Source organism: Microbacterium sp. ARD31 (assembly GCF_031844425.1).
Genome location: NZ_JAUZVE010000049.1, coordinates 1 through 51954 on the forward strand (window position 1 = coordinate 1; position 51954 = coordinate 51954).

Annotated in this window: 44 protein-coding genes; 20 read left to right on the forward strand and 24 right to left on the reverse strand. The window is 73.2% G+C overall.

Annotated features, from left to right (window positions below; translation table 11 throughout):
• Together cobF and clpB are read left to right on the forward strand one after the other, a co-directional pair.
• Nucleotides 1–700 (forward strand): precorrin-6A synthase (deacetylating) (gene cobF, locus Q9S36_RS43275; RefSeq protein WP_311290930.1); only part of this gene is annotated, 700 nt, incomplete at its 5' end.
• A gap of 425 nt (nucleotides 701–1125) precedes the next feature.
• Entirely contained in the window at nucleotides 1126–3714 is a 2589-nt protein-coding gene (clpB, locus tag Q9S36_RS43280) for an ATP-dependent chaperone ClpB (RefSeq protein ID WP_311290931.1), read from the forward strand.
• 103 nt (nucleotides 3715–3817) lie between these two features.
• Here the strand turns inward: clpB and Q9S36_RS43285 are convergent, their stop codons facing one another.
• Entirely contained in the window at nucleotides 3818–4285 is a 468-nt protein-coding gene (locus Q9S36_RS43285; RefSeq protein WP_311290932.1) for an oxidoreductase, read from the reverse strand.
• A 153-nt stretch (nucleotides 4286–4438) separates the two neighbouring features.
• Between Q9S36_RS43285 and Q9S36_RS43290 the strand changes: the two genes are divergently transcribed.
• Nucleotides 4439–5407, forward strand: a complete 969-nt coding sequence (locus tag Q9S36_RS43290) for a peptidoglycan-binding protein (RefSeq protein ID WP_311290933.1) — start codon at nucleotides 4439–4441, stop codon at nucleotides 5405–5407.
• A gap of 25 nt (nucleotides 5408–5432) precedes the next feature.
• On the opposite strand, the gene Q9S36_RS43295 is transcribed toward Q9S36_RS43290, so the two are convergent.
• Genes Q9S36_RS43295 through Q9S36_RS43305 form a run of 3 tightly spaced genes read right to left on the reverse strand, consistent with a single transcriptional unit; the run spans nucleotide 5433 to nucleotide 8246 of the window.
• Entirely contained in the window at nucleotides 5433–5831 is a 399-nt protein-coding gene (locus tag Q9S36_RS43295) for a hypothetical protein (RefSeq protein ID WP_311290971.1), read from the reverse strand.
• A gap of 52 nt (nucleotides 5832–5883) precedes the next feature.
• Nucleotides 5884–7296, reverse strand: coding sequence for an FAD-binding oxidoreductase (locus Q9S36_RS43300; protein WP_311290934.1), 1413 nt, complete (start codon nucleotides 7294–7296; stop codon nucleotides 5884–5886).
• Between the two features lie 26 nt (nucleotides 7297–7322).
• Nucleotides 7323–8246 carry an AEC family transporter gene (locus Q9S36_RS43305; protein ID WP_311290935.1) on the reverse strand — a complete coding sequence of 308 codons (924 nt, stop codon included), beginning with the start codon at nucleotides 8244–8246 and terminating at the stop codon, nucleotides 7323–7325.
• Nucleotides 8247–8335: 89 nt separating this feature from the next.
• Here Q9S36_RS43305 and Q9S36_RS43310 point away from each other — a divergent pair, with 89 nt between their 5' ends.
• From Q9S36_RS43310 to Q9S36_RS43320, 3 genes are all read left to right on the forward strand, one after another.
• The gene (locus Q9S36_RS43310) at nucleotides 8336–9262 is read left to right on the forward strand and encodes a 2-hydroxyacid dehydrogenase (RefSeq protein WP_311290936.1); all 927 of its coding nucleotides are present in this window, start codon (nucleotides 8336–8338) and stop codon (nucleotides 9260–9262) included.
• A gap of 84 nt (nucleotides 9263–9346) precedes the next feature.
• Entirely contained in the window at nucleotides 9347–10510 is a 1164-nt protein-coding gene (locus Q9S36_RS43315; protein ID WP_311290937.1) for an L-talarate/galactarate dehydratase, read from the forward strand.
• Complete coding sequence (locus Q9S36_RS43320; RefSeq protein WP_311290938.1) at nucleotides 10507–11178, forward strand: FadR/GntR family transcriptional regulator; 672 nt, start codon at nucleotides 10507–10509, stop codon at nucleotides 11176–11178. The genes Q9S36_RS43315 and Q9S36_RS43320 overlap by 4 nt, the downstream gene beginning before the upstream one ends.
• A gap of 143 nt (nucleotides 11179–11321) precedes the next feature.
• Here Q9S36_RS43320 and Q9S36_RS43325 read toward each other — a convergent pair whose 3' ends face one another.
• The 7 genes from Q9S36_RS43325 to Q9S36_RS43355 form a co-directional block, all read right to left on the reverse strand.
• Nucleotides 11322–11657, reverse strand: a complete 336-nt coding sequence (locus tag Q9S36_RS43325; RefSeq protein WP_311290939.1) for a metalloregulator ArsR/SmtB family transcription factor — start codon at nucleotides 11655–11657, stop codon at nucleotides 11322–11324.
• A gap of 2 nt (nucleotides 11658–11659) precedes the next feature.
• The gene (locus Q9S36_RS43330; RefSeq protein WP_311290940.1) at nucleotides 11660–12301 is read right to left on the reverse strand and encodes an SRPBCC family protein; all 642 of its coding nucleotides are present in this window, start codon (nucleotides 12299–12301) and stop codon (nucleotides 11660–11662) included.
• Nucleotides 12302–12478: 177 nt separating this feature from the next.
• Nucleotides 12479–13744 (reverse strand): glucarate dehydratase family protein, encoded by a 1266-nt coding sequence (locus Q9S36_RS43335; protein WP_311290941.1) that lies wholly within the window; start codon nucleotides 13742–13744, stop codon nucleotides 12479–12481.
• Nucleotides 13741–14136 carry a universal stress protein gene (locus Q9S36_RS43340; RefSeq protein ID WP_311290942.1) on the reverse strand — a complete coding sequence of 132 codons (396 nt, stop codon included), beginning with the start codon at nucleotides 14134–14136 and terminating at the stop codon, nucleotides 13741–13743. Before Q9S36_RS43340 ends, Q9S36_RS43335 begins: the two co-directional genes overlap by 4 nt.
• Entirely contained in the window at nucleotides 14133–15671 is a 1539-nt protein-coding gene (locus tag Q9S36_RS43345) for a tripartite tricarboxylate transporter permease (protein ID WP_311290943.1), read from the reverse strand. The genes Q9S36_RS43340 and Q9S36_RS43345 overlap by 4 nt, the downstream gene beginning before the upstream one ends.
• Before the next feature lie 28 nt (nucleotides 15672–15699).
• Entirely contained in the window at nucleotides 15700–16245 is a 546-nt protein-coding gene (locus Q9S36_RS43350; protein ID WP_311290944.1) for a tripartite tricarboxylate transporter TctB family protein, read from the reverse strand.
• Between the two features lie 43 nt (nucleotides 16246–16288).
• Nucleotides 16289–17290: a tripartite tricarboxylate transporter substrate binding protein gene (locus Q9S36_RS43355; RefSeq protein WP_311290945.1), complete on the reverse strand. Its 1002-nt coding sequence runs from the start codon at nucleotides 17288–17290 to the stop codon at nucleotides 16289–16291.
• A gap of 113 nt (nucleotides 17291–17403) precedes the next feature.
• Here Q9S36_RS43355 and Q9S36_RS43360 point away from each other — a divergent pair, with 113 nt between their 5' ends.
• From Q9S36_RS43360 to Q9S36_RS43370, 3 genes are all read left to right on the forward strand, one after another.
• The gene (locus Q9S36_RS43360) at nucleotides 17404–18315 is read left to right on the forward strand and encodes a LysR family transcriptional regulator (RefSeq protein ID WP_311290946.1); all 912 of its coding nucleotides are present in this window, start codon (nucleotides 17404–17406) and stop codon (nucleotides 18313–18315) included.
• Nucleotides 18312–19688, forward strand: coding sequence for an NAD(P)-binding protein (locus Q9S36_RS43365; RefSeq protein WP_311290947.1), 1377 nt, complete (start codon nucleotides 18312–18314; stop codon nucleotides 19686–19688). Before Q9S36_RS43360 ends, Q9S36_RS43365 begins: the two co-directional genes overlap by 4 nt.
• A gap of 102 nt (nucleotides 19689–19790) precedes the next feature.
• A complete protein-coding gene (locus Q9S36_RS43370; protein ID WP_311290948.1) occupies nucleotides 19791–21587 on the forward strand; it encodes an ATP-binding protein in 1797 nt (598 codons plus the stop codon).
• On the opposite strand, the gene Q9S36_RS43375 is transcribed toward Q9S36_RS43370, so the two are convergent.
• Nucleotides 21565–22023, reverse strand: coding sequence for a GNAT family N-acetyltransferase (locus Q9S36_RS43375; protein WP_311290950.1), 459 nt, complete (start codon nucleotides 22021–22023; stop codon nucleotides 21565–21567). The genes Q9S36_RS43370 and Q9S36_RS43375 overlap by 23 nt on opposite strands.
• Nucleotides 22024–22071: 48 nt before the next feature.
• Here Q9S36_RS43375 and Q9S36_RS43380 point away from each other — a divergent pair, with 48 nt between their 5' ends.
• On the forward strand, nucleotides 22072–22989 hold the full coding sequence (locus tag Q9S36_RS43380; RefSeq protein ID WP_396653957.1) for a glucose 1-dehydrogenase: 918 nt from the start codon (nucleotides 22072–22074) through the stop codon (nucleotides 22987–22989).
• A 112-nt stretch (nucleotides 22990–23101) separates the two neighbouring features.
• On the opposite strand, the gene Q9S36_RS43385 is transcribed toward Q9S36_RS43380, so the two are convergent.
• Nucleotides 23102–23932: an NAD-dependent epimerase/dehydratase family protein gene (locus Q9S36_RS43385; protein ID WP_311290951.1), complete on the reverse strand. Its 831-nt coding sequence runs from the start codon at nucleotides 23930–23932 to the stop codon at nucleotides 23102–23104.
• A 144-nt stretch (nucleotides 23933–24076) separates the two neighbouring features.
• On the opposite strand from Q9S36_RS43385, the gene kdgD reads away from it, so the two are divergent.
• From kdgD to Q9S36_RS43405, 4 genes are all read left to right on the forward strand, one after another.
• Complete coding sequence (gene kdgD / locus Q9S36_RS43390; protein ID WP_311290952.1) at nucleotides 24077–25003, forward strand: 5-dehydro-4-deoxyglucarate dehydratase; 927 nt, start codon at nucleotides 24077–24079, stop codon at nucleotides 25001–25003.
• A 26-nt stretch (nucleotides 25004–25029) separates the two neighbouring features.
• Nucleotides 25030–26529: an aldehyde dehydrogenase (NADP(+)) gene (locus Q9S36_RS43395; protein ID WP_311290953.1), complete on the forward strand. Its 1500-nt coding sequence runs from the start codon at nucleotides 25030–25032 to the stop codon at nucleotides 26527–26529.
• A 50-nt stretch (nucleotides 26530–26579) separates the two neighbouring features.
• Complete coding sequence (locus Q9S36_RS43400; RefSeq protein ID WP_311290973.1) at nucleotides 26580–27848, forward strand: enolase C-terminal domain-like protein; 1269 nt, start codon at nucleotides 26580–26582, stop codon at nucleotides 27846–27848.
• Nucleotides 27849–27953: 105 nt separating this feature from the next.
• Nucleotides 27954–29180, forward strand: a complete 1227-nt coding sequence (locus tag Q9S36_RS43405; RefSeq protein ID WP_311290954.1) for a cytochrome P450 — start codon at nucleotides 27954–27956, stop codon at nucleotides 29178–29180.
• Nucleotides 29181–29182: 2 nt separating this feature from the next.
• On the opposite strand, the gene Q9S36_RS43410 is transcribed toward Q9S36_RS43405, so the two are convergent.
• The 4 genes from Q9S36_RS43410 to Q9S36_RS43425 all read right to left on the reverse strand — a co-directional run bounded on the left by Q9S36_RS43410 (nucleotide 29183) and on the right by Q9S36_RS43425 (nucleotide 32480).
• Nucleotides 29183–30148 carry a PfkB family carbohydrate kinase gene (locus Q9S36_RS43410; protein WP_311290955.1) on the reverse strand — a complete coding sequence of 322 codons (966 nt, stop codon included), beginning with the start codon at nucleotides 30146–30148 and terminating at the stop codon, nucleotides 29183–29185.
• Nucleotides 30145–30690 (reverse strand): isochorismatase family protein, encoded by a 546-nt coding sequence (locus Q9S36_RS43415; RefSeq protein ID WP_311290956.1) that lies wholly within the window; start codon nucleotides 30688–30690, stop codon nucleotides 30145–30147. The genes Q9S36_RS43410 and Q9S36_RS43415 overlap by 4 nt, the downstream gene beginning before the upstream one ends.
• An 81-nt stretch (nucleotides 30691–30771) precedes the next feature.
• Nucleotides 30772–31587 (reverse strand): ABC transporter permease, encoded by an 816-nt coding sequence (locus Q9S36_RS43420; protein ID WP_311290957.1) that lies wholly within the window; start codon nucleotides 31585–31587, stop codon nucleotides 30772–30774.
• Nucleotides 31584–32480: an ATP-binding cassette domain-containing protein gene (locus tag Q9S36_RS43425; protein ID WP_311290958.1), complete on the reverse strand. Its 897-nt coding sequence runs from the start codon at nucleotides 32478–32480 to the stop codon at nucleotides 31584–31586. Before Q9S36_RS43425 ends, Q9S36_RS43420 begins: the two co-directional genes overlap by 4 nt.
• Nucleotides 32481–32646: 166 nt before the next feature.
• On the opposite strand from Q9S36_RS43425, the gene Q9S36_RS43430 reads away from it, so the two are divergent.
• Nucleotides 32647–33762, forward strand: coding sequence for a collagen-like protein (locus Q9S36_RS43430; RefSeq protein ID WP_311290959.1), 1116 nt, complete (start codon nucleotides 32647–32649; stop codon nucleotides 33760–33762).
• A 38-nt stretch (nucleotides 33763–33800) separates the two neighbouring features.
• Nucleotides 33801–34655, forward strand: coding sequence for a hypothetical protein (locus tag Q9S36_RS43435; RefSeq protein WP_311290960.1), 855 nt, complete (start codon nucleotides 33801–33803; stop codon nucleotides 34653–34655).
• Nucleotides 34656–34695: 40 nt separating this feature from the next.
• Here Q9S36_RS43435 and Q9S36_RS43440 read toward each other — a convergent pair whose 3' ends face one another.
• Nucleotides 34696–35895, reverse strand: coding sequence for a pyridoxal phosphate-dependent aminotransferase (locus Q9S36_RS43440; protein WP_311290961.1), 1200 nt, complete (start codon nucleotides 35893–35895; stop codon nucleotides 34696–34698).
• Nucleotides 35896–35936: 41 nt separating this feature from the next.
• Here Q9S36_RS43440 and Q9S36_RS43445 point away from each other — a divergent pair, with 41 nt between their 5' ends.
• Together Q9S36_RS43445 and pyrE are read left to right on the forward strand one after the other, a co-directional pair.
• Complete coding sequence (locus tag Q9S36_RS43445; protein WP_311290962.1) at nucleotides 35937–36599, forward strand: class E sortase; 663 nt, start codon at nucleotides 35937–35939, stop codon at nucleotides 36597–36599.
• A gap of 42 nt (nucleotides 36600–36641) precedes the next feature.
• Nucleotides 36642–37169, forward strand: coding sequence for an orotate phosphoribosyltransferase (gene pyrE, locus Q9S36_RS43450; RefSeq protein WP_311290963.1), 528 nt, complete (start codon nucleotides 36642–36644; stop codon nucleotides 37167–37169).
• Here pyrE and Q9S36_RS43455 read toward each other — a convergent pair.
• Together Q9S36_RS43455 and Q9S36_RS43460 are read right to left on the reverse strand one after the other, a co-directional pair.
• Nucleotides 37135–45762 (reverse strand): hypothetical protein, encoded by an 8628-nt coding sequence (locus Q9S36_RS43455; RefSeq protein ID WP_311290964.1) that lies wholly within the window; start codon nucleotides 45760–45762, stop codon nucleotides 37135–37137. The two genes, pyrE and Q9S36_RS43455, sit on opposite strands and share 35 nt — an antisense overlap.
• Nucleotides 45763–45971: 209 nt before the next feature.
• Complete coding sequence (locus Q9S36_RS43460) at nucleotides 45972–46718, reverse strand: VTT domain-containing protein (RefSeq protein WP_311290965.1); 747 nt, start codon at nucleotides 46716–46718, stop codon at nucleotides 45972–45974.
• Between the two features lie 37 nt (nucleotides 46719–46755).
• On the opposite strand from Q9S36_RS43460, the gene Q9S36_RS43465 reads away from it, so the two are divergent.
• On the forward strand, nucleotides 46756–47448 hold the full coding sequence (locus Q9S36_RS43465; RefSeq protein WP_396653958.1) for a TrmH family RNA methyltransferase: 693 nt from the start codon (nucleotides 46756–46758) through the stop codon (nucleotides 47446–47448).
• A gap of 8 nt (nucleotides 47449–47456) precedes the next feature.
• On the opposite strand, the gene Q9S36_RS43470 is transcribed toward Q9S36_RS43465, so the two are convergent.
• The 3 genes from Q9S36_RS43470 to Q9S36_RS43480 all read right to left on the reverse strand — a co-directional run bounded on the left by Q9S36_RS43470 (nucleotide 47457) and on the right by Q9S36_RS43480 (nucleotide 49895).
• Nucleotides 47457–48191 (reverse strand): septum formation family protein, encoded by a 735-nt coding sequence (locus Q9S36_RS43470; RefSeq protein ID WP_311290966.1) that lies wholly within the window; start codon nucleotides 48189–48191, stop codon nucleotides 47457–47459.
• A gap of 82 nt (nucleotides 48192–48273) precedes the next feature.
• A complete protein-coding gene (locus tag Q9S36_RS43475; RefSeq protein WP_311290967.1) occupies nucleotides 48274–48756 on the reverse strand; it encodes a SigE family RNA polymerase sigma factor in 483 nt (160 codons plus the stop codon).
• Nucleotides 48753–49895 (reverse strand): hypothetical protein, encoded by a 1143-nt coding sequence (locus tag Q9S36_RS43480; protein WP_311290968.1) that lies wholly within the window; start codon nucleotides 49893–49895, stop codon nucleotides 48753–48755. The genes Q9S36_RS43475 and Q9S36_RS43480 overlap by 4 nt, the downstream gene beginning before the upstream one ends.
• A 156-nt stretch (nucleotides 49896–50051) precedes the next feature.
• On the opposite strand from Q9S36_RS43480, the gene fbaA reads away from it, so the two are divergent.
• Nucleotides 50052–51086, forward strand: a complete 1035-nt coding sequence (gene fbaA / locus Q9S36_RS43485; protein WP_311290969.1) for a class II fructose-bisphosphate aldolase — start codon at nucleotides 50052–50054, stop codon at nucleotides 51084–51086.
• Between the two features lie 24 nt (nucleotides 51087–51110).
• Here fbaA and Q9S36_RS43490 read toward each other — a convergent pair whose 3' ends face one another.
• Complete coding sequence (locus Q9S36_RS43490; protein ID WP_311290970.1) at nucleotides 51111–51866, reverse strand: YoaK family protein; 756 nt, start codon at nucleotides 51864–51866, stop codon at nucleotides 51111–51113.
• Nucleotides 51867–51954: the final 88 nt, after the last annotated feature.

Sequence of the window (51954 nt, forward strand, 5' to 3'; positions counted from 1 at the left end):
CCACCCCGGCCAGCTGACCGGCGAGGCACGCGCGGCGATCGCGGGCTGCGACTACGTCATCGCCGCCGACAAGGGGGCGGACGACCCGCTGCTCGCGCTGCGCCGGGCGATCTGCGCCGACCTCGGCGTCGAGCTGGTCGCCGTCCCCGACCCGCCCCGTGACCGCTCGTCGGGTCTCGACGAGGCGGGCTACGACGGCGCGGTCCTCGACTGGCACGACGCGCGGGCGGCGGCGTACGCCTCGGTGATCGCGGAGCGGCCGGGCACGGTCGGCTTCCTCGTCTGGGGCGACCCGGCGTTCTACGACTCGACCATCCGGGTGGTCGACCGCCTCGGTGTGGCGTACGACGTCCTCCCCGGCGTCTCCGCGCTCTCGCTCCTGGCGGCCCGCCACCGCGTCGTGCTCCACGAGGTCGGCCGGCCCGTGCTGGTGACCACCGGCCGCCGGCTGGCCGCCGAGGTGGCCGCCGGCCACGACAACCTCGTGGTGATGCTCGACGGCGGCCTGCAGGCGGCCGACCTCGACGGCGACTGGGACATCTGGTGGGGCGCCAACCTCGGCAGCCCGCACGAGGAGCTGGTCGCGGGGCGGCTGGCGTCGGTCCTCGGCTCGATCCGGGCTGCGCGGGCGCGCGCGAAGGGCGCCGACGGCTGGGTGATGGACACCTACCTCCTCCGCCGCCAGCCTACTGCTAGGTGAGCAGGGCGCCCTGGCGCCCGTGTCGAGACCGGGGTCGTGACCGCCGACCGCCGCACGTGCGGCGGATCTGGCCCTCATTCAGCCCGTCGAGGGGCCACAACCGCCGCACATGTGCAGTATCGCCAGGCGCGCGCCCTTCGCTGGTTGAGGTGTGAGGAGCGCCAGCGACGAGCCTCGAAACCTGCGCTCACCGCGGCCGTCGTGGGTTTCGAGGCTCGCTGCGCTCGCACCTCAACCACCGGGTGCGCTCGCTGCGCTCGCACCTCAACCACCGGGTGCGCTCGCTGCGCTCGCACCTCAACCACCGGGTAGGAGAGTCGCGAAATTCTCAAAGTTGAGGGGAATCGACTCAACTTCTGGCGCGTTGGAGCAGGTGGGACCAGAGTTGGTCCCGAGCAGACCAGCGCACGACCAGAGGAGTCGAGTTGAGCCAGTTCGGTGCCGAGAAGTTCACCACCCGCAGCCGCGAGGTGATCGAGGCTGCCCAGCTCGCCGCCACCACCGGCGGCAACACCCACACCGAGCCCGTCCACCTGCTCGTCGCCCTGCTCAAGCAGGAGGACGGCACCAGCCGCAGCCTCGTGCAGAAGGCGGGCGTCGACCCGGCCACGCTGCTCGCCAAGGCCGAGGGCGCCCAGCAGCAGCTGCCCCGCGCCACCGGGTCCACCGTCCAGCAGCCGAGTGCCTCGGCGTCGCTGACGCGCGTGCTCGCCCAGTCGCTCGACCTGGCCGGCTCGATGAAGGACGACTTCGTCGCCACCGACCACCTCCTCGTCGCCATCGCGACCGTCGAGTCGCCCGCGCAGAAGGTGCTCACCGACGCCGGCCTGTCCGCCGACGGCCTGCGGGAGGCGATCACCGCAGTCCGCGGCAACCGCCGGGTGACCAGCGAGGCCGCCGAGGCGTCGTACGAGTCGCTGGAGAAGTACTCCGTCGACCTCACCCAGGCCGCGGAGGACGGCCGGCTCGACCCGGTCATCGGGCGGGACGCCGAGATCCGCCGCGTGATCCAGGTGCTGTCGCGGCGCACCAAGAACAACCCGGTGCTCATCGGCGAGCCCGGCGTCGGCAAGACCGCCGTCGTCGAGGGCCTCGCCCAGCGCGTCGTCGCCGGCGACGTGCCCGACTCCCTCAAGGGCCGGCGCGTGCTGAGCCTGGACCTCGCGGCGATGGTCGCGGGCGCGAAGTACCGCGGCGAGTTCGAGGAGCGGCTCAAGGCCGTCCTCGAGGAGATCAAGGACGCCGGCGGCCAGGTCATCACCTTCATCGACGAGCTGCACACGGTCGTCGGCGCGGGCGCCGGCGGCGACTCCGCGATGGACGCCGGCAACATGCTCAAGCCGATGCTGGCCCGCGGCGAGCTGCACATGATCGGTGCCACGACCCTCGACGAGTACCGCGAGCGGATCGAGAAGGACCCCGCCCTGGAGCGCCGCTTCCAGCAGGTCTTCGTCGGTGAGCCGTCGGTCGAGGACACCATCCAGATCCTGCGCGGCATCCAGGAGAAGTACGAGGCCCACCACGGCGTCCGCATCACCGACGCCGCGCTGGTCGCCGCCGCCACGCTGTCCGACCGCTACATCACCGGTCGCCAGCTGCCCGACAAGGCCATCGACCTCATCGACGAGGCCGCCTCCCGCCTGCGCATGGAGCACGAGTCCTCGCCCGAGGAGATCGACCAGCTCCGCCGCCAGGTCGAGCGCCTCAAGATGGAGGAGTTCGCCCTGGCCAAGGAGACCGACGAGGCGTCGATCGAGCGGCTCGAGGTGCTGCGCAAGGACCTTGCCGACAAGGAGGAGGAGCTGCGCGGGCTCGAGACCCGGTGGGAGCGCGAGAAGGACCAGCTCCAGGGCGAGGGCGAGCTGCGCCGCCGGCTCGACGCGCTCAAGATCGAGGCCGAGAAGAAGCTGCGCGAGGGCGACCTCGCGGGTGCCTCGGAGATCCAGTACGGCAAGGTCCCCGAGCTCGAGAAGCAGATCGCCGAGGTCGAGAAGGCCGAGGCCGTGGACCTCGAGCCGCTGGTCGGCGAGGAGGTCGGCGCCGAGCAGATCGCCGACGTCGTCGAGGCCTGGACCGGCATCCCCACCGGCAAGATGCTGCAGGGCGAGACCGCCAAGCTGCTCGAGATGGAGTCGGTCATCGGCGAGCGCCTCATCGGCCAGAAGGACGCCGTCGAGGCGGTCAGCGACGCCGTACGTCGTTCGCGCGCAGGCATCGCCGACCCCAACCGGCCGACCGGCTCGTTCCTCTTCCTCGGCCCCACCGGCACGGGCAAGACCGAGCTGGCGAAGGCGCTCGCGGACTTCCTCTTCGACGACGAGCGGGCCATCGTCCGCATCGACATGAGCGAGTACAGCGAGAAGCACTCGGTCTCGCGGCTGGTCGGCGCGCCTCCCGGCTACGTCGGCTACGACGAGGGTGGCCAGCTCACCGAGGCCGTACGCCGCCGCCCCTACAGCGTCGTGCTGCTGGACGAGGTGGAGAAGGCGCACCCCGAGGTCTTCGACATCCTGCTGCAGGTGCTCGACGACGGCCGGCTGACCGACGGCCAGGGCCGGACGGTCGACTTCCGCAACACGCTGCTGATCCTCACCTCCAACCTCGGCTCGAACTTCCTGGTCGACCCGCTGATGGAGCCGGAGGTGAAGAAGGAGTCGGTCATGGGCGTGGTGCGCTCGCACTTCAAGCCCGAGTTCCTCAACCGGCTCGACGAGGTCGTCATGTTCGACGCGCTCACCAAGGACGACCTGGCCCACATCGTCGACCTGCAGCTCGCGCTGCTGGAGAAGCGGCTCGCGGTCCGGCGGATCACCATCTCAGTGACCGACGCGGCGCGTGCCTGGCTCGCCGAGACCGGCTACGACCCGGCGTACGGCGCCCGGCCGCTGCGGCGGCTGATCCAGTCCGCGATCGGCGACCCGCTCGCGCGGAAGCTCATCGCCGGCGAGGTCACCGACGGTGGCTCGGTCACCGTCGACGTGGGCGAGGACGGGCTGACGCTCCTCGCCGGTTGACCCGCTGGTCGAGGTGCGAGGAGCGCCGGCGACGAGCCTCGGCACCGCCCTGGTGGTGGTTTCGAGGCTCGCTGCGCTCGCACCTCAACCACCAAGGCGCACCTCAACCAGCAGGTGGCACGGGGCCGTCCCAGTCCCAATGGCCGAGCGGGAGGTCGTCGGGGACGTCGTCCTTCGACCGGCCCCACGCCTGGAAGGGGCCGGTCGCAGCCCAGGTGACGTAGTCCGTGATCGCCCGGCGCACCCGCGGGTCGTCGGGCACGCCGGCCTCGTCGAACGAGTCGACCACGCACTGCACGAAGCGCGGACTGGCCTCCACGGCGTAGTCCGCCTCGCCGGCGTGCAGCCGCTGGACGTGCGACTCGCTGCCGCCCATCGGCCCGGTGTACGTCGCCGGCCCGCCGAGCGCCTCGGCCCAGTAGGCCGCCAGCCGTTCGGTGTGGTCGGGCTGGTTGTCCGCGTGGGAGAAGGGATGGTGGAGCAGCGGGTCCGCCAGGCACCGCTGGTGCGTCGCCTCGGCCAGCCGGACGAGGACCTCCATCCCGCCGGCCGCCTCGTAGATCGTCGGCATCCTCCGATCGTCGTACTCCCGGCGCCCGGAGTCGAGTGCGGCCGCGAGGGCACGCGACTCCGACGCCTTGACGGTCGACGCCGGCCCGGGGCAGGGTCGAGCGCACGCGCGCGGCCTCTCGGGATGGCCGGGCACCACTCTCGGGAGCTCCACATGCACCGATCGACCCTGCCCAGGCCACGCCGGAGGGCGCTCGGCGTCCTCCTCGCCCTGCTGCTCGCCACGGCCGCCGTGCTGGTCGCCGGCCCTGCCCAGGCGGCGAGCGCCTGGCCGATCACCAAGGCCGGCCAGCCCCGCAACAACAACGCCATGGCCCTGCAGCACCTCCTGACCGCGCGCGGCTACCCGACGACGGCGGACGGTGTCTTCGGCAGCGGCACCACGGCGAACCTCAAGGCCTTCCAATCCGCCCAGGGCATCTCGCCCGTCGACGGCATCGCCGGCAACGGCACGTGGCCCCGGCTCGTGGTGACCGTGAGCCAGGGCTCGGCCGACAGCAACGCGGTGAAGGCGGCGCAGACCCAGCTCAACAAGTACGGCGCGAACCTGGTCGTGGACGGCGTCTTCGGCTCCGGCACCCGCGCGTCCGTCGTGCAGTTCCAGGCCAACCGCGGGCTGCCGCAGACCGGCACCGTCGACACCGCGACGTGGCAGGAGCTGCTCGGCTGGAGCCAGTCCGGCGACCAGACGCTCTGCTACGCCACCGGCGGCACGACCGCCTCCTCGCTGACCACCGCCCAGGTCGCCAACGTGCGGACGATCCTGGGCGCCACCCGCACCGCGGGCGGCAACCGCAACGCCCAGATCATCGCGCTGATGACGGCGATGCAGGAGTCCAAGCTGTGCAACATCCAGTTCGGCGACCGCGACTCGCTCGGGCTCTTCCAGCAGCGCCCCAGCCAGGGCTGGTGCTCGGGCGGCACCGCGTGCGTCAACCCGGCGTACGCCACGCAGGGGTTCCTCGGCGTCTCGGCGTACACCACCAACCGCGGCTTGTTCGACATCGCCGGCTGGGAGTCGATGAGCAAGACCCTCGCCGCCGACGCGGTGCAGCGGTCGTGCTGCCCCAACGCCTACGCGCAGTGGGAGTCGATGGCCACGACGCTGGCCGACACCTACTGACCGGGAGCGGACGGCGTGCGGCGGCTCACTCGCCGGTGTCGACCTCCTCGGTCGCCAGCTCCTCGGACTGCTCGTCGTCGGCCCGCCGGCTGAGCCAGCCGCCGCCCCAGAGCGCCGCGAGCACCAGCACCGGCTGGAAGAACAGGCGGACGAACCGGGCACGGTCGGTGTCGAGGCCGAACGCGTCGGTGCCCTCGACGTACTGCGCGATGTTGCCCGGGAAGATCGCGACGAAGAACGCCGCGAGCAGCGCGCCGACCGTGCGGCGGTGCTTCGGCAGCGCGACGAACGCCGCGCCCAGGCCGATCTCGACGACGCCCGACCCGACGACGGTGAGGTCCTCGTCGACCGGGAACCAGTCGGGGACCTGGGCCTGGAACTCCCGCCGCTGCGTGGTCAGGTGCAGGACACCCGCGCCCACCATGGCGGAGCCGAGCAGGACGCGTCCGAGGGTCTGTGCCTTCACGCCGCCCACCCTAGTCAGGCGGCAGCAGGACGCCGGGGTTCATCAGGCCGTCGGGGTCCAGGGCCTGCTTGATCGCGCGCATCAGGTCGACCTCCACCGCCGACTTGTACGACGCCGCTGCCGCCGCCTTCGTCCGGCCGAGCCCGTGCTCGGCGCTGATGGAGCCGTTGGCGGCGGCCACGGAGTCGTAGATCGCCGTCGCGAGGTCGGCGGCCGCGGCACGGAGGTCGTGGTCGCGCCCGACGGGCGCGTTGAGGTTGTAGTGGAGGTTGCCGTCGCCGACGTGGCCGTAGGTCACCGGCCGCACGCCGGGCAGGACCTCCTGCAGCCGCGGTCCCATGGCCTCGGTCCAGGCGGCGAGGTCGGCGATCGGGAGGGTGACGTCCTGCTTGAGGGTCGCGCCCTCGACCTTCTGCACCTCGGAGATGCCCTCGCGCAGCGCCCAGAGCGCCGAGCGCTGGGCGGGGCTGCCGGCGATGGCGGCGTCGGAGGCGAGACCGTCCTCGACGGCGGCCCCCAGCACGGCCTCCAGCGCCTCGTCGAGCCCGTCGTCGGACGCGGACCCGGCGAGCTCGACCAGGACGTACCAGTCGCTGGGCTCCGCCAGCGGGTCGCTGGCGCCGGGCAGGTGCGCGAGGACGAGGTCGATGGCCTGCCGGTTGGCGATCTCGAACGTCGACAGGTGCACGCCGGCGTGCTGCTGGGCGAGGGCGAGCAGCGAGACGGCGGCCGCAACGGACGGCACCGCGACCCACGCGGTCGCGTGCCGCGGGGTCGGCGGGAACAGCCGGAGCACGGCGCCGGTGATGACACCGAGCGTGCCCTCTGAGCCGACGAAGAGCTGGGTGAGGTCGTAGCCGGTGTTGTCCTTGCGGAGCCCGCGCAGCCCGTCCCACACGCGGCCGTCGGGCAGCACGACCTCCAGGCCGAGCACCAGCTCGCGGGTCATGCCGTAGCGCAGGACCGCGGTGCCACCGGCGTTGGTGGCGAGGTTGCCGCCGATCGTGCAGCTGCCCTCCGACCCCAGCGACATCGGGAAGAGCCGGTCGGCCTCGGCAGCCGCCGCCTGCACGTCGGCGAGCACCACGCCGGCGTCGACGGTGATCGTCCCGGCGACCGGGTCGACGTCGCGGACCGTGCGCATCCGGCCGAGCGACAGGACGACCTGGGTTCCCGACGAGTCCGGCACGCCGCCGCCGACCAGCCCGGTGTTGCCGCCCTGCGGCACGATCGGTGCGCCCGCCTCGTGGCAGGCGGCGACCACGGCGGCCACCTCCTCGGTCGAGCCCGGCCGCACCACCGCCAGCGCCCGGCCGGCGTGCACGCCGGTCCAGTCGACGACGTGGGCCGCCACCTCGTCGTCGGACGTCAGCACGTGCGCGTCGCCGACGGCCTCGCGGAGCCGGTCGAGCAGGTCGGTCACGGGTGTCTCCTCGGGGGTGGGGGTGCTCAGCCGAGCACGACGGCGACCAGCAGGGCAACCGGCAGCGAGGCCAGCGTGGTGATCAGGATGGTCTCGCGCGAGACGTCTTCGCCGACGCGGTAGCGGGTGGCGTGCAGGAAGATGTTCTGCGCGGTCGGCAGCGCAGCGGTGATGACGACGCCCAGCAGGGCGCGTCCGTCGATGCCGAGCGCGACGGCCACCGCCCACGCGACCACCGGCATCACGGCGAGCTTGAGCACGCTCGCCAGCAGCACCTCGCCGTTGTGGCCCGCCCGGCCCAGCGGCGGGCTCAGCCTCAGCGCGGCGCCGTACGACATCAGCATCAGCGGGATCGCCGCGCCCGCCATCAGCTGGAGCGGGTCCTCGACGACGCGCGGGAGCCGCCAGCCGGTGACCGCGAGCACGACGCCGACGACGGCGGCGAGGGTGAGCGGGTTGGTGACGAGGCGCCGGAGCGCTGACGCCACGCCCTCGCCGCGTCCGGTGAGGCGGTCGAGCACGACCAGCGCGACCGGCTGCACGACCATCATCTGCACCAGGAGCGTCGGCACGACGACGGTGATGTCGCCGACGACGTAGGCGGCCATGGCGATGCCGAGGTTGCCGGCGTTGACGTAGGACGAGGAGAGCCCGCCGATCAGCAGCGGGCCGGTGGAGAGGCGCCAGCGCAGCCGCGCCAGGGCGACGTACGCCGCGAACGAGGCGGCGAGCGACACCGACGAGGCGACCAGGTTGGCCGCCGCCGACTCGAGGTGCACCTGGCTGATCGTCACGACCATGAGGGCGGGGGAGGCGACGAAGAAGGCGATCTCGCCGAGGGTGCGCTGCGAGCGCCGGTCGAGCACGCCCGCGTGCGCGAGCCCGGCCCCTGCTGCGATGACCACCAGGATGGTGGTGAAGCCGATCAGCAGGTCCATGTCGGCCCCCATGCTCCCAGCCCGCGGCGCCCGCCGCGCACCCGGCGACCATGCCGGATCGGCACTGGACGATGCCCGGCGGGCGTCCCTAGCGTCGCGGCGTGGGCGAGTCGACGGTGGTCATGGTGGGGAGGCTGCGTCCGGAGCTGGTGGCGCGGCTCGAGCAGGAGCACGGCGCCCGCGAGCTGTCGCAGCTCACCGCGAACGAGGCCGCGTCCGTGCGGGTGGCGGTCACGAGCGGTGTGTGGGGCGTGCGCGCGGAGCACCTCGACCGGCTGCCGGCGCTGGAGGCGATCGTGAGCTTCGGTGTCGGCTACGACGCCACCGACGTCGACGAGGCCGCCCGCCGCGGCGTGGTCGTCTCGAACACCCCCGACGTGCTGACCGACTGCGTCGCCGATGCCGCCGTCGGCCTGGTCATCGACGTGATGCGTGGGCTGTCGGCTGCGGACCGCTTCGTCCGCCGCGGGGAGTGGGCCGCTGGTCGTACGCCACCCCTCGCCCGCCGCGTCACGGGTGCCCGCATCGGCATCGTCGGCCTCGGCCGGATCGGCCTGGCGATCGCCCGGCGCCTCGAGGCCTTCGGCACGACGATCAGCTACCACAACCGCCGCGCCCGCAGCGACGTGTCGTACGCCTACGTCCCCGACGTGGTCTCCCTCGCGCGGGGCTGCGACGTGCTGGTGCTCGCGGCAGCGGGGGGCGACGCGTCGCGCCAACTCGTCGACGCCGCGGTGCTCGACGCCCTCGGCCCGCACGGCTTCCTGGTCAACATCGCGCGCGGCTCCGTGGTCGACGAGGACGCCCTCGTCGCGGCGCTGCAGGAGGGCCGGATCGCCGGTGCCGGGCTCGACGTCTTCGCCGCCGAGCCACATGTGCCGTCGGCGCTGCTCGGCCGCGACGACGTCGTGCTGCTGCCGCACCTCGGTAGCGCGACCGTCGAGACGCGGCGCGCGATGGCCGACCTCACGCTCGCGAACGTGGCGGCGTACCTCGACGAGGGACGGCTGCTGACGCCGGTCGGCTGACACGTGCGCTCCTCCGGGGTTGACGAACTTGTGTAATGAGTTGCACACTCATCATACAAGTTGGTTACGATCCAAGGAAGCCCGATGACGCAGACCCTGACCCCGCCGGCCGCGGCGCCCGCGAGCAGCACCGGAGACCGCATCCGCAGCATCACGCTGTCGCACGTCGTGCTCCCGCTCCCCAATCCCGTCAGCGACGCGAAGGTGCTCACCGGCCGCCAGAAGCCGCTGACCGAGACCGTGATGCTCTTCGTCGACCTCACCACCGAGCAGGGTTTCGAGGGCATGGGGTTCAGCTACTCCAAGCGCGCGGGCGGCAAGGCGCAGTACGCCCACCTCAAGGAGGTCGTCGACGTCGCGATCGGCCAGGACCCCAGCGACATCGCGAAGATCTACGAGTCGCTGATGTGGGCCGGCGCCTCCGTCGGCCGCTCCGGCGTCGCGACGCAGGCCGTCGCCGCGCTCGACGTCGCGCTGTACGACCTCAAGGCGCGCCGCGCCGGCCTGCCGCTGGCCAAGCTGCTCGGCGCGCACCGCGACTCGTGCCGCGTCTACAACACCTCCGGCGGCTTCCTCCAGGCCTCGGTCGAGGAGATCAAGGAGAAGGCCACCGCGTCGCTCGAGTCCGGGATCGGCGGCATCAAGATCAAGGTCGGCCAGCCCGACTGGCGCGAGGACCTGCGCCGCGTCGCGGCGCTGCGCGAGCACCTCGGTGACGGCCCGTTCATGGTCGACGCCAACCAGCAGTGGGACCGCGCCCGCGCGCGCCGGATGTGCCGCGAGCTCGAGCAGTTCGACCTGGTCTGGATCGAGGAGCCGCTCGACGCGTGGGACCACGTCGGCCACGCCGACCTGTCGCAGACCTTCGACACCCCGATCGCCACCGGCGAGATGCTCACCTCGGTCGACGAGCACATGGGGCTGGTGAACGCGGGCTACCGCGGCATCGTGCAGCCCGACGCACCGCGCATCGGCGGGATCACGCCGTTCCTGCGGTTCGCGACGCTCGCCGCCCACCACCGCCTCGACCTCGCCCCGCACTACGCGATGGAGATCCACCTCCACCTCGCGGCGACGTACCCCACCGAGCCGTGGGTCGAGCACTTCGAGTGGCTCAACCCGCTCTTCGAGGAGCGCATCGAGATCCGCGACGGCCGCATCTTCGTGCCCGACCGCCCGGGCCTCGGCTTCACGCTCACCGAGCGCATGCGCGAGCTCACCGTGGAGACCGCTACCTTCTCGGCATGAGCACCCTGTCGGCGTCGGTGGTCGCCGGCCTCAAGGACAAGATCCTTGCCGGCGACCTCGCCCCGGGTGCCAAGCTGCCCTCGGAGGCCGAGCTCATCGAGGAGTACGCCGTCTCGCGCACCGTCGTGCGGGAGGCGGTGACGCGGCTGCGGGCCGAGGGCCTCGTCGAGACCCAGCAGGGCCGCGGATCCTTCGTGCTCGCGGTGCCCGAGGCGTCGTCGTTCAGCATCGAGGCCTCGGCGATCCGCACGCAGGCCGACGTGATGGCGATGCTCGACTTCCGCATCGGCGTCGAGAGCGAGGCCGCCGCGCTGGCGGCGCGCGACCACGGGCCGTCCGACGTGGCGGCGATCGAGTCCGCCATGGAGGGCTTCGTGCGGGCGGGCCACGAGGGCGCGGTCGAGGCCGACTTCGCCTTCCACCTCGCCATCGCCCGCGCGACCGGCAACCGCTTCTACGTCGACCTGCTCGGCTCGCTCGGCCCGATGATGATCATGCTGCCGCGCACCCGCCTCGACGAGACGTACTCCATGACCGACGCCACCCACGTCGAGCGGGTCCAGCGCGAGCACGACAACGTCGCCGCCGCGGTCATCGCCGGCGACCCCGAGACCGCTCGCGCCGCGATGCGCCTCCACCTCGGCAACACCCGCCGCCGCGTGGGCTGACCGGGCACTTCCTCGCGCTATCCACTGCTGACCGGGCACTTCCTCGCGCTGCCCACTGCTGACCGGGCACTTCCTCGCGCTGTGGCACCGCGCCAGCGCGAGGAAGTGCCCGGTCGACGCGTCCAGCGCGAGGAAGTGCCCGCTCAGCGTGTGGTGCGGCGGGACTTCTTGCCGCGGGCGATCTCGGTGCCGAGGGCGTCGAGCCGCTGGTCCCAGAAGACCCGGAACTGCTCGACCCAGGCGTCGACCTCCTGCAGGCCGGTGGGGTCGACGGCGTAGAGCCGGCGCGTGCCCTCGGCCCGGACGGTGGCGAAGCCGTTGTCGCGCAGCACGCGCAGGTGCTGGCTGACCGCCGGCTGGCTGATCCCGAACTCGGCACCCACGACCGCGGCGACGTCGCCGGCGCTGGTCTCCCCGTCGGCGAGCAGCTCGAGGATGCGACGGCGTACGGGGTCGCCGAGGACGTCGAAGGCGTGCACGCTCAGGCCGGCGGCTCGGTGCCGGTGTAGAACGCGGCGGTCCGGGCGGCAGCGGCGCGGGACGCCTCGGGGTCGCCGGAGGTGAGGGCGTCCGCCTCGCCCCAGGCGCTCGCGGAGGCGCTCATGAAGCCCTGGCCGTCGGCGCTCGCGCCCCAACCCTCGACCTCCTCGTGCGGGATCGGGGCCCCGGTCGCGAGGTGCTCCGCGAGCCCCATCAGCCCGAGCTCCCAGCCGACGCCCACCGCACCCGGGCCGTATGTCGTCATGTGCGGGTTGTCGCGCACGTCGGCCGCGTGGCGGAGGGTCAGCGTGGCGCCGTCGGCCGCCTCCTCCAGGCGCACGTCCACCCACGACGTGTCGCCGCCGAACTCCCACGTGAGCGCGAGGTGCTTGGGCTGGTCGCAGGTCAGGACCTCGCCCCCGGCGTTGCCCTCGACCTGGTAGCGGCCACCGAGCCGGAGGTCGCCGGACACCGGCGCGAACCAGCGGGCGATCCGCTCCGGGGTCGTGACGGCGTCCCAGAGGTCGTCCACGCCGGTGGGGTAGGTGCGGGAGGCGACCACGACCTTGACGGGCGTGCCCTCGTGGGTGCTGTCCTCGACGGCGCGGGTCACCGCGCCCAGGTGCTTGGCTACGTCGAACATGGGCCGACAGTGTCACGCGCTACTAATATAAGTCAAGACTACTTATTGGTGGTTGAGGTGCGAGGAGCGCCAGCGACGAGCCTCGAAACCACACTGGTCGGCGTGGTTTCGAGGCTCGGCCGCGGGCGGCCTCGCACCTCAACCAGCAAGGGGTGATCACCAGTGGGGGAGGGGTGGTCACCAGCGGGCGGTGTTGACCTCGAAGTCCGGCCGGATCGAGCGCATGTAGACGGTGTCCTCGCGCCGGCGTACGCCGCAGGAGAGGTAGAGCTCGTGCAGCTCGCCGAGGCGGTCGCGGTCGAGGGTGACGCCGAGCCCGGGCGTGGTGGGCACGGCGACCGACCCGCCGCTGAAGGACAGCACGCCGTCGGTGACCACGTCCTGGGTCTTCCAGGGGTAGTGGGTGTCGCAGGCGTAGGTGAGGTTCGGGGTGGCCGCGGCGAGGTGGACCATCGCGGCGAGCGAGACGCCGAGATGGGAGTTGCTGTGCATCGACAGCCCCATGCCCCAGACCTCGGTGATCTGGCCGAGCAGCGCGGACTTCCGCAGCCCGCCCCAGAGGTGGTGGTCCGACAGCACGACCTGGACGGCGTCCTGCGCGATCGCGGGCGGCAGGTGCTCCATCGCGATCACGCACATGTTCGTCGCGAGGGGCACGTCGGTGCCCGCGGAGACCGCCGCCATCCCCGGGATTCCGGGGGTCGGGTCCTCGAGGTACTCCACGACGCCGGCCAGCCGGGACGCCACCTGCAACGACGTCTCCACCGTCCACGCACCGTTGGGGTCGAGCCGCAGCGGCAGCGTGGGGAAGGCGTCGCGCAGCGCCTCGATCGCCTCGCACTCCTCGTCGGGCGGCAGGACCCCGCCCTTCAGCTTCAGCGAGCCGAAGCCCCAGCCGTCGACCATCCGGTGCGCCTGCTCGACGACCTGGGCGGGCGTCAGCGCCTCGCCCCACGCGTCGTCGGCACCGCCTGGGTGGCCCGCCCACTTGTAGAAGAGGTAGCCGCTGAACGGCACCGACTCGCGGACGGCGCCGCCGAGCAGCGCGCTCACCGGCACCCCGGCCGCGTGCCCCTGCAGGTCGAGGCAGGCGACCTCGAACGGGGAGTAGACGGTGCCGACGGCGGAGTCGACGTCGAGCATGCCGCCGAACGACGCACCCCCGCCGCCGGTCTCGCGACCCAGCACGTCGGTCACCAGCCGGCGCAGGCCGTGCAGGTCGTACGGGTCGTGGCCGGGGAGGGCGGCGGCGACCGCGGACAGCCGGCCGAGGTGGGTCTCGTCGGCGTACGTCTCGCCGAGGCCGAGCAGGCCGGAGTCGGTGTGCAGCTCGACGATGGCCCGCAGGGCGTAGGGCTGGTGCACGCCCACCACGTTGAGCAGCGGCGGGTCCTCGAACGCGACCGGGGTGACGACGACGCGGGAGATGCGCGACGCGCTCACCTGGCGGGCTTCACGGCGAGGATGGGGGTGTCGAGGTCGAGCAGCAGCCGCTGGGCGTCGCTGCCGGTGACGAGCTTGCCGACCGGCGAGCGCCGGCGCAGCCCGATCACGACGAGCCGCGCGGAGGTGGCCTCGGCGATCCTCGCGAACGTCTCGACGATGTCGTCGCCGTGGTCGGTCTGGTCGACGCGCGCGGCCACGCCCTGCGCGGCCGCGCGCGCGACGAGCTCGTCGGCGGCGGTCGAGTCGATGAGCTCGCCGTCGACCGTCGAGCGCCGCCGCGGGCTGTTGAGGATCACCACGTCGTCGCCGTGGGCCTTCGCCTCCGCCAGGCCGGCCTCGAGGGCCGCCTCGCCGACGGAAGTGGGGACGTAGCCGATCAGGACGGTCATCGCAGGGAGTCCTCTCGCTGGACGGTCTCGGGGGTGGTGGTCTCGGTGGTGGTCGTGCCGCGGCGCAGGCCCTTGCGGACCAGCGGGAACACGATGACGAGGAGGACGAAGGCGAGGATGGTGCCGGAGATCGGGCGGGTCACGAAGCCGGTCGCGTCGCCGTCGAAGATCAGCATCGAGCGGCGGAAGCTCGACTCGATCAGCGACCCGAGCACGAAGGCGAGGACCAGCGGGCCGGGCTCGAAGCCGGTCTTCTTCATCAGGTAGCCGATGATGCCGAAGACGATCATCACGAAGATGTCGAAGACCGAGTTGTTGATCGTGTAGACGCCCAGGATGGTGATCAGCGCGGTGATCGGGGCGAGGATCGCCGGCCGCACGCGAAGGATCCGCACGAAGACGCCGACCAGCGGGATGCTCAGCAGCAGCAGGATCAGGTTGCCGATGTACATCGAGTTGATGACGCCCCAGAACAGGTCCGGGCGCTCGTCGATCAGCTGCGGGCCGGGCGTCACGCCGACGACGAGCAGCGCGGCGTACAGCATCGCCATGGACGCGTTCGCCGGGATGCCGATGGTCAGCAGCGGGATGAACGACGACGTGGCCGCGGCGTTGTTGGCCGACTCGGGGGCGGCGACACCCTCGATGGCGCCCCGGCCGAAGCGCTCGGGCTTCTTGGCCACCTTCTTCTCCGCGGCGTACGCCGCCAGGCTGGCCATGACCGCGCCGCCCCCGGGCAGCACGCCGAGGAAGAACCCGATCAGCGAGCCGCGGCCGATGGCCGGCGACGCCACCTTGAGGTCCTTGCGCGAGGGCCAGATGTTGGCGATCGCGGCGGGCACGTGGGGCTTGCCGTGCCGTTCCTCGAGGTTGTAGAGGATCTCGCCGACGCCGAAGAGGCCCATCGCCACGACGACGAAGTCGATGCCGCCCTCGAGGTTCAGGCTGCCGAAGGTGAAGCGGTCGGCGCTGGTGAAGGTGTCGCTGCCGACCGTGGCGAGCAGCAGTCCGACCGCGGCGGCCGCGAGGGCCTTGAGGGTGTTGCCGTTGCCGATGGTCGCAGCGAGGAGGACGCCGAGGAGGGCGAGCGCGAAGTACTCCGGGGAGCCGAAGTCGAGGGCGTAGCCCGCCACGACGGGGCCGAGGAGGGTGAGGCCGATGATCGAGATGGTCGCGCCGACGAAGGAGCCGATCGCCGCGATCCCGAGGGCCGTGCCGGCCTTGCCCTGCTTGGCCAGGGCGAACCCGTCGAACACCGTGACGACGGAGCTCGCCTCGCCGGGGATGCGGAGCAGGACCGACGTGATGGTGCCGCCGTACTGGGCGCCGTAGTAGATGCCGGCGAGCATGATGATCGCGGCGACCGGGTCGTGCGCGTTGTAGACGATCGGCAGCAGGATGGCCATCGTGGCGGCCGGACCGAGGCCGGGCAGCACGCCGACGAGCATGCCGACGACGACGCCGATCAGGCAGTAGAGCAGGTTGCCCGGCTGGGTGACGACGCCGAAGCCGTCGAGGAAGGCGCTGAGGTCCATGGGGGGTTCTCCTCTTCTGACCGGGCGCTCAGAGGGCGATCAGGTGGGGCAGCGGGATCGAGAGGGCGTAGAGGAACAGCAGGTAGAACGCCGCGGTCGTGAGGACGGAGACGACGATCGTGCTGCGCCAGGACTCGCCGCCGAGGAAGCGGAGCCAGACGATGCCGAGCAGGACGGCGGGGATCTCGAAGCCGACCACGGGCAGGAGCGCGCCGAGCGCGAGGAAGGTGGCCGCGCCGACGACGACGAGCAGGCTCGCCCGGGTGAACCTCTCCGCGTCGTCGAGCGCGCGGCCGCGGACGAGGAGCACCACGCCGAGCACGACGATCAGGAGCGAGACGACGAACGGCCACAGGCCCGGGCCGGGTCGCCGGAGCGACCCGAGCCCGTAGCCGTGGGCGAGCCACGCCGCGGCGGCGCCGAGCACGAGCACGACGAGCGCCGCGACCAGCTGGTACGCCGGACCTCCCGCAGGGGGCCGCTCGTCGGCGAGGTCCTGGGCGACCTCGGCCTGGAGCTCGGCGAGGATGTCGCGCTCCTGCGCGGCGTCCGGACGCGGTGCGGTCTCGCTCATGGGGCTCTCGTCTCAGTGCGGTGAGGGTGGGGAGGGACCCCGGTCAGCTGGCGTCGCCGAGGTCGATGCCGTACTCCTCGACGAGGTCGGCGTAGCGCTGCTTGTCCTCCTCGAGCTGCGCGACGACCTCGTCGCCGGGGATCTCCATCGGGGTGAGGTTGTTCTGCTCGTTGAAGTCCTGGTACTCGGACGTCTCGAACGTCGCCTGCATCGCCTCGGCGATGGTGTCCTGGACGTCCTGCGGCGTGCCCTTCGGCACGGTCATGAAGCGGTACTGCGCGACCTCGACGTCGAGGCCCGACTCCTGGGCGGTCGGCACGTCGGGGAGGAACTCCACGCGCTCGGGGCCGAAGACCACGATCGGGACGATCTTGCCCGACTCGATGTTCTCGATGGCCTCGCCGACCTGCAGGCAGGCGGTGTCGACCTGGTCGCCGAGCAGGGCGGTGAGCGCGGGGGCGCCGCCGTCGAACGGGATGGCCTCGGACGGCGTCTTGTCGATGTTGAAGGTGAGCGCGCAGGCGAGCTGGGCACCGGTGCCGACGCCGGTGGTGCCGTAGGTGATCTTGCCGTCCGCGTCCTTGAAGTCGTCGATGGACGTGAACCCGGAGCCCTTGCTCGCGACGAGGACGTAGTCGTCGCGGGAGACGCCCTGGACGACGTCGAAGTCGTCGATGCTGGTGACCTGGTCCTCCGGGACGGCCAGCGGGGTGATCGCGAAGAGCGAGGCGTTCTGCACCGAGATGACCGAGCCGTCCGGCTCGGCCTTGGCGACCTCGGCCGCGGCGAGCGCGCCGTTGGCGCCCTCGCGGTTGATCACGGGGAACGAGCCGCCGAGCTCCTCGGAGAGGCCGCGGGAGATCTGGCGGCTGATCAGGTCCGAGGAGCCGCCGGCGGAGGCGCCGACCGGCATGTCGACCGCACCGGACGGGTAGTCACCGCTGTCGCTGCCGCCGCCCGTGGTGTTCTGCACGCCGCCGCAGGCGGAGAGGGCGAGGGCCGCGCCGGTGGCGAGGGCCGCGAGGCTGAGGGTCTGCTTGCGCATCTGGTGGCTCCTGGTCTCGGGGTGTGACCACCGACACTAGGTTTGTACGACGATGCCGGTCCAAGCCCGTTTCAGCATGGACTGATCCAACTCGTGCATCGTACCCTCGGCCCGTGATCACCCTCGACCAGGTCCGCTCCTTCGTCGCCGTGGCCGAGGAGCTGCACTTCGGGAGGGCCGCCGAACGGCTCCGGATGACCCAGCCGCCGCTGTCGCGGCAGATCCAGAAGCTGGAGAAGTCGGTCGGCGCGCGGCTGCTCGAGCGCGACAACCGGCGGGTGGCGCTGACCGGGGCCGGCCGGGCGTTCCTGGACGAGGCCTACCGGCTGCTCACCCTCGTGGAGGGGGCCGGCGACCTCGCGCGGCGCGTCGACGCGGGCGCCGCCGGCGTCGTACGCCTGGGCTTCACGGCGGTCTCGGCGATCTCGATCCTCGGCCCGCTGCTGCGCCGGCTCACCGCCGAGCTGCCCGACGTGGAGGTCGTGCTCTCCGAGCGGGTCACCAACGACCAGGTCGAGGGCATCCGCCGCGGCGAGCTCGACATCGGCCTGGCCCGGCCGCCCTTCGACACCTCGCTGCTGCGCTCGCGGGTGGTGCTGCGCGAGCCGCTGATGGCGGTCGTCCCCGACCGGCACCCCCTGGCCGCGGCCGACCACCCCCTGGCCGCGGAGGACTTCGACGGCGAGACGGTGATCGGCTACAACCCCGACCAGTCGCGCTACTTCCACGAGCTCTCGGTGCGCTTCTTCGCCAACGCGCACCCCAAGGTCGACCAGCGCGTGCACCAGGTGCTGACCGCGATGCTCCTCGTCTCCGCCGAGCGCGGCCTCACCCTCGCGCCCGCCTCCGCCGCCTCGCTGCACGTCGACGGCGTCGTGTTCAAGGAGCTCGCCCACCACGGCGGCGACACCCGGGTCGACGCCGACCCCGAGCGGCCGGTCGAGCTGCACGCGATCTGGTCGCGGCAGGCCGTCACCCCGGTCGTGCGCCGTGTGCTCGACGTGGTGACGCGGGTGGGCGCATGACGACCTTCCTCGACGCCAGCCACGTCGTCGTCGGCGCGGGCGCGACCGGCCTGGCCTTCACCGACGCGCTGGTCGACCACTCCGACGCGCGCGTGGTGCTGGTGGACCGGCGGTCCGGCCCCGGCGGGCACTGGCGCGAGGCCTACCCGTTCGTCCGGCTGCACCAGTCGTCGGCGTTCTACGGCGTGCCGTCGACGCTCCTCGGCGGCGGGCGCCTGCAGGACAGCGGGCCGGAGCGGGGGCTGCAGGAGCGGGCCTCGCAGCCAGAGATCATCGCCTACTACGAGCGCGCCCTCGCCCGGCTCGAGGCGACCGGGCGGGTGCGGTTCCTGCCCGGCAGCGAGTACGTCGACGGCGAGGTGGTCTCGCTGGCCACCGGCGAGCGGCAGCGCGTGCCGGCCGGCACCCGCGTGGTCGACGCCCACTACCTCGCGCCGACGATCCCGGCCGAGGTGCCGCCGCCCTTCGCGGTCGACGGCGCCCGCGTGGTGCCGGTCAACGACCTGGCACGGCTGGAGGACTCGCCGAGCCGGTACGTCGTCGTGGGCTCCGGCAAGACCGCGACCGACGCGATCGTCTGGCTGCTCCAGCGCGAGGTCGACCCGGGCGCGATCCGCTGGGTGCGCCCGCGCGAGCCGTGGATGTTCAACCGGGCCGTGGTCCAGCCGGACCCGGCGGTGTTCCTCGGCATGGGTGCCGACGTCTGGGAGGCGGCCGCGCGCGCCTCGTCGCTCGACGACATGTTCCTGCGGATGGAGGACGCCGGGGTGATGCTGCGCATCGACCGCTCGCTCACCCCGACGATGGCCCGCTGCCCGACGATCGGCACGTGGGAGGTCGACCTGCTGCGCACGGTCGAGGACGTCGTGCGGATGGGGCACGTGCGTGCGGCCGAGCGGGGCCGGCTCGTCATGGACGGCGGGACCGCGACGATCGCCGACGACGCGCTCGTCGTGCACTGCGCGGCCAGCGGGCTGCAGATCCCGCCGCTCGTGCCCGTCTGGCGACCGGACGTGATCACCCTGCAGCCGGTCCGGGCGGGCTTCCCGTGCTTCGGTGCCGCGCTCATCGGCTACGTGGAGGCCACCCGCGACGACGACACCGAGAAGAACCGGCTCTGCCCGCCCAGCCACTACGGCGACACGCTGGCGCAGTGGGTCGAGATGAACCTGCTCGGCGGTCGCGCCACGGCGGCGTTCACCAGTGAGCCCGACGTCAAGGCGTGGGCAGAGTCGGTCGCGCTCTATCCCGGGCGGGTCCCTCCCGGCCACCCGCCCTCACCGGCGCTCGACGCGGCACGCGAGCGGCTGGCGACCTGGGTCGGTCCGGGCATGGAGCGGGCGGCGGCGCTCGTCGCCGCGGCACGCCCGTGAGGGGGCGTGGATCGACCGAGTTCGGACAGACCACCCCCACGGGTTCCCTTTACCTGAGAAGGTGGCCCCGACAGGTGCAACCACCTAGACACGGGGGAGCAGGTGCAGGAAGCAGGCGTAGGCCGGGCCACGGACCACCCGTGGTCCGACGACCAGACGCGCGAGCACCTGCAGGTGCTGGTCGAGGGCGTGGCCGTGCTGGCCGGGTTCGAGCAGGCCGCCATCAGCCTGCGCCGCGACGACGAGTTCGAGGTCGTCGCGTGCGCCGGTGAGGGCCTGGCCGAGACGATCATGGGTCGTCGCCTGCCCGCGCGCATGGTCGAGGGCGAGCTCGCCGGCGCCGACGAGTGGGGTGCGTGGCTCTTCGTCCCGCACGAGCGCGCCTTCCAGGAGCTGATCGAGCACAGCTTCATCCCCGAGACCAGCGAGGTCGAGGGCCCCGACGCCTGGCACCCCCTCGACGCCCTGACCTCGCCGGTCCGCGACGAGGACGGCGTCATCCTCGGCCTGCTCTCGGTCGACGAGCCGCGCGACGGGCGCCGCCCGGGCCCCGCCCAGCTCGAGCTGCTGCAGAAGTACGCCGGGATGGCGCGCACGCTGGTCTCCCTCGCGCTCGAGCGCGAGGAGCTGGCCGAGCGCGTGCGCATCACTGCCCAGGCGCGCGAGATCGTGCGCCAGGCGCTGGGCGAGCCGTCGCTGGGCCAGGTCATCGAGGCCTGCCGCTCGACGCTCGTGCACTGCTTCGACGCGCTCGGCATGTGGCTGACCGCCTTCGACGAGGAGGGTGGCTCGACGACCGTCTGGTACGCCGAGGGCGCCCAGGACGACCCGCCGTTCTCCGAGATCGACGACGTCGTGATCCGGCTCGCGCACCGCTACTGGGCCGACCAGTACGTCGCCCCGTTCTCGCGCCGCAGCGGTGACCAGCCGGGCCTGCCCCCCGAGGACGCCGAGGGGCTGCTCGACTTCCTCGACGGGCTCGGGATCGGGTCGGTGCTGTTCGTCCCGCTGGGCGCCGGCCCGGAGTGCATGGGCTTCCTGTGCCTGACCCGCGCCCCCGGGATGCGCGAGTGGAGCCAGGTCGAGTGCGACGCGGCGCTCGACATCGGCCGCGACCTCGGCCGCGCCGTCGCCAACGCCCGCCAGCTCGAGCGCGAGCGCGCCGTCGCCGACCGGCTGCGGCTGATGGACAGCTACCGGCTCGAGCTGGTCAACACCCTCGGCCACGAGCTGCGCACCCCGCTCTTCTCGATGACGGCGAACCTCGAGATGCTCGACGTCGACACCCTCGCCGAGGACGACCGGCACTCGGTGGCCGCGGCGACCCGGGCGGCCGCCCGCATGCAGGCCGTCATCGAGGACCTCCTCAACGTCGCCCAGGTCGCCGACCCGCTGCACGAGTTCGTGCCGGAGCCGGTCGACCTCCGCGAGACGCTGCTCGCCGTCGCCGACGAGTGCCACCACGCGGCGGTGGCGAAGTCGCAGAAGTGCGACATCGTGGTCCCCGACGAGCCGGTGCTGGTGTCGGGCCGCCCCGAGGAGCTGCACCGCATGCTGGCCAACCTCGCCAGCAACGCGATCAAGTACTCCCACGAGGGGAGCGTCATCACTGCCCAGCTGCAGCGCGAGGACGACGACGTCCGGATCGTCTTCGAGGACTCCGGGATCGGCATCACCCAGGCCGACCAGCGCCAGCTGTTCCGCGAGTTCTTCCGCTCCACGAATCCTGACGCGCTGGCGCGTCCCGGGACAGGTCTGGGCCTGGCGATCGTCGACCGCATCGTGAAGCGACACTCGGGCAACGTCGTGCTCGAGTCGGAGTTCGGCGAGGGCACCACCGTGACGGTCACCCTGCCGTCGTACGACGACGACGAGTTCAGCCGAGCGCCAGCGTCATGAACGTGCTGTTCGGGTCTGCGACGTAGGTCCCGAACGGCCCGCACGGCATGAAGCCCGCCCGCGCGTAGAGCGCCCGCGCCGGCTCGAAGAACGCCATGCTGCCCGTCTCCAGCGACACCCGGGTGACGCCGCGCGCCCGGGCGTCGGCCAGCACGTGCGCGAGCAGCCCCGACGCCACCCCGCGCCCCCGCGCCCGCGGGTCGGTCCGCATGCTCTTGAGCTCCTCGTGCCCCGGCTCCAGGCCGGCGAGGGCCGCCGTGCCGACGATCCCGTCCGCGTCGGTCGCCACCCACATCCGTACGTGCGGTGCCTGCAGTGCCGCCAGGTCCAGCGCGTGCCGGCTCTCCGGTGGCGCCGTCGGCTCCATGTCGTCGAGGTGTGCCTGCAGGAACGCCGCCAGCCGCGGGTCGGCGAAGTCGGCGCGGGTGATCGTCACGGGGACATGGTCCCGCATCGTCCACCGCGCCGCGGGTACGGCAGGAGCATGAGCGAAGGACAGGCAGACCAGACCCGGCAGGACCCCACCGAGGTGCACGAGCAGCCCGACACCGAGGGCGAGCAGCTGCCGAAGCCCGGCGACGAGGACTCGGTGACCCGCGAGATGGGTGAGGAGCCCGACCACGGCGAGGAGACGTACGTCGGCCACGATCGGCTGCGCGACCAGGTCGCGGTGATCACGGGCGGGGACTCCGGCATCGGCCGGGCGGTCGCGCTCGCCTTCGCCCGCGAGGGGGCCGACGTGGTGATCGCCTACCTCGAGGGGGAGGACGACGACGCGGAGGAGACCCGCCGGATCGTCGAGGACGCCGGCCGCCGGTGCGTCCTCGTGCCGACCGACCTCGTGCAGGAGGAGGCCTGCCAGGCGCTGGTCGACCGGGCGGTCGAGGACTTCGGTCGCATCGACGTCCTCGTCAACAACGCGGCCTACCAGATGGCGCAGCCCGGCGGGCTCGCCGACATCACCACCGAGCAGCTCGACCGGGTGATGCGCACGAACGTCTACGCGATGTTCTGGCTGTGCAAGATGGCGCTGCCGCACATGAAGGCGGGCGCCTCGATCATCAACACCTCGTCGGTGCAGTCGTCCTCGCCGTCGCCGGAGCTGCTCGACTACGCCACCACGAAGGCCGCCATCGTGAACTTCACCCGCGGCCTGGCCCAGTCGATCGCCGAGAAGGGCATCCGGGTCAACGCCGTCGCGCCGGGCCCGATCTGGACGCCGCTCATCCCGGCGACGATGCCGCCGGAGAAGGTCGAGACCTTCGGCCAGGACACGCCGCTCGGACGCGCCGGCCAGCCCGCCGAGGTGGCGACCGCGTTCGTCTACCTCGCCTCGCCCGAGTCCAGCTACATCACCGGTGAGGTCATCGCGGTCACGGGAGGCAAGCCGGTCACCATGTGACCCGTCGGGGTCCACTGCCCTTTCTGGTCGGTTTACCCGCTCGAGCGGGGAAACCGGCACCGGCAGGCCTTTGCAACGGCCGGCACGTGCCAGTTCCGCTCGGCAAGCCCCGTTATGTCGGGCCGAGGCCGGCGTAGCCCTCGCGATAGCTGGGGCGGCTCGGCACCCAGCCCGTCGACCGCAGGCGGGCGTTGGAGAGCCGCTTGCCGTGCCCCCGGGTGGGGTCCGCGGGCGGGGGCGCCGGCGCATCGAGCCGCTCGGCGAGGAAGGCGGCGACGTCACCCATCTGCGCCGGTACGTCGTCGGTGCCGAGGTAGAGCTGCTCCGGCGCGGCGGCCGTGGTCAGCAGGTGGACGACGGCGGCCGCCGCGTCCTCGCGGTGGATCCGGTTGGTCCACCGGTGCGGGTCGGTGACCTTGCCGGCCCGGACCTGGTCGAGCAGCCGCGTGCTGCTGCCGCCGTACAGCCCCGAGAGGCGCAGCACCGTGCCGTGGGGGATCCGCGCGTGGAAGGCCTCCTCGGCAGCGACGAGCATCCGGCCCGGCCCGTCCGCGGGCGCGGGCGGCGACGTCTCGTCCTGGATGCCGGGGAGCTCGGCGCTGCCGTGGACGGCGGTCGAGGACACCAGCACGGCCCGCTCCGGCGGCACCGGCAGCGCGTCGAGCGCGCGCGCCATCCCGTCGACGTACGTCGCCCGGTAGGACTCCTCGGTGCGCGGCCTGGCCGTCAGGGCGACGACCACGAAGCGGGGGCGTACGTCGGACAGGTCGGGGGAGCCGGCCGTCAGGTCGACCGCGCGGCCGACCAGCGGCGGAGGCACGGCGGAGGCGTTGCGGCGCAGCGCCAGCACGCCGTGGCCGCGCTCGGCGAGGCGGAGGCCGACGGCGGCGCCGAGGTCGCCGGCGCCGATGAGGAGGACGTCCGGGGTCACGGGGGCGGTCACGCGGGCAGGGTAGCGAGCCCGCACCGAGCATGCTCGCGGCGCATCACTCGATCCAGAAACGGGCTTGGACAGGCATCGTCGGGGCTTCCTAGGTTGGTGAGCACCGCCACACACACCGACCGCCACGACCGAAGGACCGCCAGCGTGACGAACTACAGTCCCACCCAGCTTGTCGAGACCCTGGGCAGCGGCCTGCTGTCGTTCCCGGTGACCCACTTCGACGCGGACCTGCAGTTCGACGAGCCGGCCTACCGCGCACACCTCGAGTGGCTCAGCGGCTACCCCGTCGCGGGGCTGTTCGCCGCCGGCGGCACGGGCGAGGGCTTCTCGCTCAACCCCGAGGAGACCGACCGCGTGGTGCGCGCCGCCATCGCCGGTGCCGGAGGCAAGGTGCCCGTGCTGGCCCCCGCGACCGGGTCCACGGTCAACGCCGTGGCGCAGGTCCGGGCGGCCGAGGAGGCCGGTGCGGACGGCATCCTGCTGATGCCGCCGTACCTCACCGAGGCGGGCCAGCGCGGCCTGGTCGAGCACATCAGCGCGGTGTGCGCCGCGACCGGGCTCGGCGTCATCTACTACTCGCGTGCCAACGCCGTCCTCGGCGCCGACGCGCTCGAGCAGGCCTGCCAGCGCAACGACAACCTCGTCGGCTTCAAGGACGGCGTCGGCTCGATCGAGCAGATGACCCGTACCTACGCCCAGCTCGGCGACCGCCTCGTCTACGTCGGCGGCCTGCCGACCGCGGAGATGTTCGCGCTGCCGCTGCTGCAGCTCGGCGTGACGACCTACAGCTCGGCGATCTTCAACTTCGTGCCGCAGTTCGCGCTCGACTTCTACGACGCCGTACGCCGCCAGGACCAGGCCACGGTCTACGCGATGCTCAACGACTTCGTCATCCCCTACACCAAGATCCGCGACCGCGAGTCCGGCTACGCCGTCTCGATCGTCAAGGCCGGGCTCGCCGCAGTCGGCCGCCCCGCCGGGCCGGTCCGCCCGCCGCTGTCGGACCTCACCCAGGCCGAGCGCGACGAGCTGCAGACCCTCGTGGACAAGGTGGCAGGCTCGAAGGCCTGACCCGGACGCACGGACGAGAGGAACCCATGACTGACGCAGCCACCTCGATCATCGCCGGCACCGACTCCGAGCAGCCCGACGTCGCCGCCGCGACCGCCGCGGCCGCCGAGGCGTTCGGCGCCTACCGCGCCACCACGCCGGAGCAGCGCGCCGCCTTCCTGGAGGCCGTCGCCGCCGAGATCGAGGCCGAGCGGGACGCGATCGTCCCGGAGGCGGTGCGCGAGAGCGGCCTGCCCGAGGGCCGCATCGCCGGCGAGGTGGGCCGCACCACCGGCCAGCTGCGGATGTTCGCCGGTGTCGTACGCCAAGGCGACCACCTCGGCGTCCGCATAGACCCGGCCCTGCCCGATCGCGAGCCGCTCCCGCGGGCCGACATCCGGCAGCGGATGGTGCCGCTCGGCCCGGTCGCGGTCTTCGGCGCGAGCAACTTCCCGCTCGCCTTCTCCACCGCCGGTGGCGACACCGCGTCGGCCCTGGCGGCCGGCTGCCCGGTCGTCGTGAAGGGCCACCCCGCCCACCCCGTCACCGGCACCCTCGTGGCTCGCGCGATCACCCGCGCGGTCGAGAGGTCCGGCCTCCCGGCGGGTGTCTTCTCCTTCGTCCTCGGCGGCATCGAGACCGGCCAGGAGCTCGTCGCGGACCCGCGCATCACGGCGGTCGGCTTCACCGGCTCGCGCGGCGGCGGTCTCGCGCTCGTCCGGGCCGCGGCCGACCGTGAGGTGCCGATCCCGGTCTACGCCGAGATGTCCTCGATCAACCCGGTCGTGGTGCTCCCCGGCGCACTCGAGGGCGACGTCGAGGCGCTCGCGACGGCGTACGTCGGCAGCCTGACGCTCGGCTCCGGCCAGTTCTGCACCAACCCCGGCCTGCTCTTCCTGCCGTCCGGCGACCGGGGCGACGCCTTCCTCCGGGCCGCCGGCGAGGCGGTCACCGCAGCCGCCGGCCAGCCGATGCTCACCCCCGGCATCGCCGAGGCCTACGCCAGCGGCACCGCCAGCCTCCGGGGAACCGAGGGCATCCGCGTCGTGGGCGAAGGCTCAGCGGCGGGCGACCACGCCCCGGCGCCGGTGATCTACGAGGCGCCCGCAGAGCTGCTCGCGGTCGACGACAGCACCGTCACCGACGAGGTCTTCGGCGCGTCCGGGGTGGTCGTCCGCTTCGACGACGTGGCCGACCTGCTGCCGCGGCTCGAGGGCCTCGAGGGCCAGCTCACCGCGACCGTCCACGCGACCGACGGTGACGTCGACGACGCGCGTGCCCTCCTCCCGGTGCTCGAGCTCAAGGCCGGGCGCGTGCTGTTCAACGGCTGGCCGACCGGCGTCGAGGTCGGCCACGCGATGGTCCACGGCGGGCCGTACCCGGCCACCTCGGACTCCCGCACCACGAGCGTCGGCAGCCTCGCCATCGAGCGCTTCCAGCGCCCCGTGGCCTACCAGGACGTCCCCGCCGCGCTGCTCCCCGAGGCCGTCCGCGACGACAACCCGTGGGGCCTGCGCCGCCGCATCGACGGAGAGCTCGAGAAGTGAACGCCACCATCGCGAAGGTCGACGTCGTCCCGGTCGCCGGGCACGACTCGATGCTGCTCAACCTCTCGGGCGCGCACGGCCCGTTCTTCACCCGCAACATCGCGATCGTCACCGACTCCGAGGGCCGCGAGGGCATCGGCGAGGTGCCCGGCGGCGAGGCCATCCGGCAGACCATCGCCGACGCCGGCGAGATCCTCGTCGGCCAGCCGGTCGCGGACTTCCGCTCCGTCCTGCGGCGGGTGGCGGCGGCGTACGCCGACCGGGACGCCGGCGGCCGCGGGCTCCAGACCTTCGACCTGCGCACCACCATCCACGCGGTCACCGCGCTCGAGTCGGCGCTGCTCGACCTGTCGGGCCAGGCGCTCGGCATCCCGGTCGCCGAGCTGCTCGGCGAGGGCCAGCAGCGCGACAGCGTGCCGATGCTGGGCTACCTCTTCTACGTCGGCGACCCCGACCGCACGGACCTGCCCTACCTGCGCGAGCACGACGGGGCGGACGACTGGGAGAAGGTCCGCCGCGAGGAGGCGATGACCCCCGAGGCCGTCGTCCGGCTCGCCGAGGCCGCGCAGGCCCGCTACGGCTTCGCCGACTTCAAGCTCAAGGGCGGCGTGCTGCCCGGCGAGGAGGAGGTCGCCGCCGTCACCGCGCTGCACGAGCGCTTCCCCGAGGCCCGGATCACCCTCGACCCCAACGGCGGCTGGCTGCTCGACGACGCGGTCCGGCTGCTGCAGGGCAAGGACGACGTCCTGGCCTACGCCGAGGACCCGTGCGGCGCCGAGGGCGGCTACTCCGGGCGCGAGGTGATGGCGCAGTTCAAGCGCCGCACCGGCCTGCGCACGGCGACCAACATGGTCGCGACCGACTGGCGCCAGCTGGCGGACGCCGTGCGCACCAACGCGGTCGACATCCCGCTCGCCGACCCGCACTTCTGGACGATGGCCGGTTCGGTCCGGGTGGCCCAGCTGTGCCACGACTTCGGCCTCACGTGGGGCTCGCACTCCAACAACCACTTCGACGTCTCGCTGGCGATGTTCACCCAGGTCGGCGCGGCCGCACCGGGCGAGATCACCGCGCTCGACACGCACTGGATCTGGCAGGACGGCCAGGGCCTGACCACCCGGCCGCTCGAGATCCGTGACGGCGCGATCGAGGTGCCGCCCACCCCCGGGCTGGGCGTCACGCTCGACCGCGACCGGCTCGCTGCGGCCCACGAGCTCTACCTCGAGCACGGCCTCGGCGCGCGCGACGACGCCGTCGCCATGCAGTACCTCGTGCCGGGCTGGACCTTCGACCCGAAGCGCCCCTGCCTCGTCCGCTGACCCAGGCGGTCCGCCATACGGACCGGCACCCATGGGTGCGGGTCGGCATGACGGACCACGCCCGGACGAGGCGCATGAATCGCGGCCGCGGGGGCACGGACACCCATGACCGAACTCGGCGTCCTGCTGCTGCGCCACGGCTACCACGCGGTGGCGCGCGACCGCGCCGCGCGCGGGGGCGGCGACACCTACGTCTCGCGGCTGCTCGGGTCGCGGACGGTGGTGATCGGCGAGCCCGACGGGGCGCGCGCCTTCTACGACGAGTCGCTCGCCCGCCGGGCCGGCGCCGTCCCGCCTCCGCTGGCGTGGCTGCTCTTCGGCCGCGGCGCCCTGCACGGCACCGACGGGACGGTCCACCGTGACCGCAAGCGTCTGGTCCTCGACGTGCTCGACCCCGACACGCTCGGTGACCTGGTCGACGACGTCGCCGCGGACCTGGCGCACCGGGTCGGCTCCTGGCCTGGCCGCGAGGTCGACCTGCACGACGAGCTCGTCACCACCTACGGCGCGGCGGTGCTGCGCTGGGCGGGTCTCGACCTCAGCAGTCGGGGCGCCGACGAGGTCAGCAGGCGACTGGCGGAGATCGTCGACGGCTTCGGCTTCGCGTGGCCGGCGTACGCCCGCGCGTGGCGCTCGCGCCGCTGGGCCGAGCGCTGGGCGCGGCAGGCGGTGGCCGGCGTCCGGTCCGAACGTACGACGCCTCCGGACGCCAGCGCGCTGCGGCGCATCGCAGACAGCGACCTCGACGAGCGCACCGCCGCCGTCGAGCTCCTCAACGTGCTCCGCCCGACGGTCGCCGTGGCCTGGCTCGGCGTGTTCGCCGCGTTCGACCTCGCCCGCGCGTCCGCCGCCGAGGGGGAGCGCCTGCGTGATCCCGGCGCGGTCCACGAGCGCTACGCGTTCGCGCAGGAGGTACGGCGCACGAGCCCGTTCGTGCCGGTCCTGACGGCGATCGCCCTGCGGGACGCCCGGGTGTCCGGGACGAGGGTGCGTGCCGGCGACCGGCTGCTCCTCGACGTCGTCGGGATAGACCACCACCCCGACCACTGGCCGGCCCCCCACGAGTTCCGGGCCGACCGGTTCCTCGACCGCGACGCGCTCACGGCGGCGGCCGCCTTCGACCTCGTGCCCCAGGGCGGCGGCCACCCCTCGGGCCACCGCTGCCCCGGCGAGTCCCTCACCGCGCGCCTGCTCTCCGAGACCGTGCGGGTGCTGGCCGACGTGGAGACCGACCTGGCCGGCGCCGTCGTCGACGCCTCCCGAATGCCGACGCTGCCCCGCGGCAGCAGCGCCGTACGCGTCACCCGCGCGGCCTCGGGCGCACGGGCCTGACGTCAGCCGACGCGCGCGAGGAACGCGTCGACCTCGGCGGCGGTCGGGGCGGACTCGGGCCCGCGCCGGGTCACCTTGATCGCGGCCGCCGCGTTGGCGCGCCGGCAACCCTCCACCCACGGCGTACCGGCTGCCACCTCGGCGAGCAGTGCCCCGGTGTGGGTGTCACCCGCGCCGTTGGTGTCGACCGCGGTCTGCGGGAACCCCGGGACGTACGTCGTCTCGCCGCCGGCGTGCACCGCGCAGCCCTCCGGCCCGTCGCGGACGATCGCGACGGCGTCGCCGCGCAGCAGGGGAGCGATCGCGGTGGTCAGCCCGGTGAGGTCCGCGGGCGGGTCCTGGCCGGCCGCGCGGAGGAGGTCCTCGGCCTCCTCGGCGTTGCTCGACCAGACGTCGGTGACCGCGAGCATGGCGGCGCGCACGTCCTGCGGCAGCGCGGCGAACGCCGCACCCGGGTCGAGCACGACGACGACCTCGGGGTGCAGGGTCGGCAGCCAGGCGAGCAGCGGCTCACCGGTGGCGGCCAGGGCCAGCGAGAAGCCGGTGACGCAGACCAGGTCGCCGGGCCGGGGGCCCGAGGTGGCCAGCGACTCGACGCTGATCTGCCGCTCGGCGCCGAGGGTCGTCACGAACGTCCGCTCGGCACTGGGCTCCACCATGACGACGCAGATGCCGGTGTCGAGTCCCTCCACGGGCGGTGCGGACACCCCGATCCCCTCGGCGGCCAGCGCCGAGCGGATCAGGTCGCCGTGGGGTCCCGTGCCGACCGAGCCGGCCTGCACGCACTCCGCGCCGAACCGGGCCGCGGCGAGCAGCACCGTCACCGTGCCGCCGGCGTAGTCGGTGGCCGAGGCGGCCATCACGTTCTGGCCGCGGGCCGGGAGGTCCGGCACCTCGACGACGACGTCGACCAGCGCCTGGCCGGTGTGGATGACCCGACCCACCGGGCGGTCGGTGGGGCGGCTCACGCGGAGAGGACCTCGTCGGTCGTGGCGAGCGTGATCTGCGGCGGGTAGAGCGCCATCACGTCCATCGCGGCCCGGTGGTTCTCCGGTGTCGAGCCGGCACAGGCGTCGGTGACCACGGTGATCGTCGCCCCGGCGTCGGCCGCGGCCAGGGCGGTCGAGACGACGCAGCAGTCGGTGGAGACGCCGGTCAGGACCAGGTGGGGCGTGGGACCGGTGACCGCCTGCAGCGCGTAGCCCCACTTGCCGAAGGTGGGCAGGGAGACGACCTCGCTGCCGAGGTCGGCCAGCTCGGGGACCACCTCGAGGAGCGGGTCGCCGTCGGGGACGTTCGCGAACGGCCACGCCTGCAGGTACGCCGCCCAGCTGCCCTGTGGGTCGGGTGCGGGCACCCAGCGCGTGACGACGGTGCGCTCGCCGGCTGCGGCAGCGAGTCGTCGTACGGGACCGACGATGTCCGGGAACATCGGCGAGCCCCACTGGCTCGTGCTGTCGGCGAAGATCCGCTGCGGGTCGATGACGACCAGCCAGGCGTCGGGGTGCATGCCGCCACCCTGTCAGAAGACCTCAGCGGCCGCCGGTCCCCCGACCGGCAGCCGCTGGGTCGCCTGAGGCAGTAGAGGGGACTACTTGACCTCGGCACGCAGGACCGCGCGCAGGCCGATGGCCAGCGGGATCCAGAGCCACACGAGGGTGGTGACGCCGAGCTGCTGCCAGTACTCGGCCGTCATGGTCTCGTCGAAGAGGCGGGTGGTGGCGTAGTTGACGTCGACCCACGGCTGCAGGTCGCGGAACCACTCCTGGAAGGCGGCCAGCGCGCCGAGGGCGGCGGGCAGCACGAGGGAGTACACGAAGTAGCCCACGATCGCCGCGGCCGAGCTGCGCATCAGCACGCCGAGCGTGAACCCGATGAGCATGCCGAGGACGTTGGCGAGCACGATCTGCCCGAACTCCTGGACCGTGACGTTCCAGACGGGGTCGAGGCCGGTGATCGCCGAGCCGACCAGGTTGCCGACGGCGCCGACGGCCAGGGCGAGGAACATCGACGCGACGCCGATGGCGAGGGTGACGATCAGCTTCGCCGTGATCACCCGGCCGCGCCACGGGACGAGCGTGTACGTCGTCAGGCCGGTGCGCTGGCTGTACTCGCTGGTGACCGAGAGCAGGCCGATGATCGGCAGGATCACCGACAGCGGGAAGCCGATGGCGCTGGAGAAGGTCTCCTGGTCGATCGCGGAGTCGGGCGCCCAGAGGATGACCGCGGCAGTGGCGAGGACCGCCACGATGCCGACGCTCGCCATCAGCCAGAACCCGGCGCGGGTGTCGAACATCTTGCGCAGCTCGACACCGACCAGCCGGGTCGTCGGGATCGGGGTCACGGACCGCGCGGGACGGGCCGGGGCGGCGACGGGCGCCGACGGGGTGAGGGTCGTGGTGGTCATGCTGCTGCTCCTTCGCGGGCGGTCTCGGCGGTGAGCTCGAGGAACATCTCCTCCAGGCCGGCGCCGTCGGCGGCGCGCAGCTCGCGCAGCACGACGCCGGCACGGTGTGCCGCCTCGCCCACGAGCTCGGGGTCGGCGTCGACGCGCAGGCCGCCGTCGATGGGGGTGGTGACGACGGCCGCCTCGTGCAGGGCACGGGCCAGGCGGTCGGGTTCGGAGGTACGGACGAGCGTGCCGGCGGCGGCCAGCAGCTCGGACTTGCTGCCCTGCGCCACGATGCGGCCCTGGCCGATCACGACGATGTCGTCGGCGATGACCTCGATCTCGTGGAGCAGGTGCGAGGACAGGAGCACCGTGCCGCCGTCGTCGGCGAAGCCGCGGAGCAGGTCGCGCATCCAGCGGATGCCGGCCGGGTCGAGGCCGTTGGCGGGCTCGTCGAGGATGAGCACCTCGGGGTCGCCGATCAGCGCGGTCGCGATGCCGAGGCGCTGGCGCATGCCGAGGGAGTAGTCGCGCACCCGGCGCGACGCCTCGTCCTCGGTCAGGCCGACCCTGGCGAGGGTCTCGGCGACGCGCGACCTCGGCAGGCCCATGGTCTGCGCCGCGATGCGGAGGATCTCGCGGCCGGTGCGGCCGGCGTGCTGGGCGGAGGCGTCGAGCAGGACGCCGACCTCGAGGCCGGGGTTGACGAGCTCGCGGTAGTCGCGGCCGGTGATGGTGACGCGGCCGGACGAGGGACGGGTGAGGCCGACCATGATGCGCATGGTGGTGGACTTGCCGGCACCGTTGGGGCCGAGGAAGCCGGTGACACGGCCCGTCGCGGCCGTGAAGGACACGTGGTCGACGGCCGTGAACGGGCCGTACTGCTTGGTGAGGGACTCGACGCTGATCATGGGTCCTACCCTCGCCCGCACCCACCTGCGCGCACATCGGGGACAGCGCGGAGACGGGCCCTGAGAGCGACCCTGAGAAACCCCCCAGCGCGCCCCCGGCGCCGGCACGCGGCGAGGTCGACACCCTTGCGGGGACGGATTGGGGTGCGCTTGGGACAATGGTGGGGTGAGCAAGCCCACCGAGCAGCGTCCGCCCCAGGTCAGCCTGGCGGCGGGCATCGTCATGTTCGCCTCGGTGCTGGTGCTGGTCACCGCCTGGGAGCAGGTCGCCTCCCTGGGGTCGCTGGAGACCCAGGAGGCGATCGACGACTTCCTCGCGGAGCCGCCGTTCTCGTCCCTCGGCCTCGACGTCGCCGGTGCCCGCGCGCTCCTGCGCATCACGGCGATCGTCGCCGCCGTCGGCGCCTGCGCCACCGCGATCCTCGGCTGGTACGTCCGCAGGCCCGACCGCTCGGCGCGGCTCGGCCTGACGATCTTCGCCGTGCCGGTCTTCGTCGCCGGGGTGCCGTCCGGCGGCCTCGCCGGCGCGTTCGTCGCCGCCGGCACGGCCATGCTCTGGATGATGCCGGCCCGCGAGTGGTTCGCGACCGGTCGGTGGACGCCGCCCGCGCCCGTGCCGAAGCCGGATCCCCTGTCGCGCACGACGCCGGGGCGGCCGGGACCTCCCGGATCCACCGGCCCTTCCGGACCCTCCGGACCCTCCGCCCCCGCGAGCCAGTCCGGCCCCGTGCAGCCGCCGCCGGCCGCGCGTCCGTTCGGCGCGCCGGCGCCCCCGCCGTCCGCGCTCGGGCGGCCCGTGGCGGCCCCGCCGCCGCCCCCGTCGTGGCAGGAGCGCCAGCTGCTGCACTCGCGGCCCGGCGCCATGGTCACCGCCTTCGTCCTCACGGTCGTCATGGCGGGTGGCCTGCTCGCCCTGTCGCTGCTGTGGATCGCCCTGGCCGGGCTGTCCCCGGAGTTCCTGATGAGCGTGCTCGAGCAGCAGCAGCCGGAGATGGTCGAGGGCGGCGTGACGCTGCAGCAGGTGCAGGGCCAGGTCTACGCCTACGCCGGTGCGTTCGTGGTGTGGTGTGCCGCGGCGCTGGTCTTCGCCGGCTTCGCCATGGCCCGCCGCGACTGGGCCCGCCGGGCGTTGATGGTCACGGCCGCGTTCAGCGCGGGCGGCAGCCTGGTCTTCGTGCTCAACACCGTCCTCGTGCTGATCCCCGCGGCCGCCGCGATCGCCACGGTGATCTGCCTGCGCCGCATCGAGGTGCGGCGCTGGTTCGCCCTCGAGCCGCGCTGAGCCGTCGCCGACTACCGTCGGCATGGTGAGATAAGGGCATGAGCAACGAGCCCGGACCGTCGCAGAACCCCTACGGCCAGCCGGCCCCGTCCGGCCAGGGCGACCCTTACGGCCAGTCCTACGGCCAGTCCTACGGGCAGCCGGCCGGCCAGTCCTACGGCTACGGACAGCAGCCCTACGGCGCCACGCCGCCCCGCGGCGACAAGCGTCCCGGCACGGTCACCGCGGCCGCGTGGATCGCGATCGTGTTCTCCGGCCTGACCGCCGCCCTCTTCGCCTTCGCCGGGCTCGGGCTGCTCGTCGCGCGCGACGAGGTGATCACGGAGATGGAGCGGGTGCCGGAGTTCCAGGACGCCAACATCGACGCCGACGCGGCCGTCGGGGTGCTCGTCGTGGTGCTCCTCGGCATCGTGGTGTGGTGCCTCATCGCCGCGGTGCTGGCGATCTTCGTGCTGCGCCGCTCCAACGTGGCGCGCATCCTGCTGGTCATCTCGGCCGCGGTCGCGGGCGTGCTGGCGCTGATCAGCATCACCAGCGGCATCTCGCTCGTGCCGCTCGTCGCGTGCCTGGCGACGATCGTGCTGCTCTTCGTCGGCGGTGCGGGCGACTGGTTCAAGCGGGTCCCCGCCTCCGCCGGCGGCTACCCCGGGGACCCGGCCGGCTACCAGGCCGGCCAGTACGGCTACGGCAGCCCCGACCCGTACCAGCAGCCCCAGCAGCAGGCCGGCACCGACTACCCCAACCCGTACGGCAACCCCTACGGCACGTCGCAGGACCAGCCGGCACAGCCCGGCGGCTCGCCCAACCCCTACGGCCAGGTCCCGCCGACCCACCAGGACCCCGACGCGAACGACGACGGGGACCACCCGTCGCGGGACTACCCGGGTCGCTGAGAACGCCGCCCGGCACCGGAGCCCGGGGTGTCAGCGGGTGTCAGCGGGCGAGGTCGGCGGCAGCGAGGCGGCGTACGCACTCCTCGATCACGTCGGGCACCTTGCAGAACGCCCAGCGCACCAGCTGGCGTCCCGCCTCCGGGTCGTCGTAGAACCCCTGCGTGGGGATCGCGACCACACCGGCCCGCTTGGGCAGGGCGAGGCAGAACTCGCGCCCGTCGGCCCAGCCGAGGTGGCTGATGTCGGTGGTGGCGAAGTAGGTCCCCTCCGGCACCCGCGGCGCGAGCCCGGCGGCGGCGAGTCCCCCGCAGAGGACGTCGCGCCGCGCCTGGAGGTCGCGGGCGAGCGCGCGCGGCCACTCGGCCTCGTGGTCGAGCGCGTGTGCCACCGCCGGCTGCAGCGGTGAGCCCGAGGTGAACGTGAGCCACTGCTTGGCTGCCAGCAGCGCTTGCACCAGCGGCGCCGGGCCGGTGGCCCAGCCGACCTTCCAGCCGGTGAACGACCAGCTCTTGCCGGCGCTCGACAGCGTCAGCGTGCGCTCCCACATCCCGGGCAGGGTGGCGATCGGGACGTGCCCCTCGGCGGAGAGCGCGTCGTCGAACACCAGGTGCTCGTAGACCTCGTCGGTGACGACGAGGACGTCGTGGGCGATGGCCAGGTCGGCGACGACCTGCAGTTCCTCGCGCGTCAGCACGGTGCCGGTCGGGTTGTGCGGGGTGTTGAGCAGGATCAGCTTCGTGTCGTCGGTGACGGCGGCGCGCAGCTCGTCGAGGTCGGGCCGCGGTGTCGTCGTCGAGCCGGCGGGCGCTCGGAGCTGGACGGGGACGCGCCGCGCGCCGCACATCTCCAGCATCGCGACGTACGAGTCGTAGTAGGGCTCCAGCACGACCACCTCGTCGCCGGGGTCGACCATGCCGAGCAGGGCCGCCGCGACGGCCTCGGTGCACCCGGTGGTGACGACGACCTCGGTGGCCGGGTCGGGGGACAGGCCGTAGTGGCGCTGCTGGTGGCGGGCGATCGCCTCGCGCAGCGCGGGTACGCCGATGCCGGGGGCGTACTGGTTGGCGCCGGCCTCCAGCGCCGCCTCGGCCGCGGCGATGACCGACGCCGGCCCGTCGACGTCCGGGAAGCCCTGGCCGAGGTTCAGGGCACCGGTGCGCACGGCGAGGGCCGACATCTCGCTGAAGACGGTCGGCGGGACGTGGGCCAGTCGGGCGGACAGCGGAGGCGTCGCAGGCATGCTCGCGAGGGTAGTCCGGCCCGATGGGGGAGACTCGGCCCATGTCCGACCGCTCCCGCGCTGCCGTGTGGACGGGACGGCTGGGCGTGCTGCTCGTGGTCGCCGGCCTGGCCGTGGGTGGCTGGGTCGGGTGGCAGGTCTGGGGCACCGACGTGGTCGCCCAGCGCACCCACCGCGACCTCGTCGAGCGTGCGGAGCGCGCCTGGGGGCGCGGAGGCACGGCCGCCCTCGCGACCGAGCACGGGAGGCTGAGCGCGGTCGTGCGGATCCCGCGGTTCGGGAAGGACTACGCCGTCCCGGTGCTGGAGGGCACCAGCGACGAGGTGCTGGCCTCGGGGTTCGGCCGGGTCACCGACGGCGCACCCGCCGGAGGCCGGGGGAACCTCGTCCTCGCAGCCCACCGGGTCACCCATGGCGAGCCGCTGCGCGACATGCCCTCCCTGCGACCCGGCGACGAGGTGGTGGTGGAGACCGCCGCCTGGACCTACACCTACGTCCTCGACACCGGCGGCGACGACCTCACCGTCCCGTTCACCGCCGGGTGGGTGCTGGACGAGGTCCCGCGCAACCCGGACGGCGGGGTCCAGCCCGCCCAGCGACCGGGTCAGCGCCTGCTCACGCTCACCACCTGCGCCGAGCTCTTCCACACCGACGGGCGCCTCGTCGCGTTCGGCCACCTCGAGTCACGCGAGCGGACCCGGTGAGGCCCGGCGGGACCGCGCCGCCCCGCGGCTAGGCTGCGCGACGTGGTTGACGAGACGCTCGCACGCGACATCGACGCGGCCTGCCGCCTGACCGGGGAGTTCGTCCTGCGGTCCGGCCAGGTCGCCGACACCTACTTCGACAAGTACCTCTTCGAGGCCCAGCCCGCCCTGCTCGACCGGGTCGCCACCCAGATGCTCGACCTGCTCCCCGAGGACACCGAGCTCCTCGGCGGCCTCGAGCTCGGCGGCGTCCCGATCGCGACCATGGTCTCGGCGAAGACCGGGCTGCCGGCGCTGTTCGTGCGCAAGGCGGCCAAGGAGTACGGCACCTGCAAGCTGGCCGAGGGACCGGACGTCGCCGGTCGGCGCGTCACCCTCGTCGAGGACGTGATCACCACGGGTGGCGCCGTGCGCGACGCCACCCGCGAGCTGCGTGCCGCAGGCGCCACCGTCGAGGTGGTGGTCTGCGCCATCGACCGCTCGCCGGCGGGGGAGAACCCGCTCTCCGACGTCGGCCTCGAGGTCCGCAGCGTCCTCACACGTGCCGACCTCGATGCCGCCCGCCCCTGACGCGCGAGCGTGGTACGAGCCAGGCGCCGGCCACCAGCAGCGGCGCGCTGAGCGCGGCCAGCGGGGCGACGGGGCCGGCGAGGCCCGTGTCGGGCAGCACGCCGTCGCCCTCGGGGCCGTCGGGACCCCCGGGGCCGTCGGGGTCGTCCCCGTCGCCCGGGTCGTCGCCGGTGACCTCCACGCCGAGCACCTCGACGTCCGCCGTGTCCTGGACCGTGGTGCCGGGACCCGTGCCGACCTTCTCCCCGCCGGCCGTGGCGCGGGCGGTGTTGGGGACGGCGCCGGTGGCGTCGTCGGACACGCGGGCGACGATCCGGACGACGCCCTCGGTGTGGGGGCGGACCGAGTTGAAGACGGCGGTGACGGTGCGTTCGTCGGTGGTCACGCGCGCTCGACCTGAGGTCACGTCCACGGACACGACGACCAGGTCGTCGTCGAGCTCGTCGACCACGGCGACGTCGGTCGCGCTCGACGGGCCGGCGTTGGTGACGGTGAGCGTGTAGGTCACGAGCTGGCCGACACCGGCGCTGCGTGGCGCCACTGTCTTGGCGAGACCCAGGTCGGCGCACGTCACCACGCGGCCGCTGGTCGGGACCGGTGCGCAGCTCCCGGTGCCGGACTCCGACACGCGGGCGGAGTTGTTGCTCGGGTCGGGGTCCGACGTGGTGGCGCCGGCCGTTGTGACGGCGGTGACCTCGCCCGTCCAGGACGGGTCGACCAGGGCGCGGAGGGTGACCGTCGCGGAGGACCCCGACGCGAGCGTCGGCACGTCGCACGTCACCCACCGACCGTCCACCGCGCAGGTCCCGCCACCGGTCACGGAGGCGGTCGTCTGCCCCAGGGCGGGGGGCAGGTCGTGGACCAGCTCGACCTGCCGCGCCGTCGACGGCCCGTGGTTCGTCACCTGCACGGTGACGTCGACGGGGGCGCCTGCGACGGGCTTCTGCGGCGACATGCGCGCACTGACCGCGAGGTCCGCAACCGGAGCGGACTCACCCGTGGCGGTCGCGCTGTTGTCGGCGGGTGTGGTGTCGGTCGGGGAGCCGACCGTCGCGGTGGTGGACAGGGTGCCGGTGAAGTCCGCGGCGAGGGTGCCACGCAGTGTGACCGTCCGGGACTCCCCGGGACCGAGGTCGCCGAGGTCGCAGGAGACCGCGTCGCCCGCGGCCACGGTGCATGCGTCGCCGGCGGCCTCGACGATCAGCGCGGTGACCGCGGCCGGGACGTCGTCGCTCACCGTCACGCCGCGGGCGGTCGAGGGACCGGCGTTGACCACGGTGAGCCTCCAGGCCACCGCCTCGCCCGGCACCGGCCGGGACGGGGTGAGCGCGTTGGTGATCGACAGCTCGGCCTGCGGGGCCGCCGTACCGCTCGTGGTGGCGGTGTTGTCCGCAGGTGTGGAGTCGGTGGGGGAGCCGACCGTCGCGGTGTTGTCCACCCTGCCGGTGTACGACGCCGGCACGCCGCCCGTGACGGTGATGGTCACCGTCTCGCCCGAGGCGAGGTCGCCGAGGTCGCAGCCCACCACGTTGCCGGCCGCCACGGTGCACGGCTCGGGCGAGCGGCCGGTCGACGCGGTGACGCCGGTGAGCGCGCTGACGACGTCGTCGACCACGTGGACGGCGCGGGCGACCGAGGGACCCGCGTTGGTCACGCGCAGCGTCCAGGTGGCGTCCCTCCCCGGCACCGGGTGGACCGGGCTGGCGGTCGCGGTGATGGACACCCCGGCCACCGGCTGCGTCGTGCCCGTCGTGGTGGAGGTGTTGTCGTCGAGGTGTGAGTCGTGGGTGGCCGAGGCGACCGTGGCGGTGTTCGCGAGTCGACCGGTGTGGTCGGCCGGCACGCGGCCGGTGATGGTCAGCGTGCGGCTCGCGTCCGCGCCCGTCACGCCCAGGTCGCCGAGGCCGCAGGCGACCTCGTTGCCGGCGGCCACGGTGCAGGCTGGGCTCGCCACCACGTCGCCGAGCCCGTCGACGACGTCGTCGAGGACCAGCACGTCGCGGGCGACGGACGGCCCGGTGTTGGTCACGGTGAGCGTCCAGGTCACGTCCTGGCCCGGCACGGCCACCGCCGGGGTGGCCGTCGTGACGATGGACAGGTCCGCGCCGGGAGCGGTGGCGGGATCGACCGTCGCGGTGTTGTCTGCCGGGCTGCTGTCGGTGGGGGAGGAGACCGTCGCGGTGTTGGACAGCGACCCCGCCCAGCTCGCCGGCACGCCGCCGGTGAGGGTGACCACGGCCCGCTGGCCGGGTGCGAGGTCGCCGACCGGGCAGGTGACGTCGTTGCCGGGCGCGACCGCGCACGAGCCGGCGTCCGTGGTCGCGGCGAGCCCGGTGACCGCGTCCACGACGTCGTCGCGGACCACGACGTCCCGGGCCGTGGAGGGTCCGGTGCCGGTGACCGTGACGGTCCACGTCACGGGGCGGCCCGGCACCGGGATGCTCGGCTGGACGGTCTTGGTGACGGCGACGGCGCCGTCGGGCGCGGCCGTGGCGCTGGCGGTGGCGACGTTGTCGAGGGGCGTCGAGTCGTCGGGCGAGGTGACCGTGGCGGTGTTGCCGAGGGTCCCCGTGAAGCCCGGAGGCAGTCCTCCGGTCAGGGTGAGCGTCATGGACGTGCCCGGCGGCAGGTCGCCGAGCGCGCAGGTGACGTCGTTCCCGCCGGCGACCGCGCACGAGCCGGTGTCGGCAGCCGCTGTCAGCCCGCTGATGGCGTCGAGGACGTCGTCGCGCACGACCACGTCGTGGGCCACGGACGGGCCGGCGTTGGTCACGACGACCGTCCAGGTGACGTCGCGTCCCGGGACCGGAGCCGCCGGCGAGAGGGACTTGGTGATCGACACCTGCGCGTCCGGCGTCGGCGAGGACGACACCGTCGCGGTGTTGTTCGCCGGCGTAACGTCGGTCGGGGACGCGACGGTGGCGGTGTTGTCGAGGTCGCCGGTGAACGCGGCCGGGACCCCACCGGTCAGGGTGATGACCACGGTCGCGCCGGGCGGCAGGTCGCCCAGCGAGCAGCCCACGTCGTTTCCGGCCGCGACGGCGCACGAGCCGGTGTCGGTGGCGGCCGTGAGCCCGGTGACCGCGTCGTGGACGTCGTCGCGGACCACGACGTCCCGCGCCACTGAGGGACCGTCGTTGTGCACCGTCAGCGCCCACGTGGCAGCCTCGCCGGGCGCGGGGACGGCCGGGGTCAGGGTCTTGGTGATCGACACGTCCGCGACGGCACCGACCTCCGTGGTCACCACGGCCTCGTTGTTGCTGGCGACGACGTCGATGGTGTCGGAGCTGATGCGTCCGGTGTTGACCAGCGAGCCGGTGAAACCGGGTGCGACGGTCGCCTCGACGCTGCCGATCACCCGGGCCGGCAGTCCCGCCCGGAAGACCGGGCCGTTGCAGAAGACCGTCGGCGCAGCGGGGTTGTCGGCGGTGCCGGGGTCGGTCGGCGCGCGCAGCTCGCACTCCGCCGTCGCCGGGGTGCCCAGGAGGGTCGGGCGGTTGACGACCACGTCGGTCAGCCCGCTGGGCAGCTGGTCGATGAGCTGGGGGTTGATCGCGTCCGAGGGTCCGTTGTTGTGCACCGACATCGTGAAGGTCACCCGCTGTCCCGCCACCGGGTTGGCGGGTGAGACGGTCTCGATGATCTCGAGGTCGGTGAGCCGGCTGATCGGGGTGGTGGCGGTCGAGGCGTCGTTGACCGGCGTGGGGTCGCTCGTGGTCGTGGTGACGCGCCCGGTCGTGGCGAGCGTGCTGCCGGCGTACGCCGAGGCGAGCGTGCCGACGACCTTGATGACGCGCTGGCCCGGCGCCCGGTCGCCGAGGGCGCAGGAGACCTGCTGGCCCGTGACGGTGCAGGGGCTTCCCGTGCCGTGGACCGCCGAGGTGATCGTGACGGCGTCCGGCAGGGTGTCGGTGACCACCACGTCGCGCGCGGTGGACGGTCCGGCGTTGTTGAACAGGATCGTCCAGCTCACCGGTCGGCCGGGGACGAAGCTGCTGCTGTCGGCGGTGGTGGTGACCTGCACGTCGGCGCGGGCGACGACCTCGACCGGGGCCTGCGAGGTGTTGTTGCCGTGCGCGGCGTCTGCCGTCGGTGAGCCCACGACTGCTGTGTCGGCGCTCGTCCCCGGGCTCGCGTCTGGCGTCGTCGAGGCGTCCACCGTCACCACGACCGGGGTGCCCGGCAGCACCTGCCCGAGGTCGCAGTGGAGCAGCTGCCCGCCGGTCGTGCAGGTCCCGGCGGTGGTGGTGACTGCCGACGGCACGACACCGGCCGGGAACGTGTCCTCGATCGTCGCGTCGTCGGCGGTCGACGGACCGTTGTTGACGACGGTCAGGGTGTAGGTGAGGCCCTCGCCCGCCGCGACCCGGTCCTTGGAGACGCTCTCGACGACCTGCAGGTCGGCGTGGGGCTCGACGTCGCTCGTCACCGAGGCGGCGTCGTCGGCCGGGGTGTCGTCGGACGGCGTGGCGACCGAGGCCGAGTTGGCGATCGGCGTCCGGCGGTCGGGTGCCACCCGCACCCGGATCCGCGCCACGGTCGTGGCGTCGGCCGGCAGGACCGCCAGCCGGCACGTGACCAGCTGACCGGCGACGTCGCAGGTCCCGCCCGGGATGTCGGCGTCAACGACGGTGAGGTCCGCGTCGAGGTCGTCGGTGACGACCACGTCGCGGGCGTCGGAGGGACCGTCGTTGGTGACGGTGAGCAGGTACGACGACTCGGTCCCGGGCACCAGGGTCGCGGGGTCGGACGCCTTGCTCAGGCGCACCGAGGAGCGCTCGACGACCGTGGTGGTGTGCGCGTCGCTGTTGGTGCCGGGCGAGGGGTCCGGGGTGCCGGACGACGCTGCCGCCGAGTTCAGGAGGGTGGTGCCGTCCGGCAGCGAGGAGGAGATGCGGCCGTCGACGGTGACGGTCAGCTCCTCACCAGGCGCCAGGGAGCCGACGGGGCAGGTGAGGGCACCGTCGACCACGGAGCAGGTCACGCCGGCCGGGGCCGTGCTCGAGCCGACGACGGTCACACCGCTGGGCACGTTGTCGACCAGGCGCACGTCGGTCGCGGTGGAGGGGCCGTCGTTGCGGACGGTGACGTCCCACGAGGCGGTCGTGCCCGCCGTCGCGGTCACCGGCCCGGTCTTGGTGACGACCAGGTCGGCCCGGGCGACGACCTCCGTGGAGGCGGACGAAGTGTTGTTGCCGGTCGAGGGGTCCACCGGCGTCGCGGCCTGGACGGTCGCCGAGTTCGCCAGGACGCCACGCGCCGACCCGGGGACCACGGTGCCGGTGACCTCGACGACGAAGTCCGAGCCCGGCGACAGCGAGTCGACGGTGCACGTGACCTCGTTGCCCGCCACCGGTGCGCAGTCGGCGCCCGGGGTCGTCGTGGTGGCCGTGACGTCCGTGACCCGGGCCGGTACGACGTCGTCGATGGTCACGGTGCTCGCCACGGACGGGCCGTTGTTGCGGGCGGTGAGACGCCACGTCACCGTGCCACCCGCCACGACCGGGTTCGGGGTCGCGGTCTTGGTGAGGGAGAGGTCGGCCTGCGACGCGGTCGGCAGGACGTGGGTGGCGCTGTTGTTGCCGGGCACCGGGTCGTTCGTCGGTGAGGTGACGGTGGCGGTGTTGCTGGTGCCGCGCGCGGTGCCGTCGGCCGGCGTCTGCGCCTGCACCGTCACGGTGGCGCTCGCGCCCACGGCGAGGTCGCCGACGTCGCAGGTCACCGTCGCCGGGTCGCCGGCGGCCGCGCACGTGCCGCGGTCGGTGGTCGCGCCGACGTAGGTCAGCGGGGCCGGGACCGGGTCGGTGACCTTCACGGACCGGGCCGTCGAGGGGCCGTTGTTGGTGACCACGATCGTGTAGGTGGCGACGTTGCCGTCCACCACGGGGTCGGCGGACGTTGTCACGGCCAGGTCGGCGAGGGTGTCGATGGCGACGCTGGACGTGCCGGTGTCGTTGCCGGGCGCCGGGTCGGCGGTGGTGGTCGTGGCCGTCGCGCTGTTGGCCAGGGTGCCCGTGGCGCCCGCCGCAAGCAGCCCGTCGATCGTGACCTGGACGGAGCGGCCGGCCGCGATGGTGCCGAGCGCGCAGTCGACGGCGCTGCCGGACACCGTGCAGGAGCCGGCGGTCGTCGAGGCTGCGATGCCGGTGATGCCGGCCGGCAGCTGGTCGCCGAGGGTCACGCCGGCGGCGTCGGACGGACCGTCGTTGCCCACCGTCACGACGTACTGCACCGGGCGGCCGGCGACCACCGGCGAGGTCGTGGTCCGCGTCGCCACGGTGACGTCGGCGCTGGGAGCCGCAGGGGTGACGGTCGAGCTGGCGACGTTGTTGCCCGGGACCGGGTCGGTGGTGCTCGAGGCGACGCTGGCGGTGTTGACGAGCGAGGCGCCGCCGGCGCTCGACGGCACCCGCGCGACGAGGGTGACCTGCACGGACTGGCCGGGGTCGAGGGCGCCGGCCGAGCACACCACCTGGCTGCCGGTCACCGTGCAGCTGCCCTGGTCGGTCGTGGCCGAGGTGACCACGAGCGCCGAGGGGAGCGTGTCGCTGATCCGGACGGTGCCGGCCCGTGAGGCGCCCTTGTTGGTGGCGACGAGGGTGTAGGTCACGTCGGTCCCCGGCACCGGCGCCGCCGGGCTGGCGGACGCGGTGAGGGCCACGTCCGCCTGGCGCACGACGCCGGTCGACACCGAGGCGTTGTTGTTGCCCGGGTCGGGGTCGGAGGTGGTGCTGGTGACCCGGGCGACGTTGGTGACCGAGGTCGCGGTGGAGTCGGCGGGCACGCGCACGACGACACTGACCGTCGCCGTGCCGCCCGACGGCAGGTTGGCGAGGTTGCAGGTGAGCGTGCCGGAGGCGGCGGAGCACGAACCGGTGGACGGGCTGCTCGAGACGTAGGTGACCCCGGAGGGCAACGTGTCGACGACCTGCACGCCGGACGCGGTGCTCGGCCCCGCGTTGCGGGCGGTGAGGGTGTAGGTGACCTGGCCGCCGGCCGTCACCGGGTCCGCGGACGCGGTCTTGGTGATGGAGACGTCCGCCTCCTCGGCAACGGGGGTCGCGACCTCGGCGGTCTGGTAGGTGTAGTCGCGGTTGATGGTCTGGGCGCGGTAGTCGAGCGTCGCGGTGCTGCGCAGCGTGGTCCCCGCAGCGGTGGGGTCCACCCGGACCCGGAAGACCACGGTGGCGGTGTTGGAGGACACCAGCGAGCCGCCGGTGGCGGCGGTGGCGTCCCTGCCGATGCGGGCACGGACGGTGCGGGTGGCGGCGTCGTACTCGGCCTGGTCGTCGCCGACCGCGTCGGTCTTCGTGCCCTGGCCGGCCCCCGCGGTGTAGCGGAGCGAGCCCGGGACGTACGTCGTGCCGGGCGGTAGCGCGTTGGCGACCACCGAGCGGACGGCGGCGTCCTCCCCGGTGTTGCTGAAGGTCAGGGAGTACTCCAGCACGTCGCCCACCCGCGCCGGCGAGCTGCCCGACAGGTTGGTGACGGTGGTGGAGCCCTGGATGGTCGGGGCGTAGAGGTCGATCTGCGTGGTCAGCGCGGCGGGGTAGTAGAAGTCGCCGTTGGTGGCGAACCGGACGTTGGTCGCCGTGGCTCCGTTGCGCACCACGCCGGGCGCGTCGACGACCTTGGCGTCCAGGCCGAGGGTGTTCACCGCGTTCGGGGTCCGGTTCGTCGTGCTCGTTCCGCCCGCGCTGACGCGGCTGGTGAAGAAGTTGGCCGACGGGCTGAGGGCGTCCGCGAGCCGGGTCGTGCCGACCTGGAAGTAGTCGCCGGTGAGGCTGTTGTCGCCCTCGTAGGTCACCATCCCGAACTTGGCGTCCACGGCTCCGGAGAGCGGGGTGAGGAAGCCGGAGATGGTGGTGTCGACGATCTCGTTCTTGATCACGGTCGCGTAGCCGTTGAACACCGTCAGGTCGCGCAGCGGCGCGGCCGGGTCCTCCAGCGCGACGACCAGGCTCCAGCCGGCGTACCGGTCGACCCCGGTGGCCGCGGCGACGTCGGCGCCCCAGTACGTGCCGGCGCCGGCGCCCTGCACGAGGGCGGTCACGTCGCGGTACGCGCTGTAGTCGTAGGTGACCGAGGAGCTCTGGTAGTCGGTCCGGGTGGCGGTGAGCGTGCTGTAGCCGCTCGAGCCAGGGGCGCGGAACCTGATCGTGTCCACGGGCCCGCTCGCGTCGACGCCGTCGGTGCCGGCCGCCCGTGCGGCGCCCCAGAACAGGCCGGCGTACAGGACCCGCGCGCCGCTGGGGATCGTCAGGTTGGCCGAGGACGAGCGGCTCGTCGTGGGGTCGCTGTCGACGTCGAGGAATCGCATGTCGAAGCTGTTGTTGCTCGCGGACACTGACCCGTCCTGCGCCTGCAGGCAGCTCGTCGAGGTGCCGCACGTCATCAACGCGTTGCCGGTGATCTGGATCGAGCCGTTGGCCTGCTTGGAGAAGACCTTGGTGAACGGGCGCACGACCGCGGCGTCCGCGGGAGCCGCCGGGACCAGCACGGTCGCGGCCAGGCTGACGGCGACCAGCGAGAGGGCAGCCGCGATCCGCGGCCACGGGCGGGCCGCACGGCGGAGGCGACGTACGCCGGGCATGGTCGATCCTTCGGGGTCGGCGGCATCCCGAGTGACAGCCGCGGGCCGACCACTCCCCCCACGGAAGTGCCTCAGCCGATCTACACGAGGCCCTCACGATAGGTCGGCATGGCGCGTGTCAAGAGAGGTGCGTCACATCTGGTCCACAAGGATGGTGCGGGACGCACACATGGGCCAGGAGCGTACGCCTGGAGGGGTGGCGGCACGCGTCAGTCGACGTCGCGACCGGTGATGTCGCGGTCGGGGCCGCCGTCCTGGGGCCCGATCTCGGCGCCGGGGGCGTTGGTGCGCTTGTGCCGCCACCACTCGTAGGCGATCGGGATGACCGAGAAGGCCAGGATGACGATGATGAGCTTGTCGATGCTCTCGCCGAGGTGGGGGAACGCGTCACCGAGGAAGAAGCCGAGGAGGCAGATCGACACCACCCACAGCACCGCGCCGACCAGGCTCCACAGGAAGAAGCGGCGGCGGTCCATGCGGGTGACGCCGGCGACCACGGTGATGTAGGTCCGCACGAAGGGCACGAAGCGGCCGATCACCAGGGCCTTGCTGCCGTGCTTGTCGAAGAACGCCGTGGTCTGGTCGAAGTACTTGCGCTTGATGATCCGCCCGTCGCGCTCGTAGAGCGGTGGCCCGATGCGCCGTCCGATCTCGTAGCCGACGACGTTGCCGAGGAAGGCCGCACCGGTCAGCGCCGCGACCGCGATCAGCAGCTCCGCGAGCGGCGGACCCGGGAACAGGTCGAGCTGCCCCGTGGCGATGAACAGGCCGAGCGCGAAGAGCAGTGTGTCGCCGGGCAGGATCGGGAAGAACAGCCCGCACTCGATGAAGACGATCGCCAGGCTGATCCAGAACAGCTCCGCGCCGAAGCGGTCGAGGAGCCAGTTCGGGTCCATCCAGTCGATCCCCAGCAGGAGCGGTGTCACGAGCCCGGCCGGGTCGAGGAGTGCGGTCACGCGCGCCACCCTAACCAGCGCTCCCTAGCATGCAGGCATGCAGGAGCAGGATCCGCGCGACGGCGAGCGGGCGCCGTACGACCCGATGCCGCACGGTCCGCCGGAGGTGGGCGTGGGCCCCTGGGAGGGGGAGTGGCCGGCCGGCGACCACTGGGACCCGGACCTGCTCCGCGAGGGCGATCGCCGCAACGTCGTCGACCGCTACCGCTACTGGAGCCTCGAGGCGATCGTCGCCGACCTCGACACCCGCCGGCACGCCTTCCACGTCGCGATCGAGAACTGGCAGCACGACTTCAACATCGGCACGATCGTCCGCACCGCCAACGCCTTCCTCGCCGCGGAGGTGCACATCGTGGGCAACCGGCGCTGGAACCGCCGCGGGGCGATGGTGACCGACCGCTACCAGCACGTGCGCCACCACGCCGACGCGGCGGCGCTGGCGGCGTACCTCCACTCCCTCGACGAGCCGGTGCGGCTGCTCGGCATCGACAACCTGCCGGGCTCGCTGCACCTCGAGACGATGGAGCTGCCCGAGCGGGTGTGCTTCCTGTTCGGTCAGGAGGGGCCCGGCCTCTCGGCGGGTGCCCGGGAGGTGTGCGACGGGACCTTCTCGATCGCACAGTTCGGCTCGACGCGCTCGATCAACGCGAGCGCGGCGGCGGCCATCGCGATGCACAGCTGGGTGCGGACGTACGCCGACCTCGGCGCCGAGGACGCCTGGCGGGGCTAGCTGCTTGCCTACTTCTTCGTCTGCGTGTAGCAGACCAGCGCGCGGTCGCCGACCTTCCAGTCCACCTTCGACGGCCAGCTGAAGCGGTAGGTCCGCGAGGTGGTCGCGCTGCGGCAGCGGTCGGTGCCGAGGCGCTTCCAGGCCTTCTCGCTCGGGTAGCGCCGGGCCTTGGTCTTGATGGCCGCGGTGGCGCGGTAGGTGTGCTTCTCGGAGCAGGCCGTCACGGCGTAGTCCGGACCGGTGAGGCACCGGGAGACGGTCGACTTGTAGGGGAACTTCCCGACGTCGAGCGTGCCGGGCAGCGGCAGGAGCTCGGCACCGCCGAGCAGCACCAGGTCGCAGCGCAGCCACCGGGCGCCGGCGGCCTGCTGCTCCGGGGTCGGGATGAACCAGCCGATGGCGTACGCCGTCAGCCTGACGCCCAGCCTGCTGGCGCCGGCCGCCTGCCGCTGTGCGTCCGAGCACGTCCCGACGGCCAGCTCGGTGAGGTCGGCGCTGTCGTAGGCGAGCCCGTCCGGCAGCGTGAGGACCGAGGTGACCAGCGCGGTGTGGGTGCCGGCGCAGTCCACGGCCGGCTCGCCGTAGGACGGGAGGTCGAGCTCGGCGCGGCTCATGTCGGAGCACTGGCCCACCACGGGGGCACCCAGGAGCGGGTCGGCCGCGCCGGCGGCCGGGGCGGTGCTGGTGAATGCTGCCGCGAGCAGCCCCATGATGGCGGCACTCGTCCCGAGTCGTCGTGTCATGGCCGTCAACCTAGGTGGCCGCGAGCAGGCGCGCCATCCACCTTCGGTACGACACCCGAGCCCGCCGGCCGGGTCCTGCCGCTCACCGCTGGGGCGCCAGCACCACCTCGAGCGCGGCGAGACCCCGGCTGCTGTGGCTCTTGACCGTGCCCTCGCTGATCCGCAGCTCGGCGGCCGTCTCCCGGACCGAGAGCCCGAGCCAGTGGCGCAGCACGACCACCTTGCGCTGCTGCTCGGGCAGGGCCTGGAGCGCGTCGAAGAGCGCGGAGCGCTCCTCGACCTGCGTGCCGTCCTCGGCCGGGACGTCCGGCAGCACCTCGCTCGGGCGCTCGCGCCGCCACGGCCGGCGCGACTCGTCGATGTTGGCCCGCACCATGATCTGGCGGACGTAGGCCTCCTCGCTGCCGTCGTGCCGGATCCGGGGCCAGGCGACGTACAGCTTGGTGAGCGCGGTCTGGAGGAGGTCCTCCGCGCGGTGCCAGTCTCCGCACAGGGCGTACGCGATACGCCGCAGGTGGCCCTGCCGAGCGGCGACGAACTCCGAGAACGCTGCGTCGTGCCTCATCGCAGGCCACCCTCGTCGGCCTGGTCGGCCACGAACGCGACGAACTCGTCGAGCGTCTCGGCGCCCCCGGCCTTCGACGCGGCGACGGTCGTCACCGCGACGTCGCGGGGGAGCTGCACCGCCAGGACGAACCAGCGCTCGCCCTGCCAGTCCAGGAGCGCGACGGCCGACGCGCTCGCCGTGTCGGTGCCGTAGGCGGGGAGGTCGGGGTCGGCCTGCTGCTCCAGCACCTCGACGCTCGGGGCCACGGGACTGACGGTGCCGTCGGCCGCGAGCCGCACCAGGCGCACGCCCGGGCTGCCGGTCTGCACCGCCACCTGGTCGGCCAGCCACTGGTCGAACGTGAGCCACCCGGAGTCGGTCTCGAGCTCCCACGCCGACGCGTTGCCGCCCTGGGTGAACAGCGCCCACGTCGTTCGACCCTCCGACCGGAGCACCAGCCCGAGCGAGTCGTCCCCGGGGACGGGGTCCTCGACCTGCTTCACCACCGAGACCCCGGGGGCCGGCTCGAGCACGCCGCCGCGCCAGGTGGCCAGCCCACCGGCCATGCCCGGGACGTCGTCGGCCGGCACGGAGGTCATCCCGCCGGTGGCCACCTCGGCGCGGACGAAGGCGTCGAAGGACTCGGCGAAGCCGTCCTCGGGACGCGAGGACGACATGCTGCTCCCGCCCTTCTTCCACTCCAGCACCAGCCACCAGCGCTCGCCCCGGAAGGAGATGTCGAGGGCCGCCGACTCGGTGTCCTTGCCGGGGTACAGGTCGTCGCGCCGCTCGTGGACGACGGCGCCCGGCCGGATCTCCAGGCGCCCGGGAAGGGCCCGCGCCGGCGGCTCCCCCTTGCGCCACGGGAAGGAGGACGCCGGCTCGGGGTCGGCGGCCGAGGACGGGCTCGCCGTCGCCGACGCCGTCGCCGTCGGCTCGGTGGCGACGGGCGCGCGGTCGCTGCGCGGTGCGTCGCCCGGCCCCAGCACCCACGTGGTGCCCACCACGACGGCCGCGGCGACCCCGGCCGCGGCGGCCGCGGCACGACGACGGCGTACGGCGGTGTGCCCGGCAGCGACGTAGTGCCCGACAGGTAGGTCGTCACCGCTGCCGAACGAGGCGTCGAGCTCGCGCCGCCAGTCGATCTGCGTGGTCATGTCGTGGTCCTTCCCCCGGGTGAGCCTTCCACCCTGACACGGAGCCGCGACCGGGTCGGTTGTCACGAGGTGAGACGACGGCACGCGAGGGCCCGGACTCGCGGGTAGCCACTAGGGTTGTCAGCGCCTGCCTGACCGCTTCAGAGGAGATTCCCGATGCCCATCGCCACCCCCGAGGTCTACGCGCAGATGCTGGACGCCGCGAAGTCGAAGTCCTTCGCCTACCCGGCCATCAACGTGTCGTCCTCCCAGACCCTCAACGCCGCGCTGAAGGGCTTCGCCGACGCCGGCTCCGACGGCATCATCCAGGTCTCGACCGGTGGCGCGGAGTACCTCTCCGGCCCGTCCGTCAAGGACATGGTGACCGGCTCGGTCGCCTTCGCGGCGTACGCCGCCGAGGTCGCGAAGAACTACCCGGTCAACATCGCGCTGCACACCGACCACTGCCCCAAGGACAAGCTCGACGGGTTCGTCCGTCCGCTGCTCGACATCTCCGCCGAGCGGGTCGCGCGCGGCGAGGCGCCCCTGTTCCAGTCGCACATGTGGGACGGCTCGGCCGTGCCGCTGGAGGAGAACCTCCAGATCGCCGAGGAGCTGCTCGCGAAGTGCGCCGCGGCCAACATCATCCTCGAGATCGAGGTCGGCGTCGTCGGCGGCGAGGAGGACGGCGTCGCCAACGAGATCAACGACCAGCTCTACACCACCCCCGAGGACGCCATCGCCACGATCAAGGCGCTGGGTGCCGGCGACCGCGGCCGCTACATGACCGCGCTGACCTTCGGCAACGTGCACGGCGTCTACAAGCCGGGCAACGTCAAGCTCCGCCCGGAGATCCTGAAGTCCGCGCAGGAGGCGGCCGCCTCCGAGCTCGGCCTCGGCGCCGACGCCCGCCCGTTCGACCTGGTGTTCCACGGGGGCTCGGGCTCGACCGCGCAGGAGATCAGCGACGCCGTCGACTTCGGCGTGGTGAAGATGAACGTCGACACCGACACCCAGTACGCCTTCACCCGCCCGGTCGCAGCGCACATGTTCGCCAACTACGACGGCGTGCTGAAGGTCGACGGCGAGGTCGGCAACAAGAAGACCTACGACCCCCGCGCCTGGGGCAAGGCAGCCGAGGCGGGCATGGCCGCGCGCGTGGTCGAGGCGTGCGAGAACCTCCGCTCCGCAGGGACGTCACTGGCCGGCTGAGCCCGGGGTGCGTCGCCCGGCGGGTCACCGCCGGGCGACGCGGCGGACGTCGGCAGCCAGCGGCGCCGCGGCCGCCACGAGCAGCACCAGCGCCAGCGGGATGAGCGCGGCGAACCCGAGCTCGAGGTAGCCCAGCGCGCCCAGCACCCCGCCGGCGAAGAAGAGCCCGACGAGCAGGGCGAGCACGCCCAGCTTGGGGAGGTCGGCCACGACCGGCTCCAGGTCGGCGGTGCGGTGGACGTAGAGCAGCTTGCCGACCTCGATGCCGATGTCGGTGATCATCCCGGTCACGTGGGTCGTGCGGATCTGCGCGCCCGAGATCTTGGTGATGATCGCGTTCTGCATGCCCATCGTGAAGCAGAGGACGCCGACGAAGACCCAGGCACGGTGCTGCCAGGCCAGCTCCTCGGCGAGCAGCCCGAAGAGCAGCATCAGCAGGGCCTCGAGCACCAGCACGTTGGCGTAGCGGGCGCGCAGCCCTCGCCGGCGCCCCCAGTTGAAGACCACCGCGCAGCTCGCCGCGCCGGCGATGAAGGTCGCGAGCCCGATCAGCCCGGTCAGCACGACCGTGGCCCCGCCGAGCACGAGGTGGTCGGCCACGGCCGCGGTCAGCCCGGTCATGTGCGAGGTGTAGACCGAGACGGCGACGAACCCGACCGAGTTCAGCACGCCGGCGTTCAGGGCGAGCAGCGCGGCGAGCTGCACGTTGTGCCGGGGCGTGCGCGTGGGGCCGGCGACGGCGAGCAGGTACTCCCGGAGGAGGCGCCTGCGTGGGATCACCCGACCATTCTCCTCGACGCCTCGGACGCCACGGCGCCGGTCCGGCACGTGACGAGGGCGGTGCGCGCGGGGAGCCCCACGCGCCCCC

What these genes read in the sequence shown, in the direction of transcription:
- Q9S36_RS43415 (WP_311290956.1), bottom strand. Translation starts at nt 30,690, where the DNA reads ATGCACCCCGACGCCTGGCTGGTCGTCATCGACCCGCAGCGGATCTTC.
- Q9S36_RS43395 (WP_311290953.1), top strand. Translation starts at nt 25,030, where the DNA reads ATGACTGACGCAGCCACCTCGATCATCGCCGGCACCGACTCCGAGCAG.
- Q9S36_RS43405 (WP_311290954.1), top strand. Translation starts at nt 27,954, where the DNA reads ATGACCGAACTCGGCGTCCTGCTGCTGCGCCACGGCTACCACGCGGTG.
- Q9S36_RS43420 (WP_311290957.1), bottom strand. Translation starts at nt 31,587, where the DNA reads ATGACCACCACGACCCTCACCCCGTCGGCGCCCGTCGCCGCCCCGGCC.
- Q9S36_RS43480 (WP_311290968.1), bottom strand. Translation starts at nt 49,895, where the DNA reads ATGACCACGCAGATCGACTGGCGGCGCGAGCTCGACGCCTCGTTCGGC.
- Q9S36_RS43305 (WP_311290935.1), bottom strand. Translation starts at nt 8,246, where the DNA reads ATGGGGGCCGACATGGACCTGCTGATCGGCTTCACCACCATCCTGGTG.
- Q9S36_RS43465 (WP_396653958.1), top strand. Translation starts at nt 46,756, where the DNA reads ATGCAGGAGCAGGATCCGCGCGACGGCGAGCGGGCGCCGTACGACCCG.
- Q9S36_RS43345 (WP_311290943.1), bottom strand. Translation starts at nt 15,671, where the DNA reads ATGGACCTCAGCGCCTTCCTCGACGGCTTCGGCGTCGTCACCCAGCCG.
- Q9S36_RS43295 (WP_311290971.1), bottom strand. Translation starts at nt 5,831, where the DNA reads ATGGTGGGCGCGGGTGTCCTGCACCTGACCACGCAGCGGCGGGAGTTC.
- Q9S36_RS43320 (WP_311290938.1), top strand. Translation starts at nt 10,507, where the DNA reads ATGAGCACCCTGTCGGCGTCGGTGGTCGCCGGCCTCAAGGACAAGATC.
- Q9S36_RS43340 (WP_311290942.1), bottom strand. Translation starts at nt 14,136, where the DNA reads ATGACCGTCCTGATCGGCTACGTCCCCACTTCCGTCGGCGAGGCGGCC.
- Q9S36_RS43425 (WP_311290958.1), bottom strand. Translation starts at nt 32,480, where the DNA reads ATGATCAGCGTCGAGTCCCTCACCAAGCAGTACGGCCCGTTCACGGCC.
- Q9S36_RS43380 (WP_396653957.1), top strand. Translation starts at nt 22,072, where the DNA reads ATGAGCGAAGGACAGGCAGACCAGACCCGGCAGGACCCCACCGAGGTG.
- Q9S36_RS43400 (WP_311290973.1), top strand. Translation starts at nt 26,580, where the DNA reads ATGCTGCTCAACCTCTCGGGCGCGCACGGCCCGTTCTTCACCCGCAAC.
- Q9S36_RS43455 (WP_311290964.1), bottom strand. Translation starts at nt 45,762, where the DNA reads ATGCCCGGCGTACGTCGCCTCCGCCGTGCGGCCCGCCCGTGGCCGCGG.
- Q9S36_RS43315 (WP_311290937.1), top strand. Translation starts at nt 9,347, where the DNA reads ATGACGCAGACCCTGACCCCGCCGGCCGCGGCGCCCGCGAGCAGCACC.
- fbaA (WP_311290969.1), top strand. Translation starts at nt 50,052, where the DNA reads ATGCCCATCGCCACCCCCGAGGTCTACGCGCAGATGCTGGACGCCGCG.
- Q9S36_RS43285 (WP_311290932.1), bottom strand. Translation starts at nt 4,285, where the DNA reads ATGCCGACGATCTACGAGGCGGCCGGCGGGATGGAGGTCCTCGTCCGG.
- Q9S36_RS43365 (WP_311290947.1), top strand. Translation starts at nt 18,312, where the DNA reads ATGACGACCTTCCTCGACGCCAGCCACGTCGTCGTCGGCGCGGGCGCG.
- Q9S36_RS43435 (WP_311290960.1), top strand. Translation starts at nt 33,801, where the DNA reads ATGAGCAACGAGCCCGGACCGTCGCAGAACCCCTACGGCCAGCCGGCC.
- Q9S36_RS43350 (WP_311290944.1), bottom strand. Translation starts at nt 16,245, where the DNA reads ATGAGCGAGACCGCACCGCGTCCGGACGCCGCGCAGGAGCGCGACATC.
- Q9S36_RS43330 (WP_311290940.1), bottom strand. Translation starts at nt 12,301, where the DNA reads ATGTTCGACGTAGCCAAGCACCTGGGCGCGGTGACCCGCGCCGTCGAG.
- Q9S36_RS43445 (WP_311290962.1), top strand. Translation starts at nt 35,937, where the DNA reads ATGTCCGACCGCTCCCGCGCTGCCGTGTGGACGGGACGGCTGGGCGTG.
- Q9S36_RS43355 (WP_311290945.1), bottom strand. Translation starts at nt 17,290, where the DNA reads ATGCGCAAGCAGACCCTCAGCCTCGCGGCCCTCGCCACCGGCGCGGCC.
- Q9S36_RS43440 (WP_311290961.1), bottom strand. Translation starts at nt 35,895, where the DNA reads ATGCCTGCGACGCCTCCGCTGTCCGCCCGACTGGCCCACGTCCCGCCG.
- Q9S36_RS43475 (WP_311290967.1), bottom strand. Translation starts at nt 48,756, where the DNA reads ATGAGGCACGACGCAGCGTTCTCGGAGTTCGTCGCCGCTCGGCAGGGC.
- Q9S36_RS43470 (WP_311290966.1), bottom strand. Translation starts at nt 48,191, where the DNA reads ATGACACGACGACTCGGGACGAGTGCCGCCATCATGGGGCTGCTCGCG.
- Q9S36_RS43290 (WP_311290933.1), top strand. Translation starts at nt 4,439, where the DNA reads ATGCACCGATCGACCCTGCCCAGGCCACGCCGGAGGGCGCTCGGCGTC.